Source organism: Micromonospora sp. WMMD723 (assembly GCF_049863385.1).
Taxonomy (GTDB): domain Bacteria; phylum Actinomycetota; class Actinomycetes; order Mycobacteriales; family Micromonosporaceae; genus Micromonospora; species Micromonospora wenchangensis.
This window is the reverse complement of sequence record NZ_JBMKNR010000001.1, coordinates 2,126,689-2,182,730: the sequence shown is the minus strand read 5'-3', so window position 1 is coordinate 2,182,730 and position 56,042 is coordinate 2,126,689. Positions and strand designations below refer to the sequence as shown.

The following is a 56,042-nucleotide window of genomic DNA, read 5'->3' as shown; positions in this document are numbered from 1 at the left end:
GACGTTCTCGGCCACCTGGTTGAGCCGCTCCTCCGCCTGCCGGGCCACCTTCTTCGCCGATTCCGCCACGGTTCCCCCCGCTGTCGGAGTCCGAATTGGTCCGCTTGCGCCTGATTCACAGGTTAACGGGACAGCCCTGCTCCCGGCGGGGGAATGCCTGAACCCCGCCGGGCCGGAGTTCCGCCTCGGGGAGATTCACTCCAGATACGCCGAATAGCGGCACCCCGTCGAAGGGATGCCGCTATTCGCGCCCAGAAGTGTTGATCATGCCGGTCGGATGCGGCGAGGGCACCGGACCACCCGCCCGGAAGTGTCGATCATGTCGGGCCGGTGCGGCGGGGACGCCAGACCACCAGGGCCGTCGAGGTGCGGCTGGTCGGCACCAAATCACCCCGGGAGAAGCCGCTGGCCAGCGTCTCCAGCTCGGCGATCCGCCGGTACGCGGCGTCCAGCTCCGCCTCCAGCCGGGCCACCCGCTGCTGGGCCTGCTCCACCAGACGTTCCAGCCCGATGATCCGCTTCACCCCGGCCAGGTTGACGCCCTCGTCCTGGCTGAGCCGCTGCACCTCGCGCAGCAGGACGACGTCCCGCACGCTGTACCGTCGTCCGCCACCGGCCGCCCGACCGGCCTGCACCAGGCCGAGCCGGTCGTACTGGCGCAGCGTCTGCGGGTGCATTCCCGCCATCCGTGCCGCAACCGAGATCATCAGCACCTTGGCCTCGTAGGCAGGGTCACCCGAACCGACGAACCCGTCCGACATCCCACTCACCTCCGCACCCGTCCACCGGTCAACCGATCCGACGCACCCGCGCGTCGAGATGTTCCCGGGCTGCCGGCGGCGTCGCCCCGGCGAACGACTCCAGCGCCGCCCGCGCCTCGTCCGACACCGTCGCCGGCACCACCACGTCCAGCGTGACCAGCAGGTCGCCGGCCCGCCCGTCCCGTCGTACGACACCCTTGCCCCGGGCCCGCAGCACCCGCCCGGACGGGGTGCCCGGCGGCACGCGCAGGGTCACCGCGCCGTCCAGCGTGGGCACCCGCAGGTCGGTGCCGAGCACCGCCTCGGCGAAGGTGATCGGCACGGCCAGCGTCAGGTCGTCACCGGTACGCCCGAACAGGTCGTCGGGGCGAACCTTGACCTGCACGAACAGGTCACCCGCCGGCCCGCCGCGCTGCCCCGGCTCGCCCCGCCCGGCCAGCCTGATCCGCTGGCCGTCGGCCACTCCGGCGGGGAACCGGACGTTGAGCGTGCGGGTCTTGGTGACCCCGCCGGTGCCCTGGCACTCGGGGCACTTCTCCTCGACGACCGTCCCGACGCCCTGGCAGTTGCGGCACGGCTCGGAGAAGCTGAACGACCCCTGGTCCCGGGTGGTCACCCCGGCACCGTGGCAGACCGGGCAGGCGATCGGCTGGGTGCCCGGCTTCGCGCCGTTGCCGTGGCAGGTGTCGCAGACCCCGGGGGCGCGCAACGTCAACGGCAGGGTGACGCCCCGGACGGCGTCGCCGAAGTCGAGCGCGACCTCGGCCTCCACGTCCCGGCCCCGGGCCGGTCCACGCGCCCGGGCAGGGCCACCGCCACCGCCACCGCCACCGCCACCGCCACCGGAGAAGATCGAACTGAACAGGTCGGTGAAGCCGCCGCCACCGAACCGGTTGTCCCCGCCGCCACCGCCGCCGAACAGGTCGGAGACGTCGAACGGGACCCCGCCGGGCTGACCCGCGCCACGGGCGCCCCGCCGGAACGCGCCCGAACCGAACAGCGAGCGCATCTCGTCGTACTCGCGGCGTTTGGCGTCGTCGCCGAGCACCGCGTACGCCTCGGAGACGGCCTTGAACCGCTCCTCGGCCTTCGGGTCACCGGGGTTGTGGTCCGGGTGCGACTCCCGGGCCAGTTTCCGGTACGACTTCTTGATCTCGTCCGAGGAGGCGGACTTCTCCACGCCCAACGTGGCGTAGAAGTCCTTCTCGATCCAGTCCTTGGAACTCACCGGTCCACCCCCTTCCGTGAGATGTGGCCCGGTCGCCCCGCCCGCCTCGGGAGGCGGGCGGGGCGACCGGATGGCCGTGCACTATTCCGGGTCGGCGACCGCGACCATGGCCGGCCGCAGCAGCCGCTCGCCGAGCAGGTAACCCCGACGCATCACCTGCACGCAGGTGGGCTCGTCGACGTCCGGTGAGGTCTGGTGCGCGACCGCCTCGTGCCGGGTCGGGTCGAACGGGTCGCCCTGTTCGCCGAAGGGCGTCAGGCCGAACTTGCCCAGCGCCGTGGTGAGCTGCTCGGCCACGGTGCCGAACGGCCCGACCAGGTCACCGTGCTCCCGGGCCCGGTCCAGGTCGTCCAGGATGGGCAGCAGCGCGGCGAGCACCGAGCCGGTCGCCTGTTCCTGGACCACGCCCCGGTCCCGGTCCACCCGCTTGCGGTAGTTGGCGTACTCCGCCGACACCCGCTGCAGGTCCCGGGTCCGCTCGTCCAGCTCGGCCCGGAGGGCTTCCAGCTCGGCACCGAGCGGGGAGCCCGTGGCGCTGCCGTCGACCGGCTGCGCGGGGGCGTCCACCACCGGCGGACCGGTCGGTGCCGGGTCGTCGAGGGCGGTGGCCTCGGCCTCGATCTCGTCGACCACCACCTCGGACTCCTCGACCAGCCCCTCGGCCGGGACGTCGGCCCCGGCGTCGGCGGCGGCAGGCGTCTCCTCGGTCTTGCCGAGCTTGCGGTTGTCCCGGATGACGACCCGCGGCCCGTCGTCGGTGGGCGCGGAGCCACCCGGCGTCGACCCGGAGGTGTCCGGGTCGGCGGCTCGTGGCTTCTCCGTCATGCGACTACCTCGTTCCCTGTGCGGTGGCGCGGAGCGTCACTTCTTGTCCTCGTCCACGATCTCCGCGTCGACCACGTCGTCCGGGCCGCCCGCCTTGGGGGCCCCGGCGGCACCGGTGGCACCCGCGCCGGCTCCGGCACCCGCGCCCGCGCCGGCCGCGCCCGGCTGCTCACCCTGCTCGGCCTGCTGCGAGTAGAGCAGCGAACCGGCCTGCTGGGAGACCTGGGCGAGCCGCTCGTGGGCCGCCTTGATCTTCTCGATGTCCTGGCCGCCGAGCGCGCCGCGCAGCTCACCGAGGGCCTCGTTGAGCTGCTCCCGGTTCTCCGTGGGCAGCTTGTCGCCGCTCTCGGCGAGGAACTTCTCGGTCTGCCACTGGAGCGCCTCGGCCACGTTGCGGGTCTCGGCCTCCTCCCGGCGACGCTTGTCGTCGTCGGCGTGCTCCTCGGCGTCCCGGCGCATCCGCTCGATGTCGTCCTTCGGCAGCGACGAGCCGCCGGTGATCGTCATCTTCTGTTCCTTGCCGGTGCCCAGGTCCTTGGCGTGCACGTTGACGATGCCGTTGGCGTCGATGTCGAAGGTGACCTCGATCTGCGGCACGCCGCGCGGCGCCGGCGGGAGGCCGGTCAGCTCGAAGGTGCCGAGCTTCTTGTTGTACGCCGCGATCTCGCGCTCGCCCTGGAACACCTGGATCAGCACCGACGGCTGGTTGTCGTCGGCCGTGGTGAAGACCTCGGAGCGCTTGGTCGGGATGGTGGTGTTGCGCTCGATGAGCTTGGTGAAGATGCCGCCCTTGGTCTCGATGCCCAGGCTCAGCGGGGTCACGTCGAGCAGCAGGACGTCCTTGACCTCGCCCTTGAGCACACCGGCCTGCAGGGCCGCGCCGACGGCGACGACCTCGTCCGGGTTGACGCCCTTGTTGGGGTCGCGGCCGGTGAGCTGCTTGACCAGGTCGGTCACGGCCGGCATCCGGGTGGAGCCGCCGACCAGGATCACGTGGTCGACGTCGGCGATCTTGATGCCGGCGTCCTTCACGGCCTGCTCGAACGGGCCCTTGCAGCGGTCCAGCAGGTCCTGCGTCATCCGCTGGAACTCGGCGCGGCTGAGCGTCACGTCCAGGTGCAGCGGGCCGGCCGACCCGGCGGTGATGTACGGCAGGTTGATGTTGGTGGTGGTCGCCGCCGACAGCTCGATCTTGGCCTTCTCGGCCGCCTCGCGGAGCCGCTGCAGCGCCATCTTGTCCTGACCCAGGTCGATGCCGTGCTCGCCCCGGAACGTCTTCACCAGGTGGTCGATGATCCGCTGGTCCCAGTCGTCGCCGCCGAGCTGGTTGTCACCGCTGGTCGACTTGACCTCGACGACGCCCTCGGCCAGCTCCAGCAGGGACACGTCGAAGGTGCCGCCACCGAGGTCGAAGACCAGGACGGTCTGCTCCTTGGAGCCCTTGTCCAGCCCGTACGCCAGGGCCGCCGCGGTCGGCTCGTTGACGATCCGCAGCACGTTGAAGCCGGCGATCTCGCCGGCTTCCTTGGTGGCCTGGCGCTGGCCGTCGTTGAAGTAGGCGGGCACGGTGATCACCGCGTCGGTGATCTGCTCGCCCAGGTAGGCCTCGGCGTCCCGCTTGAGCTTCATCAGCGTGCGCGCCGAGATCTCCTGCGGGGTGTACTTCTTGCCGTCGATGTCGACGGTCCAGTTGGTGCCGATCTCCCGCTTGACCGAGCGGATGGTCCGGTCCGGGTTGGTCACCGCCTGGCGCTTGGCGACCTCACCGACGAGCACCTCGCCGTTGCGGGCGAACGCGACGATCGACGGGGTCGTCCGCGAGCCCTCAGCGTTGGCGATGACGGTGGGCTCACCGCCCTCGAGAACGCTGACGCAGGAGTTCGTCGTGCCGAGGTCGATACCGACCGCACGTGCCATCTTCGCTTCCTCGCTTCGTAACGGATGGGCAGGTCAGAGGGCCTACCCGGCGGGCCGCCCGGAGCGACCGCACCACAAGTTGAGTGAACTTGACTCAATAGTGCCACGCGATCGCCAAAGCGCAAGTCGAGTTGAGCCGACCCGACGCAACCTGACCGTTACTACCCTCCGGTTGTCTCTGTTGCATCGGTCGGGCACGCTTTAGCGGTGACGACGCACGGCGATCCCGCCACCCGGTCCGGCGCGCCCACCGTCGCCGCCCGCACCGGGTCGTCGGAGACCGACGAGACGCCGCCCGGCCCCACCGGAGACGGCCTGCCCGCCGCCCTCACCGGCCTGCGGGCCGCGATCGGCGCGGCCCGGTTCCCGCTGGCGCTGCCCTCGGCCGAGCCGGCGCGGCACACCGGCCGGGCGCTGACCGACCAGCTCGACGACTACCTGCTGCCCCGGCTGGCCCGGCTCGACGCCCCGCTGCTCGTGGTCGTCGGCGGCTCCACCGGCGCGGGCAAGTCCACACTGGTCAACAGCCTGGTCCAGGCCCGGGTGAGCGCCGCCGGGGTGCTGCGCCCCACCACCCGATCCCCGGTGCTGGTCTGCAACCCCGCCGACGCCGCCTGGTTCCGCCAGGGCGAGCTGCTGCCCGGCCTGACCCGCACCAACGAGCCCAGCGAGGACCCGGGCACCCTGCACCTAGTCACCGCCCCCGCGCTCGCACCGGGGCTGGCCTTCCTCGACGCCCCCGACATCGACTCGGTGGTCGACGCCAACCGCGCCCTCGCCGGCCAGCTGCTCGCCGCCGCCGATCTCTGGCTCTTCGTCACCACCGCCGCCCGGTACGCCGACGCCGTCCCGTGGGAGCTGCTGCGCGCCGCCCGCTCCCGGGGGGCCTCGATCGCCATGGTGCTCGACCGGGTGCCCCCCGAGGCCGCCGACGAGATCGCCGCCCACCTGTCCGAGATGCTCGCCGCCCAGGAGCTGGGCGCGGCGCCGCTGTTCGTCCTGCCCGAGACCTGGGTCGACGGCCAGGGCCTGCTGCCCGACCGGGTGACCGCGCCGCTGGGTGGCTGGTTCGCCCGGCTCGCCGCCGACGCCGAGGCCCGCGCCGCCGTGGTCCGGCAGACCCTGGACGGCGCGCTCGCCTCCCTGCACCCCACGGTCGAGGCGCTCGCCGACGCCGCCGACGAGCAGGTGGCCGCCGCCGACGCGCTGGACGACCGGGTCCGGGCCGCCTACCAGGGCGCGCACCGCACCGTGGCCGAGGGGATGAAGGACGGCCGGCTGCTGCGTGGCGAGGTGCTCGCCCGCTGGCAGGAGTTCGTCGGCACCGGTGAGTTCTTCCGGACGCTGGAGGCCCGGATCGGCAGGCTGCGCGACCGGCTCGTCGCCGCGGTCACCGGCCGGCCCGCCACCCCCGCCACCGAGCTGCGCAACGCCATCGAGTCGCAACTGGTGACCCTGCTGCGCGGGGTCGCCGCCGAGGCGGCGGAGCACACGTACACCGCCTGGAAGGCGCACCCCGCCGGGGCCGCACTGCTCGAACCGTCACTGGCGCACGCCTCGGCCGACCTGCCCGAACGGGCCGAACGGCTGGTCCGGGACTGGCAACGTGCCGTGCTGGAGCTGGTCCGGGACGAGGGCGGCGACCGGCGGTTCGTGGCCCGTACGGCCGCGTACGCGGTCAACGCCACCGGGCTGGCCGTGATGATCGCCGTCTTCGCCTCCACCGCGTTCATCCCCACCGGTCTGGAGGTGGCGACCGGGGCGGGCACCACGGTCGCCGCGCAGGCCGTGCTCCAGGCGATCTTCGGCGACCAGGCGGTGCGTACCCTCGCCGCGAAGGCCCGGGGCGACCTGCTGGAGCGGGTCCGCGCGCTGCTCGACGAGGAGGCGGCCCGCTACCTGGCCCGCACCGACGCCGCCCGGCCCGGTCCGGAGGCCGCCGCCGGCCTGCGTCGGGCCGCCGCCCGGGTCGAGGTGGCCCGGCACCGCAGCGGCCTCGCCGACCAGGCCGGTCCGGCGCTACCGACCCCGACCCCGACCCCCGAGGACGGCATCCGGTGACCAACATCGTCGGCCGGATGCGCGAGGCGCTCCGGGGTGACCAGCGTGTCGACGCCGATGCCCTGGTGGCCCGGCTCGACGCGGTGCGCCGGTTCCTCGACGCGGTCGACGGCGAGGTGCCCGACACCCGGCTGGTCGGCGCGCACACCCTGGTCGAGCGGGCCGGCACCCGGCTGTCGCTGTCCCGGGACCACACCGTGGTGGCGCTGGCCGGGGCCACCGGCAGCGGCAAGTCCAGCCTGTTCAACGCCCTGGCCCAACTGGAACTCTCCCCGGTCGGGGTGCGCCGGCCGACCACCGGTGTCGCGCACGCCTGCGTGTGGGGGCCGCTGGACGGCGGCAACCGGCTGCTCGACTGGGTGGGCGTGCTGCCCCGGCACCGGTTCGTCCGGGAGAGCGCGCTGGACGGCGACGACGAGTCCGCCCTGCACGGGTTGATCCTGCTCGACCTGCCCGACTTCGACTCGGTGCAGCGGTCCCACCGACTGGAGGTGGACCGCCTGCTCGGCCTGGTCGACCTGGTGGTCTGGGTGGTCGACCCGCAGAAGTACGCCGACCGGGTGATCCACACGAGCTACCTGCGCGAGTTCCACAGGCACCGGGACGTGACGGTGGTGGTGCTCAACCAGGCCGACCGGCTGCCCCCGGCCGAGCTGCCCCGGGTGCTGGCCGACCTGCGCCGGCTGCTCGACGTCGACGGGCTCGACGGGGTGCCGCTGCTGGCCACCACGGCGGTCGAGCCGGACGGGATGACCGGGCTGCGGGAGGCGCTGGAACGGGCGGTTTCCGACCGGCAGGCCGCGCTGCGCCGGCTCTGGGGCGACGCCGACACGGTGACGGCCGCGCTGGGGGAACTGGTCGCCGTCGAGGCACCCGGGCACACCCCGGACGCGGAGACGATCCGCACCCTGGACCGGGCGCTGGCCGACGCGGCCGGGGTGCCCACGGTGACGGGGGCGGTCGAGGGGGCGTACCGGCAGCGGGCCGGTGCCGCGACCGGCTGGCCGCTGGTCCGCGGCTGGCGGCGGCTGCGACCCGACCCGCTGCGCCGGCTGCACCTGGCCGGCCCGACGACCGATCCGCAGCAGCCGGCGCAGGCCCCGCTCGCGGCGACCTCGGTGCCCGACCCGACGGCCGCCCAGCAGTCCGCCCTCGGGCTGGCCATCCGCGCGGTCGGTGACCGCTCCGGCGGGGATCTGCCCGCCCCCTGGCCGGCCGCGGTGACCGCCGCCGCCCGGTCCCGCCTGGCCGACCTGCCGGACGCGCTGGACGCGGCGGTCGCCGGCACCGACCTGGGCATGGAGCGCCGGCCGCTGTGGTGGCGGCTGGTGGGCGGCGTCCAGTGGCTGGTCACCCTCGCCGCCGTGGTCGGGCTGGGTTGGCTGGTGCTCGGGTACGCGCTGCGCGCCCTCGGGTTGCCGGCGCTGGAGTACCCCCGGGTGGGCGAGACGCCGCTGCCCACCGTGCTGCTGCTCGGTGGGTTGCTCGCCGGCCTGCTGGTGGCGGCGGTGACCGGGCCGGTGATCCGGTGGGCGGCCCGGCGGGCCCGGCAGCGGGCCGAGGGGCGGCTCACCGAGGAGGTCGCCCGGGTCGGCGCGGAGTACGTCCTCACCCCCGTACGCGACCTCGTCGACCGATACGCCCTCGCCCGCCGCGCCTGGCAGGACGCCGCCGGCTGACGGGCACCGGCGGGGAACGCCACCGGCCCGACGGCCATCGACGGACGCCGACCACCGGCCGGCGAACGCGGACGTCGGCACGGGTGTCCGGGGCGGCGCGGCGGCGTAGGGTCGTGCCATGGCCACGCCACAGACCCCCTACGACGCGGTGCTGTCCGCCGCCCGCGACGTGACCAGGCTGGACTGCGCGCTCGACGCCGAGATGCTCGGCACGGCGCTGCTGGGCAGCGTCTACGCGATCGCCGAGACCGACCGGGAAACGGCGGTCCGGGAGTTCGTCTCCGGTTTCCTCGCCGCCACCTCCCGCCGCCGCACGGCCGCCGCCACCACCATCCGGCAGGTCTTCGCCGCGCTGGTCCCGACCGCCGAGGGCGCGGCGAAGGTCCGCCCCGGCGCGCAGGCGCCGGCCTGGGCCGGCCAGCTCGGCCGGGTCCACCTCACCGGCACCTGGTCCTACGGCGACGTGTACGGCGACCAGACCTCCTACCTGGCCACCTTCGCCTACGACGACGAGTCGGGTGGCCCGGAGCACGCCCTGGTCGCGCTGATCGACCACAACATCGGCATCACCAAGGACGTCTTCGTCGGCGGTCCGGCCGAACGCATCCTCGCGCAGGTCCGGCAGATGTGCGCCGACGACGACCTGACCTGGTTCCGGGAGGAGGACCCGGCCCGGATGCACGGCGAGGTGGGCCGCCACCTGGAGATCACCGACGACCTCGGCGACCTGCCCGCCGAGGGTTCGCTCGCCACCGACCGGGCGCTGGTCGGGGCGCGGTTGGCGGTGTTGCCGCAGGCGGGCGCCGACTCCACCGGCTGGCCCACCGAGCCGCTCTCCAGTGACGAACGCACCGCGCTGGTCCGGGCCTTCCTGGCCGCCCCCGAGGCGGCCCGGTACGGGCTGAACACCCTCGACGGCGACGCCGAGCTGGCCTCGCTGCACTTCTGCCTCGGCCTGCTCTTCGACCACGCGGCGAGCTTCCCGGACGCCGATCCGCTGCGCTGGAGCCCGGCGGTGGCCGGGCTGTTCCTGCTCGACTGGGTGCACCGGCGGGCCGTGCTGGACATGGACGACGCGGCGATGCTGCCCCGGGTGCTGCGCGCCTGGACGGCGTTCGCGGCGCGGCGACGCGGGCTGCCCGAGCGGGCCGTCACCCAGACCGACGAGGCGATCGAGGAGCTGGTGCCGGAGTTCGCCAGGCTCTATTCGACAGGTGAGCGGCGCAGCCCGGCGACGGCGGCGGTGGCCCAGTTGATGGCCGACGGCGTCGACCCGGACGACCCGGTCGCGCTGGACGCCTGGATCGAGGCCAACCGGCAGCGCCTCGGCGACGACATCCCCTGACCGGCCGGACCGCCGGTCAGGGTTCGACCAGGGCCAGCCGGCCGGGGGCGACGTCGAGGCGGATGCGCTGCCCCCAGCGCAGCGTCAACCGGTCGGTCTCCAGGCCGTCGGCGAAGGCCACCAGGCCGTCCGACTCGGCGGTCAGCTCCAGCGTGTCGGTGCCGTCGAGGCGGCCGGCGACCAGGTCGGCCCCGGTGACCGGGGAGGGCCACGCCTCCCGGACGAACCAGCACAGCGCCGGCTCCTGCGGGGCGGGGAGCGCGACGGCGGCCGGTCGGCCCCGGGCGATCGAGGCGCACCAGCCGGTGGCCCCGGTGCCGGTACCGACGACCACCCCGGAGGACGACTGCCGCTCCCGGCGGGGTCGGCCGTCGGAGGTGACGTCGAGCAGGTAGCGGGCCGACTGGTGGGAGGGGTGCCCGACGTACACCTCGTTGAGGCCGACCAGTTCCTGGCCGTCGTCGAGGGTGGCCCGGACCATGGCCCGGTGCCGCAGCGGCGCGGCCCCGGCCACCACCGCCGGCAGCAGCGCGGCCACCTGGTCGCCGGTGCACCGGACCAGCACCCCGGCGTTGCGGCCCGGCTCCGGGTCGACGCCGACGACGGGTTGCCCGCTGAGGTACTTCGCCACGTTGGCGACCAGGCCGTCCGGCCCGACGGCGACGACGACGTCCTCCGGCCCGAACAGGAACCGGGGCAGGTCGTCCCGGTTCACCGTGCCGCGTCGCCAGTCGGCAGGGACGGCGGCCGCGACGGCGGTCAGCGCCGACTGGAGTGCCTCGTGCCGGTCCACCACCTCGGCCAGGTCCCGCCCCCGGGCGCGCAGGTACCACTGGGCCGCCGCCCGGGTGCCGTGCCGGGCGAGCAGTTCGTCCAGCTCGCTGGGGCGGCGCACGACCACCACCCGGGGGGCCAGGGTGGCGCTCACCGGTCGACCGCCCCGGTCGGGCCGGTGAGCGTCCCGGTCGGGCCGGTGAGCCGGCCGAGCAGGTCGGCGAGCAGGTCCGGGGTGACCGTGAGCTGGCCGATCGGGGGGAGCTGACCGGCGAGTTCCCGGACGGTGAGGGCCTGCAGCACCGCCGGCGGCAGTTCGGCGTACGTGGCGAGCTTCGCCGCCTCCGCCTCGGCCTCGGCGGCGCCGACGGCGCGTACCGTCTCGGCCTTGGCCAGGGCGAGCGTCCGTTCCTTGTCGGCGGCACCGGCGGCGAGCAGGCGCTCCTTCTCCGCCTCGGCGGTGGCGAGCACCCGGGCCCGCTCGGCGGCGGCGGTGTTGGCGACCTGTTCCCGTTCCGCCTTGCCGTGGGCGCCGGCCAGTTCGGCGGCGGCGTCGAGTTCGGCCCGGCGGCGGGCGTTCGCCCCGTGCTGCTCGACGAGCTGCTGCTCCCGGCGGGCCAGTTCGATCTTGTTCTGGAGTTCGTTCTCGGCGATGCCGCGTTCCTGCTCGACGGCCTGGGCCCGGCGGGCGTACGTGGCCCGGTCGGCCTCCACCTGCACGGCCTCCCGGGTGGGGGTCTGCAGGGCGCGTTCCAGTTCCGGTTCGGGCCGGACGGCGACGACCCGGGCGCTGACCACGGCGACGCCGATGTCGGCGAGCCGGGGTTCGGTGCCGAGCGCGGCGGAGACCGCCTCCCGTACGGGTGCCATGGTGGTCAGCGCCTCGGCCAGCGGCACCCGGGCGAGCAGGTCGAGGGCGGGTTGCTGGGCCAGCTCGGCCAGTAGCGTGGCCACCTGGTCGAGGGGGCGGGAGCGGGCCCGACCGGTGCGCGGGTCGACCGAGAAGTCGAGCCGGGCGGCGGCCAGGGCCGGGTCGGCCACCCGGTAGGTCACGGTGGCCTGGACGGTGATGTCGGCGAAGTCGCCGGTCCGGGCGTGGAAGAGCAGCGGCAGCTCCCGGTCGTCCACCGGCACCTCGCTCAGCACGGCGGTCAGCGGCCGGTACCAGAACGACTGGCCGGTCCCCTCCCGCCGGACCCGCCCGGCGACGTGCAGCCGTACCCAGTTGGTAGGTGTCCCGCGCAGGTGGCGCAGGAAGAGTCGTCGCGTCACGTCGGCCATGGCTTCACCCTCCCCTTTTTCGTCGCTACGACGATAACCACTCTGCTAAGTTATCGTCAAGGTGGTGATAAAACGATGACCGACTACCCGCCCTTCGCCGTGACGGTGGACCTGGTGGTGCTCACCGTGCGCGCCGACGCGTTGCACCTGCTGCTCGTCCGCCGGGGCATCCCGCCGGACCAGGGCCGGTGGGCGCTGCCGGGTGGCTTCGTCGGCATCGACGAGGACCTGCCCGACGCCGCCGCCCGGGAGTTGACCGAGGAAACCGGGCTACCGGAGCCGGTCGGCCACCTGGAGCAGCTCGGCACGTACGGCCGGCCCGGCCGGGACCCACGCGGGCGGGTGGTCACCGTGGCCTGGCTGGCGCTGCTCCCCGACCTGCCCGCCCCGGTCGCCGGCTCGGACGCCGCCTCGGCAGAGTGGGTGCCGGTCACCCGGCTCACCCCCGGCCAGCTCGCCTTCGACCACGACCTGATCGTCGCCGACGGCCTGGAACGGGCCCGCGCGAAGCTGGAGTACACCCCGCTGGCCGGCGCCTTCTGCCCGCCCGAGTTCACCGTGGCCCAACTACGGGCGGTCTACGAGACGGTCTGGGGCACCCGGCTGGACCCGCGCAACTTCCACCGCAAGGTCACCGGCACCCCCGGCTTCGTCAGCCCCGTCGGCCGCGCCACCGAGGGCGACCGGGGACGACCCGCCCAACTGTTCCGCCGGGGCCCGGCGACCCGGCTCCACCCGCCCATGCTCCGCCCCGAACCCTGACGACCCCGGCGTGCCGGCCGCCCGGCGGCGGCAGGCTCAGGACAGCGTCGCGAAGACCAGCCCGGCCACCAGTGCACCCACCAGCCCGCCGGTCACGACCTGCGCGACGGTGTGGTCACGCAGCCGCACCCGGGACCAGCCGACCAGGCCGAGCAGCGGAACGGCAGGCAGCAGCCGGGGGCCGAAGGTGAGCACCAGTACCACCAGCGTGCCGGCGGCCACCGCCGAGTGGATCGACATCTTCCACCAGTGACTGGCCGACACCGCCACCACCAGACCGACCACCCCGGTGGCGACCAGCGCCAGCACCGGGCGCGGCGCACCGAGCACCGCGAGCAGGGCCAGCCCGGCGGCGGCCGACACCAGGCCGAACAGCAGCGGCACCCGGCGTTGCTCACGCCGACCGATGTGGTGGTCGGTGAGCCGACCCCGACGCACCCCGTTGAGGACGTACGCGAACGGGATGCCGGCGGCGAAGACCGTGGCGAGCAGCCCCCAGGCCAACCCCCGTACGCCACCCGCGCCGTGCCAACCGATCACCACGGTCAGCCCGGTGACCAGCACGGCCGGCGCGGTTGCCTCGGTCACCCACCGGGCCACCCGGGTCGCCGCCCCCGCCGGCCCGACAGGGACCTGACCGGGGGCGGACGGGACGTCGCGGGCCGGGGAGGCTCCGGGGTCGCCCGCGGGCCGGTCACCGCCCTCGTCGCGCGTACTCAGCGTTCCGCCCCCGCATGTCGTGCCGACCGGTCCGTCGCCGGGGTGGCCGGGCGTCGGCGTCCGCACCGTGGGCGGTTCAGCCGGCGTCGTTCGTCACCGTACCGTCCGGATCGGTGCCGTCGTGGCTGGTCGGCGCGGGTATCGCGGGCGTCTGCGGCGTGGGGGCCGGGGTGGCCGACGGGCGGTCGACCGGGGTCGACGCACCCACGGGCGGCGCTCCGACGCGCGGCACGCGACGGGCCTCGTCCCGCAGCCGGACGGGACGGGGGGCCCGGGTCGGGACGGCCGTCACGGTGGGCCGGGGGCGCGGGGTGGGGACCACGGTGACCGTGACGGTGGGGCCCGGTCCGACCGTGGGCCCCGGCGTCGGGTCGGGTTCCAGGGTCGACGTCGGGCCGGGGGTCGGCTCGGGCGTAGGTGCCGGCGTGGGGGTGTCGGAGGGGGCCGAGGTCGGCGACGGGTCCGGGGGCGGTTCGGAGAAGGTGGTCGTCGGCTCGGCGCTCGGTTCCGCGCTCGGGCTCGGTTCTGTACTCGGGCTCGGTTCCGCGCTCGGGCTCGGCGAGGTGGGGGTGGGGGTGGGGTGGGCCGGGGCGGCCGGCGCGTGCGTCCGGGGGACGGGACGGGGGGTCGCGGCGGGGGCGGCCGGGGGCGGCGCGGGACGGTGGGTGACGCCGGTGCCGCCGGTGCCCGGGACGGGGGCCGGCGTGGGTGGTGGGGGCGCGCCGACGGGACCGGTCGGCGGCAGGGCCGGTTGGCCGGTGGCGGGCACCGGGACGACGACCGGCCCGACCGACGGGGTGGGCAGGAACGGGGTGCCGCCGTCCGGCAGCGCGGTGCTGCCCACGGTGGCGGAGCCGGCGCTGATCGCGGCGAGGACCGGCATGGAGGCGGCCCCGGCGAGCAGGGCGACGGTGAACAGGTAGCCCCGGTGCGGGCCACCCAGGCCCGGGGCCCGGTGGACGCCGATCATCCGCCGGTAGCTGCCGCCGCCGGCCCGGTGTCGCCCGAGGAGGGGGATCGGAGGACCGTCACCTGGCTCGGACACCGCACACTCCCTCGTCGACCTGGATGTGTTAGTCGGTGGGCAGCACGGAACAGAACGGACATTATTCGCTAAACGCCCACCAATACCGGTCAGCTTGACCCAGTGACGCCCAGTTCACCAGGCACCACAGCGTGTCGACACACAAAAAGTCCGTCACCCGGCCGCCACGGTCACGGCAGCACGGCCGGCGACACGACAAAAAAGTCCACGGGTCACCAAGCGGACATGTCGTCACCGGCGGGAGGGCCATACTGTGGGGCCGCTCACCTCCTCTGCAATCATTCAGGCACGACGGCAACGCAGCCGCCCCTCCGCGTACCCCGTGGCAGGCGTGGCTGGTGGCCGACGCTCCCGAACCGGGTTCGACCCATGGATCCGGCTCAGGTCGTGCGGCAACCCCTACCGGGGCCAGGCACGACCGCCAGGAACCAGTCCGGCAACAGCCGGGCCGGCGCACGTTGTGCGCGGACGGGTGACCCCCCGGCTCGGGCACAGACACGACAGGGAGAGACGGATGGCAAAGGGCGACCCTGCGGTCTCCAGCCGCGGCCGGCGAGCCGCACCCCGGTCCCGGCGGGCCACGACCGGCGAGCCGGAACTCGTACAGCTGCTCACCCCGGCCGGCGACCGGATCGAGAGCGCGACCGGCCCGGACGGCACCGAGTACCGCGTCGACTTCACCGACGAGGAGTACCGCGGCCTCTACCGCGACCTCGTGCTGGTCCGCAAGCTCGACGCCGAGGCGACCGCGTTGCAGCGGCAGGGCGAGCTGGGCCTGTGGGCCTCGCTGCTCGGCCAGGAGGCGGCCCAGGTCGGCTCCGGGCGGGCGCTGCGCAGCCAGGACATGGCCTTCCCGACCTACCGGGAGCACGGTGTGCTCTACTGCCGGGGCATCGACCCGATCATGCCGCTCGGCCTGTTCCGCGGCGTCGACCAGGGCGGCTGGGACCCGAACGAGTTCAAGTTCAACATGTACACGATCGTCATCGGGGCGCAGACCCTGCACGCGACCGGGTACGCGATGGGCGTCCACATGGACGGCAAGACCGGCACCGAGGACGGCGAGGCGGTGATCGCCTACTTCGGCGACGGCGCCACCAGCCAGGGCGACGTCAACGAGGCGTTCGTCTGGGCCAGCGTCTTCAACGCCCCGCTGGTGTTCTTCTGCCAGAACAACCAGTACGCCATCTCCGAGCCGCTGGAGCGCCAGACCCGGGTTCCGCTCTACCGGCGGGCCGGCGGCTTCGGCTTCCCCGGCGTCCGCGTCGACGGCAACGACGTGCTCGCCTCGTACGCGGTGACCCGGCACGCGCTGGACAACGCCCGGCTCGGCCAGGGCCCCAGCCTGATCGAGGCGTACACCTACCGGATGGGTGCGCACACCACCTCCGACGACCCGACCCGCTACCGGATCGCCAGCGAGGTCGAGGCCTGGCAGGCCAAGGACCCGATCGCCCGGATGAAGGCATTCCTCGAACGGCAGCAGCTCGCCGACGCCGACTTCTTCGCCGAGGTCGACGAGCAGGCCCGCGCCGAGGCCGTGCACCTGCGCGAACGGGTGCTCGACCTGCCCGACCCGCAGCCGGTCAGCATGTTCGACCACGTCTACCCGCACGGCTCGCCCGAGTTGGACGCCCAGCGGGCCCAGTTCAGCAGGTACCTGGAGTCGTTCGAGGGGAGCGCGCACTGATGGCCACCGAGACCCTCACCATGGGCAAGGCCCTCAACACCGGCCTGCGCCGCGCCCTGGAGAACGACCCGAAGGTCGTCATCATGGGCGAGGACGTCGGCAAGCTCGGCGGCGTCTTCCGGATCACCGACGGCCTGCAGAAGGACTTCGGCGACCAGCGGGTGATCGACACCCCGTTGGCCGAGTCCGGCATCATCGGCACCGCCGTCGGCCTGGCCATCCGGGGCTTCCGGCCGATCTGCGAGATCCAGTTCGACGGCTTCGTCTACCCGGCGTACGACCAGATCGTGTCGCAGGTGGCCAAGATGCACTACCGCTCGCAGGGCAAGGTCACCATCCCGATGGTGATCCGGATCCCCTACGGCGGCGGCATCGGCGCGGTCGAGCACCACTCCGAGTCGCCGGAGGCGTACTTCGCGCACACCGCCGGGCTGAAGGTGGTGACCTGCGCCAACCCGCAGGACGCGTACGTGATGATCCAGCAGGCCATCGCCTCGGACGACCCGATCGTCTTCCTGGAGCCCAAGCGCCGCTACTGGGAGAAGGGTCCCGTCGACCTGGACACCCCGCTGTCCGGGGCGTACCCGCTGCACGCCGCCCGGGTGGTGCGGCCGGGCACCGACGCGACAGTGCTGGCGTACGGCCCGATGGTGCGCACCGCGCTGGACGCGGCGACCGCCGCCGCCGAGGACGGCCGGGAGCTGGAGGTCGTCGACCTGCGTACGCTCTCCCCGCTGGACCTGACCGCCGCCTACGAGTCGGTGCGGCGCACCGGCCGGTGTGTGGTCGTCCACGAGGCACCGGGCAACCTGGGGCTGGGCTCGGAGATCGCGGCGCGGATCACCGAGGAGTGCTTCTACTCCCTGGAGTCCCCGGTGCTGCGGGTCACCGGCTTCGACACCCCCTACCCGGCCAGCCGGGTGGAGGAGGAGTACCTGCCCGACCTCGACCGGGTGCTCGACGCCGTCGACCGCACCTTCGGCTGGTGAGCGCGATGTCCCGGATCAAGGAGTTCAACCTGCCCGACCTGGGCGAGGGCCTGACCGAGGGCGAGATCCTCGCCTGGCTGGTCAAGGTGGGCGACGTCATCGAGCTGAACCAGCCGATCGTCGAGGTGGAGACGGCCAAGGCGGCCGTGGAGATCCCGGCGAAGTGGGCCGGGGAGGTGCGCTCGATCTTCCACCCGGAGGGGAGCACGGTCGAGGTCGGCACGCCGATCATCGCCATCGACACCGACCCGGGTGCCGGCCCGGTGCCGGAGTCGACGACCGCCGCCGCCACGTCCGACCTGCCCACCCCCTCGGCCGCCTCCCTGGCCGCGGTCCAGGTCGCCCCGGCCGAGGGCATGGTCGAGCCCGGCCTGATCGGCGGCGTAGCCCCGGGTGGCCGAACGGCCGTCCTGGTCGGCTACGGCCCCCGCAACGCCCCCGCCAAACGCCGCCCCCGCCGTTCCCCCACCCCCACCTCCACCCCCGCTCCTGTCGATCATGGAGTTGTGGTGGGGGACAAAAACGTCCCTGTCGTGGCAGAGCCGGCACCACCAGTCCATGATCGACGGAGCGTGGGTGGTGCGGTGCTGGCGAAGCCGCCGGTGCGCAAGCTCGCCAAGGATCTCGGGGTCGATCTGGGTGCGCTGGTGGGATCGGGGCCGCTGGGGTCGATCACGCGGGAGGACGTCCAGCGGGCGGTGGCCGGGAGCACGGCGGTGGCCGAGCCGGCGGCGGCGACGCCACCTGCCACCTCGGCCGCGAGCTTCGGCGCGGACCGTGAGCAGCGCATCCCGGTCAAGGGGGTACGCCGGCTGACCGCCGAGAACATGTCCCGCTCGGCGTTCACCGCCCCGCACGTCACCGAGTTCCTGACCGTGGACGTGACCCGGACGATGAAGGCGCTGGACCGGCTGCGCGAACGGCGGGACTGGCGCGACGTGCGGGTCTCGCCGTTGCTGCTGGTCGCCAAGGCGGTGCTGCTGGCGGTCCGGCGGCACCCGATGGTCAACTCGACCTGGGCCGGCGACGAGATCGTCGTCAAGGAGTACGTCAACCTGGGCATCGCGGCGGCCACCGAGCGCGGCCTGATCGTGCCGAACATCAAGGACGCCGGCCGGCTCACGCTGCGTGAGCTGGCGGATGCGCTGACGGGTCTGGTGCAGACGGCCAAGGCGGGGAAGACCTCCCCGGCGGACATGTCCGGCGGCACCCTGACGATCACCAACGTCGGGGTGTTCGGGGTGGACACCGGCACCCCGATCCTGCCGCCGGGCGAGTCGGCGATCCTGGCCTTCGGCGCGGTCCGTGAGCTGCCGTGGGTCCACAAGGGGAAGGTCAAGCCGCGTCAGGTGACCACCCTGGGGCTCTCCTTCGACCACCGGATCATCGACGGCGAGTTGGGGTCGAAGTTCCTGCGGGACATCGGGGACTTCCTCGCCGACCCGGAGGCGGCGCTGCTCGCCTGGACCTGACCGGCGACGTTCCGGCCACGGCCGGTGTGCACAGGGTGAACGCCCGGCACACCGGCCGTTGCCATTGGGGGAAGAAACAGTGGCCCAGATCGCTCTTTGACCTACGATCCTTAGGCCCGTGTTGCAGCTCACCTAATAATCGATGGCGATCGCCGCCCGATGGGTGTTCAATGGAGTCATCAAGGGGCTGACAACCGAATAGCCGGAGGAGAGACCACCATGAGCATGATCGAGCGAATCCGCACCCGTCGTGACGCCAACCGTCGGGCCCGTGCCATCGAGCACGCGCTGCGCTCCGCCAACTCGCCGGCGGTCCGCGAGGAGATCCTCGCGATCGCCCAGCGTCACATGAGCTGACGCGGCACCGACTTTCCCCTCCCTCCTCCAGATCGATGACCCGCCCGGGCCCCGGGCGGGTCATCGGCGTTCCGGACCCGCTGAGACCGGGATTCCACCTCGCCACGACGCCCGGTACGGTGGTTCCGGTCGCCACCCGCCGACCCGGACACCGATCGCTACGGATGGAAGCCGATCGACACCGTCCGGCGACGCGGAGTGACGGCCGGTGCTGCATGGGGGCCGCGCGCGCGTACCGGATACCGTGCGGGGAGACCGCACGGCCGAACCGCCGGGCACCGGCGGCACGGCCGACCGGACGGACGGCATCGGCGGCCGACATGTGATGGAGGAGGCGCACCCATGACGTCCGAGGGCCAGCACCGTCCCGGCCAGGAGCCGGGCGAGGCGCCGCCGGGCTCCGGTGGACCGGCGCCGTACGGCGACCGACAGCCCCCGCAGGACCCGGGGTACGGCGTCCCCGCCACCCCGGACCTCGGCTGGGCCCCACCACCCCCCACCGGCCGGGGCAACCCGCCCGGTCCGTCCTGGTCGGCACCCGACCAGCCGGCGGCCTGGGGCGGCGCGCAGGTTCCGCAGCAGTCCGAGCCGACCGAGGCGTGGACCCCACCGCCCGGCGGGGCACCGCCCACCGAGGCGTGGACCCCACCGGCCGGCCCGCCACAGCCCGCCTGGGCGGGGCAGCCCGAGCAGCCCGCCTGGGCCGCCGCGCCCGCGCCGTCCGCCGGAAAGCCCGACTCCTCCCCACAGCCCGGTTGGGCGCCGTCGCACGAACCCGGCTGGGCGCAGGCCGAGCAGCCCGCACCGGCCTGGGCGCAGCCCGAGGCCGGTGCCCGGGGCGCCGCCCGGGTGCCGCAGCCGGACAACCCGGCCGGCGGTGGCTGGTCCCCGCCGGCCGACCCCGCCCCCACCTCTCCCGCCGGCTGGTCCGGTCAGGACGCCGCCGCGCGCGAAGCGACCCCGGGTACCAACGGCTGGGGCACCGCCCCCGCACCGCAGCAGGACGACCCGGCCCGCTCCGGCGGCTGGCCGGCCGACGACCGGGCCGGGGCCGGCCGTGCCGACGCCGACCGGGGCCATGCCAGTCAGGGCAACGGCTGGCCGGCCGACGACCGGGCCGGGGCCGACCCGGCGCGGGCCGGCTGGCCGGCGGGCCCGCAGGACGGGCCCGGCAACTCCGGCGGGTGGGCCACCCGTGGGCCGGCCCGCCCCGACGAGGCGCACCGCCCCGCCGGCCGGGCCTCGGTGCCCGTGCCGGCCCCGGCGGAGCCCACGAACCAGACGGCGGCCTGGCCGCAGCCGGAGGCCGGCGCGCAGGCGGCGGGCAACGCCGCAGGTGTCGACAGCCGGTCCACCGAGGACGATCCGTCCCGCTCGGGTGGCTGGGCCGCGAACCGGCCCGGCCCGGACGACGCCGGCCGCCCCGGTGACTGGCCGGACGGCACGCGGGACGACCGGCAGCCGCCGTGGGGTGCGCCGGACGAGCCCGCCACGGCCCGGTGGGAGGGTCAACGCGAACAGGCCACCCCCGACGGCTGGGCGGGCGGCGCTCCCGCCCGCGCCGACCAGTCGCGTCAGGACGACCCGGCGTCGGGTCAGGAGTGGCCGGCACCGGTCGCGCAGCGGGGTGCGGCCTCCGTACCGTCGCCGGAGCACCCGGAGTCCGGTGCCGCCTGGGCGGCACCGGAGCAGCCCGCACGCGCGTCCGCCTCGGTCGCCGCGCCGGACGGTCCGCCCGCCTGGGCCGGCAACGACCACCAGCAGCCGCCGTGGCCGGGGGCCGAGCGCCCCGTCGTGCCGGAGGGCGAGCCGTGGGCACCCGAGCAGGCATGGGGTCGCGCCGAGCCTGCGGGCCAGCCGGCGGAGGGCGGCTGGGAACCCCGCCGTGGCGATGACCAGCCGATCTACCAGCCGGGGCCCGCTCCCGGCATCTCCCCGGCCAACAAGGTGCCGCTCCCGCCTCAGGAGCAGCGCGTGCCGGGGGCCAGCCTGGCCGCCGCGCCGCCGGCCGACTACGTGCCGCCGGCCCCGTTCGGGGGTCCCGGCGGCCAGCAGCCGCACGGCCGCGACGCGGCCGGTTGGGGCGCGCCGGAGCAGCCGCAGTTGCCGGCCGGCCCGGCCCTGCCCGCGCAGCGGCTTTCGCCCGAGTCCGAGGGTGCCGGCCGCGCGGCGGTGCCGACGGCCGACGCCGGGGAGCCCGGTGCGGTCGGCCGCGCCTCGGCCAGCGCCTCGGTGCCGACGGCCAGCCGGGTCGCACCCCCGAGCGACCAGGCGGCGCACCCGGCCGGCCCGGTCGTTCCACAACCCCGGGTGTACGGTCGGCCGGCCCGCCCGGAGCCGCCGGAGGAGGCGGAGGAGCACGACCCCCGCCGGCCCGAGCAGCACGACGCCCGGTTCACCGACCAGGACCGCACCCGGTTCGATGGCCCCGAGCAGCCCCGCTTCGATGAGCCGGAACGGCCGCGTTTCGACGACCAGGACCGGACCCGGTTCGACGGTCCCCGCTTCGACGACCAGGAGCGGCAGCACGGCTTCGGCGGTGAGGCGCCGTCGTCCGCGCCACCGGCCGCCCCGCCCGCGTTCGGTGGCGGCATCCCCGCCTTCGCCGACCCGGCGGGCAGCAACCGGCCCATGAACGGCACCCGTCCGCACGGCCCGGCGGACCGGCCGGCCGACCCGTTCGGGGCCGGCCCGACCAGCGGCGCACCGGCCGGTGCCGCACCCGTGCCGGGGTACGGCCACCCGGCGCACGACCCGGCCCACGGTGGGTACGCCTCCCCGTTCCCGCCCGCCGGGCAGCAGTTCGGGCCGGGTGGGCAGCCGTCCGGCCCCACGGGTTGGCCGGGTGAGCCGGAGCAGGAGCAGGGGCGTTTCGACGCGTTCAAGCCGGACGCCGAGCCGGAGCAGAAGGCCGAACAGCCCACGCCGAAGGTACGCAACGGGCGGGTGCTCGCCCTGGTGCTGATCGCGGCGGTGCTGATCCTGGCCGTCCCGTTGGGTCTGCTGATGCTGCTCGGCAAGATCGGCTCGGACGACGACAAGCCGGCCCCGTTCAATCCGGCCGTCGGTTCCTGCGTCAAGCAGTCCGGTAACGGCGCGAGCGCGGCGAACTGCGACGAGCAGGGTGCCTTCACGGTCGTCTCCAAGGTGGACGCCAAGGAAAAGTGCACCGACCCGACCCAGCCGCACGTGGTGTTGCAGGGCGGCGGGGTCGACCGGGTGCTCTGCCTCAAGCCGGCCGGCCAGTAACGGCGTACCGACGGCGGGGACCCGGGTGGACCGGGTCCCCGCCGTCGGTGTTTCGGGCCGTGCGGAGTGGGCAGTCTATGAGGACATTGACGTAGCCCGAGGAGGTCACCCCATGGCAGGCAACGAGAACGAGGTCAACCGCAGCGCGCGCAGCGGCCGCTTCGTCACGGAGGGCACCACCGAGCGGGACCCCCGGCACACGACCACCGAGCAGGTCGGCAACGGCGGGGAGCAGGAGGTCAACCGCAGCGCGAGCACCGGCCGCTTCGTCACGGAGACCACCGCCGAGCTGCACCCGTCGACGACCGAGACCCAGCACGTCTGACCGACCGGCCGACCACTGCCCTCCGCACCGGCGCGGGGGGCAGTGTCATGTCCGGGCAGCAGTGTCATGTCCGGGCACCGAGCTGCACGCACGGCGTACGCGCGCTGGCCAGGACGCTGCGGTTGTCGGCCGCGGTGATGTCGACGGTGACCGACACGCAGCCCCTCGTGGTCCGCAGCACGTTGCCGAACACGCTGTACACCTGACTTTTGATCATGAAGGGGTAGTCGAACCGGCTGGCCGCGCCGTCGGCGGGGCGGGTGGCCGCCAGTCGGATGGTCGCCCCGGTCGGCACCCGCTCGGTGGAGACGAACAGCGGCCAGGCCGCCCGGCAGCGCGGGGAGTACCGCAGGGTCAGGCTGCCGTAGCTGGGCTGCGTCGGGTCGGGGTCCGGCACCGGGACGGTCTCCGTGCTGACCGCGTCCACCTGGCAGCGTTCCTCCTGCGGGTCCGCCCCGTCGGGGACCGGCGTGCCGCCGGTGGCTGCGGGGTCGGTGGGTGCCGGGCCGGACGCGTCGACCGCCCGGTCCGAGGGCCGGTTCGTCCTGGGTTCCCGGTCGGCGATCATCGGTACGACCGAGCCGGCGACGAGCACGGTGAGCCCGGCCGCCGCGACCAGCGCCCACCGGGGCAGCGGTGCCCACCGGGGTCCCGGTGTGCGCCGGGCGGCCGCCCGTGGTGACGACGGCGGCAGCCCCGGCACCGATTCCTCCGCCGGCCGGTCGGCTGCCGGCCCGGCGAGCGCTGGCCCGTCGGGGGCCGGTCCGGCGGGCCGGTCCAGTGCGGCCTCCCGGTGCCACCGGTCCCGCCAGGCCGCCTCGTCGCCGCCGCAGGCCCGGACGAAGGCCAGGGTCAGCTCCAGCGACGGCAGGCGGGTGCCGGACAGCACCCCCGCCAGCGCGGTGTGCGAGTAGTGGGCGGTCGCCGACATCCTGCGTAGTGACGGCTGCCCGGCGTCGCGCCGGAGCCGGGCGAGATCAGCGACGAACTGGTGGTGCCGGGCTTCGCCGGAGACCTGCTCGCCGACTCGTCCGCTTCGACCCGTCATGGACCCTCCCCTGCGTGTAAACCCTGGTGTCAACGCACGTCAAGCCAGTGCTTTACAGGCGGGTGCCACGACAGGATCGACCCCGGAGCAGCCACCCGCCGGATAGGTGCCGGTAAATATGATCTCACGGCGAGTGTCGGGCCTGACACGCCTCCGTTCGGCTCGAAATCGACGTTCGCCCCGGGGATACCGGACCGCACGGACCACCGTCCGACGGGTACGCCGCACCACTTCCGGTGCGGCGCCGACCTCTCGACAGGAGAACCGCGTGTACCAGCCGAACGACTCGAACCCCCCGGGTCGCACATCCTGCCGCGCACTGCCGAGACTCGCCGTACGGGTCCTCGCCGCCTGCGGCGTCACGGCGATGGTCCTGGTGGGCACGGCCGCACCGTCGTTCGCCGGGATCTCCGGCTACAGCGTCGCCGGTACGGGCGGCGCCGGCCTGATGGTGCGCACCAGCCCGTACGACGCGAACGCCGGCTCGGTGGCGCTCCTCGGCGACGGCACCGGGTTCGTCGCCGAGTGCGCCGTACGCGGGCGCAACATCTCCGGCAACTCGGTCTGGCACCGGATCAGTTCCCCGGCCAGCGGCTGGATCAGCGACTACTACACCAACACGCCGGGGTTCAACCAGTACCTGCCCAACGAGCCGGAGTGCACCACCACCCCGCCGCCCACCGGCACCCGCGAGGACCGCGCGATGGCCTGGGCCCGGTCGGTCATCGGCCAGGCGTACACCAACGGGGACCTGGGTGACTCCAACCACCAGTGGGACGGCTGGTGCGACAACTTCGTCGGGCACGCCTACGGTCGGGCGGCCAGCGGCTACGCCTCGGCGATCGTGCACTACAACGCACTGCTGTCGCGCGGCATGATCCGCACCACGGGCACCCCGCCGTCCGGCGCGCTGGTCTTCTACGCCGCCGCGTCGATCAACGGGTACTACGGCCACGTGATGCTCTCCGAGGGCAACGGCAACTACATCACCTCGGCGGCCACCGTCCGCCGTGTCTCGCAGAGCTGGCCCGGTGCGCCGTACCTCGGTTGGTCCTACGCCGACCCGGAGTGGACCGGGCGCTGACGCCCCACCCTGCCCGGCTCCCCTCCCGGTCGTCCGCTGAAAGGATCACGATGCGTCTCCCCCTTCCCACCCGCGCGGCCCGGCGCACCCTGCGCCTGGCCCTCGGCCTGACACTGGCCGCCGCCGTCGGCGTCGGTGTCATGCCCACCCCCGCCACCGCCGCACCCGCCACCACCGGTCCGGCCGCCCAGGCCGCGTCGGCCCCCCGCCCGGCCGCCCAGGCCGAGCCGGCCAGCGTCGGTGGCCCCGCCATCGGCGCGAAGGCGAACCGGGTGGGCGTCAACGCGGTCGGTATCGACCTGTGCGCCCAGGTGGCGTACGCCGCCGGGTTCCGGAACAACCCGCTGGTCACCGCCATTGCCGTGGCGATGGCCGAGTCCTCCTGCAACCCGTCGGCGGTCGGCAGCAACGGCCCCACCGCCGGCTGCCCCAACGGTTCGCTGGACCGGGGGCTGTGGCAGATCAACAACTGCTACCACCCCACCGTCAACGACACCTGCGCCTACAACTCCCAGTGCAACGCCAACGCCGCCTACAGCATCTCCAGCGGCGGCAGCAACTGGCAGCCCTGGTCGACGTACAACAACGGGGCGTACGCCGCCTACCTGTCCGCCGCGCAGGCGGCGGTGGCCCGCCTGGGTGGCACCGGCGACCCGCCGGCCGTGACGGGCACGATCCTGGCCAACCCGTCGCTGAACATCCGCACCGGGCCGGGCACCACCTACGGCATCGCCGGCTCCGTCGCCTACGGCACCACCGTGCGGATCGCCTGCTACACCTTCGGCGAGTACGTCAGTGGTGGCTACTGGCCGTCGTCCACCTGGGACCGGATCACCAACCCGGCGACGGGCGTGACCGGCTACGTGGCCGACACCTGGGTCAACACCACCTACGACGTGAAGACGATGGTCGGTCGCTGCTGACCGTCCCGGCCGGGGCCGCGCGGGCGGGGTTCGCACCCTCCCGCGCGGCTCCGTCGTGACGGCCGCCCCTCCGTCGTGACCGCCGTCCCCTCCTGGCCGCCGGCCCTTCAGGATGGCGGTGACGACCGACCGCCAGGCCGGACGCAACGGCGACCCGCACCCCGCCCTTCCGGGCGCGGCGGCGGCGACCCACACCGGGTAGGGAGAGCGGTATGCCTGACAGGCATAAATATGCCTGGCAGGAATATCGGTGTACGCCGGTATCACTCCCCCGGCCCCGTGGCGGCCGGCGATCGCGGCTCTCCCTCACGTTCCCGGGGACCGGGCGGTGTTACGGTCGGCGTGGAGCTTTCACATCGACGACGGAGGCCCGGATGGGTCAACGAGGATCGTTCCCCTCGGGACTGGCGCGGTCGTTCAACACCCGGATCATGGCGCTGCGGTCGTCGCCACGCTGGGGGCGGTTCCTCCGGCGGCACCTGGCCGTGGTCACCTACACCGGTCGCCGTTCCGGGCGGACGTTCAGCACGCCTGTCGCCTACCGACAGACCGGCGACGCGGTGGTCATCCAGGTCGCGATGCCCGACGCCAAGCAGTGGTGGCGGAACTTCCTGGGCGAGGGCGGCCCGATCTCGCTGAACCTCGACGGGGTCGACCGGGCCGGGCACGCGGTGGCCCGCCGGGACGACCGGGGCCGGGTCACCGTCACCGTCGACCTGATCCGCTGACGCCAGATCCGTCCCCGGGCATCCTGACCAGGAGCCGGTCGGCTATACGACTATCCCTTGTGGTCGGTCTGCCTACACTTGCCGGCCATGGACCCTGTCGCGCTGGCCACGGCGCTGGCGAAGCCGATCCTGGCGCAGGTCGGGGCCGCCGCCGCCAAGGGCGTCAAGGCCCACGTGTGGGGGGACCCGGAACACAAGGCCCTGGAGCGCGCGTTGCGCCGCGCCCTCACCGAGCTGAACCGGTCGTACGGTGACCGGCTGGCCGAGTTCGACGTCAACGACGGCTTCTGGCTGCACGAGGGCGCTCCCGAGCTGGCGAAGGTGCTCGTCCCCGGCGTGCCGACCTCGCCGGTGCGGCTGGCGGAACGGGCCGTCGACTCGTTGGGCCGGGCCGAGTCCGACGACGAGCGCTACGACCGGATCGGCCTGCTGCGGCCGGCGTTCAAGGCCCTGCTCGACGGACTGGACACCGAGGTACGCCGCGAGGCGGCCCTCCAGGGGATGCTCGGCCGCTCCGATGCCGCGTCGACCGCCCAGGCGACCAGCCGAATCGCCGAGCACCTGGGCGCGGTCGACGCCACCGACGACGACCGGGTCGCCTACCTGCGCTGGCTGATCGACCAGCACCGCTACCTGCGTACCGTGGGGGTGGTCCGGAACACCACCGTGCAGCTTCCGTTGGGCGAGGTGTTCGTCGGGTTGCAGGCGCAGCCGGACCGCAACCCCGGCGACCGGGCGCGGGCCTGGTTCGAGCGGGAGCGGGAGCGGTTGGCCGCCCTGGTGGCCGAGGGGACGCTGGACCACACCGCTTTCGAGGCCGCCCTCGACCGGTTGCAGACGCAGTACGGCCCCAGGTTCGCCGCCGAGACCGAACAGCCGGCCAGCCAACCGGTGCTCGACACGGCCCGCGACGCTGCCCAGCTACTGGTACTGGGCGATCCGGGAACGGGCAAGACCACCCTGCTGCGCTACCTGGCCCTGACCCACGCCCGAGCGCTCATCGGCGGCGAGCAGGTCCACGGCCGGGACGCGCTGTTCCCGATCTACCTCCGCATCGGCGAGTACGCCCGCCAGGGGTACCCGGAGGTGGGCGTAGGCGAGTTCCTGCCCGGCCAGCTCCGCCGCGCGGAGTGCACCCTGCCGGGGCTGGCCGATCTGCTGCGTCGCCAGCTCGACGCCGGCCGCTGCCTGGTGCTGCTGGACGGGCTGGACGAGATCGCCTCGGCGGAGCTGCGTCGGGGCGTGGTCACGGCGGTGACCAACTTCGTGACCGCCCACGCGCGACAGGGCAACCGCTTCGTGGTGACCAGCCGGATCGCCGGCTACCAGGCCGCCCCGCTGCCGGAGCCGTTCCGCGCGGTGCGGCTCCAGGACATGGACGACCCGACGATCAGCCGTTTCCTCGACGTCTACTGCCGCGAGGTCGAACGCGCCGAAACCCCGGGCCGGTCCGCCGAGGCGACCCGGTTGGCCGGCGCACGCGAGGCCGCCGCGATCGAACAGGCCCTCACGACCAACGCCGGGGTACGCCGGCTGGCCGCCAACCCGCTGCTGTTGACCGCGCTGGTGCTGGTGCACCGGGCCAGCGGCCGGCTCCCGCACCGCCGGGTCGAGGCGTACGTGGAGGTGTGCAACGCGCTCGGGCGCACCTGGCGCAGCGCCCAGGGGGTCGCCGAGGCCGACCTGCCCGACGAGCGGATCCTGACCCGGTGGCTGACCGAGCTGGGCTGGTGGATGCACGAGCACCGCCCGGAGGGTGCCGCCACCCGTGCAGAGCTACTTGAAGTGCTCGGTCCGCTGTGGGCGGCGCACCAGGGCGTCGGGTGGGATCCGCGCGTGCTGGAAGCCGCCGACCCGCTGCGCACCGACGCCGGGCTGGGGGTGGCCGAGTTCGTCGACAAGGCCGACACGCACACCGGCCTGCTGGTCGAGCGTGCACCCGGGCGATACGGCTTCGCCCACCTGACCTTCGAGGAGTACTACGCCGGCCGGGCGCTGGCGTTCCGTGGTTCGGCCACCGACCGGATCAGCGAGATCCGCCGCCGGCTGCACGACCCCCGCTACGACGAGCCGATCCTGCTCGCGCTCGGCCTGATCGGCACCGACTACGTCGAACAGATCGACGACGTGGTGGCCAAGGCGATCTATCCGGCCGAGGGCAACCCGAGCCCGTACGAGGAACTGCTCGGCCGGGACTTCCTGTTCATGCTCCGGGTCCTGGCCGACGACACACCGCTGAAGACCGCGACCATCGACGCGGTGATCAGCCAGGCGGTCGACGAGTGGTTCGACCAGGAACACAGCCGATGCCGCTTCGCCGCCTACCGGGTCGCCCTGTCGGAGCGGTTGGCCGCGCTGGGCGGCACCAAGGCCGCTGATCGACTCCGCGCCGCCCTGGACAGTCGTGTCGTCCCGTCGGGTGACACCACTCTGCTGCGCTGGTGCCAGCTTGCGGTCATCGCGGCCCGGTTCGGCGCACTGAACGAACCCACCACCACCACACTGACCACCCTCGCCGCCACCCACACCTACTGGCGCGTGCAGATCGAGGCGTTCCGGGCGCTGACCGAAGCCGGCGCGCTCAGCGAACCCGCCACGACCGCACTGACCACCCTCGCCACCACCACCCACACTCAACCACGCATACAGATCGAGGCGTTTCGGGTGCTGGCTGCAGCCGGGGCATTCACCGAACCGGCCACCACCGCACTGACCACCCTCGCCACCACCGATCCCGACCCGAACGTCCAGATCCAGGCGATCTGGGCGTTGACGGACGTCGGCGCTGTCACCAAGACCGCCGCCGCCGTACTGACCAAGCTCGCCACCACCCACACCGACCCGCGCGTACAGATCGAGGCGATCCGGTCGCTGGCCGAAGCCGACGCACTCACGGACCCCACCACCACCGCACTGACCACCCTCGCCACCACCCACACCGACCCGTACGTACAGATCGAGGCGATCCGCGCGCTGAACGAAGCCGACGCACTCACGGACCCCACCACCACCGCACTGACCACCCTCGCCACCACCCACACCAACCCGGACGTGCAGTTACAGGCGATCCGGGCGCTGGCCGACGCCGACGCACTCACGGACCCCACCACCACCGCACTGACCACCCTCGCCACCACCCACACCAACCCGGACGTGCAGTTACAGGCGATCCGCGCGCTGGCCGCAGCCGACGCACTCACGGACCCCACCACCACCGCACTGACCACCCTCGCCACCACCCACACCGACCCGTACCTTCAGATCGAGGCGTTTCGGGCACTGACCGCAGCCGGCGCGCTCACCGAACCGGCCACCACCGCACTGACCACCCTCGCCACCACCCATGCCAACCCGCACATACGGCTCCAAGCCATCCGGGCGCTGACCGGGGCCGGTGCCCTCACCGAACCGGCCACCACCGCACTGACCACCCTCGCCACCACCCACGCTCAACCACGCATACAGATCGAGGCGATCCGTACGCTGGCGAAAACCGGCGCACTCACCGAACGGGCCACCACGGCACTGACCACCCTCGCCACCACGGCCGAACTGGGGGAGACGCGGTCAGTCGCAGTAAGGCTGTTTTGCGATGTGACACCCTCCAGAGAAATTCAGAACTTGCTTCTGAAACTGTTGGTGGATGGCAGTTTTCAGATTCGCTACGAAGCCAAAAGCACGCTGATCAATTTTTCCCGCAGACGTCCGGAACTTGCGCCAGGCATCCTGTCAGACCTGGCCAGGGCATGCGTCAATTCCACTGACGGAGGGGCATCCGTGTCGGACGAGGTGTACGAAACCTTGCTGGCACACGTCGAGGCCACCCTTTCCGTCGATCGCCAAACAATCAGCAATGTTTGATGGAACTTCCCATCGAAGTGTCGACCGGGGGCAGCCGGCGGTGGCACACCAGGACCACCGGGGACGGACCACCGTCACCGCACGTCACGTAGGCGGTCTCCCGGAAGAACCGGTACGGCTACGGTCCGCTCTGGAGCCCTTAACGGGCACCGACAGCAGAAACCTGGCGTACAGGTCCACCACCGGCACCGCCGGAAGATCACCCACTGCCGTCACGAAGAGACTCGCCAGGTACCTCTGGGTTGTCCACAGATCGCCCGCCGCGAGAGCCTTCCGCGCCTCGGGACACGGATACGGCTGCTGACACGCCCCGCAGTTCCACGCGGGACGCTGCGGCCGGTGGGCGGTCACCAGCGCCGCCCCACGTTGGTGCGATATGCCTGGTCCCGCGTCGGCCGGGGCTCCCGGCCGGGCTGCGGGTAGGCGTGGGTCAGCTCGTTCGCCCACCCCGGGCGCATAGGCATCGGCTCGGCCGGCTCCGGGCTTCGCAGGCGATCCGGGCAGTGCCGCCACCGAAGGCCACAGACGCATGCGCGGGACCATCGGCGGCGACGGTGGACGAGATCAGCAGGTATCGGCTCCGTTGCTCTGCGTAGAGGCATAGGCTCAACATTGGCGGACCCGTAGGCAGGTCGTCAACCCCCTCGGTGACAGGTTGCCTACCTGTGTCACCGGATGGTCCGACCGTGCGTGTGATGGCCCTCTCGGAGGTCGCCGACTATCTCGGCGTCTCCCGCCAGCGCGCCGCGATCCTGGTCGACCGCCCGGACTTTCCGGCCCCGATCGACACCCTGACCGTCGGCCGGATCTGGGACGCGGTCGAGGTCCGCGCCTACGCCGCGAAGCGCCGAGAGCGCAACGAGGGCGGCGCGGGCTAGCAAGCGCTGACCGTCGGCCGGGTCACGATGCCCGACCCGCCCCGGGGTGACGTGGCAGGCTGACAGGCATGGGAACGACACCGCGCGTACGTGCCCCCGAACTGCGGGGCAGGCAGTGGCTCAACACCGGTGGGCGGGAGCTGAGGCTCGCCGACCTGCGGGGAAAGATCATTCTGCTCGACTTCTGGACCTTCTGCTGCATCAACTGCCTGCACGTGCTCGACGAGTTGCGCCCGCTGGAGGAGAAGTACGCCGACGTGCTGGTCGTCGTCGGGGTGCACTCGCCGAAGTTCGAGCACGAGAAGGACCCGGCCGCGCTGGCCGCCGCCGTCGAGCGGTATGGCGTGCACCACCCGGTGCTCGACGACCCCGAGCTCGACATGTGGCAGCAGTACGCGGCGAAGGCGTGGCCCACCCTGGCGGTGGTCGACCCGGAGGGGTACGTGGTCGCCACGATGGCCGGCGAGGGTCACGCCGAAGGGCTGGTCCGGCTGGTCGACGACCTGATCGCCACCCACGAGGCCAAGGGCACCCTGCACCGGGGCGACGGGCCGTACGTGCCGCCGACGCCACCGGAGACGACGCTGCGCTTCCCCGGCAAGGCCGTGCTGCTCGACGGCGGCAACCTGCTGGTCTCCGACTCGGCCCGGCACAGCCTGGTCGAGCTGGCCCCGGACGGCGAGACGCCGATCCGGCGGATCGGTTCCGGTGAGCGGGGTCGGGTCGACGGGCCGGCCGCCTCGGCAGGCTTCGCCGAACCGCAGGGGCTCTGCCTGCTGCCCGCGCACGTCGCCGAGGTCGCCGGCTACGACCTGCTGGTCGCCGACACGGTCAACCACCTGCTGCGCGGCGTACGCCTGGACACCGGCGAGGTGACCACGGTCGCCGGCACCGGCCGGCAGTGGCGGTCCACGGTCGACGACCACGCCCACGACGCGCTCTCCGTCGACCTCTCCTCCCCCTGGGACCTGGCCTGGTACGACGACAGGGTCATCGTGGCGATGGCCGGCATCCACCAGCTCTGGTGGTTCGACCCGGTCAAGCGGACCGCCGGCATGTGGGCGGGCACCACCGTCGAGGCGCTGCGCGACGGTCCACTGCCCGAGGCGTGGCTGGCCCAACCGTCCGGCCTGTCCGTCTCCGCCGACGGCGCACGGCTGTGGGTGGCCGACAGCGAGACCAGCGCCATCCGTTTCGTGCAGAACGGCGTGCTCGGCACCGCCGTCGGGCAGGGGCTGTTCGACTTCGGGCACGTGGACGGGCCGGCCGACCGGGCGTTGCTCCAGCATCCGCTGGGGGTGTGCGCGCTGCCCGACGGTTCGGTGCTGATCGCCGACACCTACAACGGCGCGGTCCGCCGCTTCGACCCGGCGACCGGCCTGGTCGCCACGGTGGCCGACGGGCTGGCCGAACCGAGCGACCTGGTGCTCACCGCCGACGGCGGGGTGCTGGTGGTGGAGTCGGCCGCGCACCGGTTGACCCGGCTCGCCCCGGGCGCGTTGACCGCCGCCGGGGCGGACACCGTGGACGGTCCCCGGCACCGGCTGGAACGCAAACCCACCGACGTCGCGGCCGGCGAGGTGACCCTGGAGGTGATCTTCACGCCGGCGCCGGGGCAGAAGCTGGACGAGACGTACGGGCCGTCGACCCGGCTGGTCGTCTCGGCCTCGCCGCCGGAGCTGCTGGTCGAGGGGGCGGGCACCGGCACCGAGCTGTCCCGTCGGCTGGTGGTCGACCCGGCCGTGTCGCAGGGGGTGCTCCAGGTGACCGCCCAGGCCGCCACCTGCGACGCCGACGTCGAGCATGCCGCCTGCCACCTGACCCGCCAGGACTGGGGCGTCCCGGTACGGGTCGTCGACGACGGCGCGACGCGGGTTCCGCTGGTGCTGCGCGGCCTGGACACCTGAGCGCCGCCGGGGCAGAACCGCGCCCGGCGGGCGGGCACACCGGACCCGCCCCCGGGCCACGGGGCGGCAGGCGACGAGGACGGGGGCGGGGACGGTCAGGCGAACGGGGTCGGGGTGACCCCGGCGTCGATCAGCGCGGCCCGCACCAGGGCGGCCGAGGCGACCGCGCCGGGGCTGTCCCCGTGCAGGCAGATCGAGGCGACCGGGCACGGCACCACGGTCCCGTCGACCGCCACCACCGTCCGCTCGGTGGCCATCCGGACCGCCCGCAGCGCCACCTCCTCCGGGTCGGTGACCAGCGCGCCCGGCGCGGTACGCGGCACCAGCGCCCCGGTGGGCAGGTAACCCCGGTCGGCGAAACCCTCGGCGACCACCCGTAGTCCCGCGCCGACGGCGAGCTGGGCGAGGGTGGAGCCGGGCGCGCACAGGATCGGCAGCTCGTGGTCGTACCCGGTGACGGCGGCGACCACGGCGGCGGCCTGCACCTCGTCGGTGGCCGCCGCGTGGTAGAGCGCGCCGTGCGGCTTGAGGTAGCGGACCCGGGTGCGGTACGGCCGGCAGAACGCGTCGAGCGCCCCGAGCTGGTAGGTGACGTCGTCGCGCAGCTCGTCGAAGCCGTACGCGATGTGCCGGCGGCCGAAACCGGCCAGGTCCCGGTAGCCGACCTGCGCGCCGACGGCGACGCCGCGTTCGGCGGCGGCGGCGCAGACCCGGCGCATGGTCGACGGGTCGCCGCCGTGGAAGCCGCACGCCACGTTGGCGGAGGTGACCAGGTCGAGCAGCGCCTCGTCGTCGCCGAGCCGCCAGATGCCGAATCCCTCGCCGAGGTCAGCGTTGAGGTCCATGGAACCTCACCGTAGTCCCCGGTCGGGCCTGCGCGAGCCCGGTCACGTCGTCCACCACCCCGATCACCGGGTAGCCGCCGGTGGTCGGATGGTCGGCCAGGAAGATCAACGGTTGGCCGTCGGCGGGCACCTGCACCGCCCCGAGCACCACGCCCTCGCTGGGCAGCTCCCCGGCCACCGCGCGGGGCAGCGCCGCGCCGACCAGTCGCGCGCCGACCCGGTCACTGACCGGGCTCACCGTGTACGCCGTGCCGAGCAGCAGTGCCATCGCCCCGGTGGTGAACCAGTCGGCACGTGGGCCGGGGTGCAGGGTCAGCCACAACTCGTCCGGCACCGGCCGGCCGGCGGTGAAGTCCACCGGCGCGGGTGGGCCGGCCGGTCGGCCGAGCGGGAGCAGGTCGCCGTCGCGGACCGGGGGCGGGCCGAGGCCGGCGAGGGTGTCGCTGGACCGGCTGCCGAGCACGGGCGGGACGGCGATCCCGCCGTCGACCGCCAGCCAGTTGCGCAGCCCGTGCCGGGGTGTGCCGATCCGCAGCACCGCCCCCGCCGGCACCGCCAGCGGACGGCCCACGTCACCGGGCCGCCGGTCGATCCGGACGTCGACGTCGGCCCCGGTCACCGCCACCGTGCCGGCCCGGGTCAGCCGCAGCTCGCACCCGCCGAGGGTCAGCTCCAGACCGGCGGCGTCCGCCGGGTTGCCGACCAGCCGGTTCGCCAGCGCCAGCGCCGCCGGATCGAGCGCCCCCGACCGGGGTACGCCGAGATGCGCCCACCCGGGCCGCCCCAGGTCCTGCACGGTGGTACGCGGTCCCGCCCGCCGTACCTCGATCACGCCTGCGGTGTCCTGCGGTGCGGTCATCCGGTCACCAGCCGGACCCGGGTGCCGGGGGTGAGGGTGGCGGGTGGGTCGGCGGACACGTCGAACAGGGTCAGCGTGGTCCGCCCCACCAGCAGCCAGCCGCCCGGCGACGCGCTCGGGTAGATCCCCGCGTACGGCCCGGCCAGGGCCACCGAGCCGGCCGGCACCCGGGGGCGTGGGGTGGGCAGTCGGGGCACCACGTACTGCGGGGGCAGCCCGGTCAGGTAGGCGAAGCCGGGGGCGAAACCGCAGAACGCCACCCGGAACTCGGTGCCCGCCAGGCGGTGCACCACCTCGGGTACGGTCACCCGCCAGTGCGCGGCGACCCGGGGCAGGTCCTCCCCGTCGTACACGGTGGGCACCTCGACGGTGGTGGCCCCGGCGGCGACGACGGCCGGGCCGGGGGTCCAGCGAGCGATCCGGGCGGCCGTCGACTCCGGGTCGGGCACTCCGTCGAGCAGGACGGTGCCGGCGGCCGGGACGATCTCGGTGGCGCTCAGCTCACCTGCCTCCCGGCGTCGCCACAGTTCGGCCCGCCACTGCTCCACCTGGGCGGGGTCGTCGCAGTCGAGCAGGAGGGCGTGCCGGCCCACGGGTCGGATCCGCATTGCGCCATACTCTCCGATCGATGCACCGTCCAGGGTAGGTGGACCCGATCGGGGTCGTGACCTGTCGCACTACCTAGAAGTAACCTACGGTGCCGTAACCTGTTTGCGTGACCACCTCCGCACCGCTTCGACTCAAGCCTGTCGACATCGGTAAGCCCCGGATGCGCGGCTGGCTGCACACCTACGCGTTCTTCGTCGCGCTCGTCTGCGGCATCGTCCTCAGCGCCGTCGCGGCCACCCGGCCAGGCTGGACACCCCTGGTCAGCTGCCTGATCTACAGCGTGACAGTCTGCGGTCTGTTCGGCACCAGCGCCCTATACCACCGCCGGGTGTGGTCGGAGCGCGGCTACCAGATCATGCGCCGGATGGACCACTCGATGATCTTCGTGTTCATCGCCGGGACGTACACCCCGCTCTGCGTCCTGCTGCTCGACAGGCGGATGGCCATTCTGATGCTCGGCCTGGTCTGGGGCGGGGCGCTGGCCGGTGTCGCCGTCAAGCTGATCTGGCCGCACGCCCCACGCTGGGTCTCCGCGCCGCTCTACCTGGCCCTCGGCTGGGTGTCGGTGGCGATCCTCCCGCAGATCCTGCGCCAGGGCGGGGTCACCGTGCTGGTGCTGCTCGCCGCCGGCGGCGCGGTCTACAGCATCGGTGCCGTCTTCTACGCGCTGCGCCGGCCGAACCCGTGGCCCACCGTCTTCGGCCACCACGAGTTCTTCCACGCCTGCACCCTGATCGCCGCCCTCTGTCACCACATCGCGATCTACTTCGCCCTCTTCGCCTGACCCCGGCCTGACCCCGGGAAAGAACCGCAGACAGTTCGAGGGCCCCGCGCCGTTGCGGGGCCCTCGAGATCGTGGGGTGCGGGACGGTCAGACCGGGTAACCCGAGCCGCGCGTCTCGCGGTACTCCTCGCGCACCACCTGGCCGCCCTGCACCGGCACGACCCGGTCGGCGACGACCTGGTCCTGCCGCACCGCAGTGGTGACGACGGCCCGGCGGCGGCTGTTCCAGAAGTAGAGGGTGGTCAGCAGCCCGACGAGGCCGGCGAGCATCAGCACCCAGCCGACCACGTCGAGGTTGAGCCATCCCAGGTTGGCGTCGATGGCGAACGCGAAGATCGCGCCCACCGCGATCAGGAAGATGCTGGCACCGATGCCCATGACGTCGCCTCCTTGGCTGTCAGCTGGCGTTACCCACCCGCCACGGCCATCGAGGGCATCGATGAGCGAGTGGCATCCATCGACTTACCCAGGCGGCCCCCGCCCCAATCAGGCAAGCTGGTGCCATGACGGACGGCGAGGCCGACACACGGACACTGGTGCTGCTCCGGCACGCCAAGGCCGAACAGCCCACGACCGGCCCTGACGTGGAGCGCAGGCTCACCGCACGCGGGCACGCCGACGCCGCCGCCGCCGGTGCGTGGCTGGCCCGGCAGGGTCTGCTCCCCGATGTGGTGATCTGTTCGGCGGCCCGGCGCACCAGGCAGACCTGGCACGACGTGGCGCTGGGCATGACCGGGTCCCCGCCGGAGGGTGGCCCGGCGGGGACGGCTCCGGTGGTGCGGTACGCCGCCGCCGCGTACGAGGCGCACCCGGACGACCTGCTCGACCTGGTGCGGACGGTCGAGCCGGAGGCCGGCACGGTGCTGCTCGTCGCGCACAATCCGGGCGTCTCGCTGCTCTCGGCGCTGCTCGACCCGGAACGGGCCGACCGGGACGGGCTGCGGACCAGCGACCTGGTGGTGCACCGGGCAGCGGTGCCGTGGGCGCAGTTGACCTCCGGCGGCGCCCCGATCGTCGACCGGCACACCGCCCGCGGCTGACCCTCCCGGGCCGCCACACGGCTCGCGGGCAGCGGGGCCGGGCGCGAGCAGCGGGCCGGTCGCCAGCAGCGGGCCGGTCGCCAGCAGCGGGCCGGGCGCCAGCAGCGGGCCGGGCGCCAGCAGCGGGCCGGGCGCCAGCAGCGGGCCGGGCGCGGGTAGCGGGCCGGGCGCGGGTAGCGGGCCGGGCGCGGGTAGCGGGCCGGGCGCGGGTAGCGGGCCGGGCGCGGGTAGCGGGCCGGGCGCGGGTAGCGGGCCGGGCGCGGGTAGCGGGCCGGGCGCGGGTAGCGGCGGCGGGCCCGGCCGGTTACGGGCAGCGGCAGCGGACCAGCCGCGCGGTCAGGACGGGGGCGCGGTGGGCGGCGGCGGGTCGGGCGGCGGCGGCATCATCGCGGTCGGGTGGGAGAGCCGGTTCTCCTCGACGATGAGCGTGCGGGCGCGCTTGCGCCGGTCCTGCCAGAACCACAGCGTGGTCAGCAGTATGGCCAGCCCGGCCAGGATGAAAACCCAGCCGACTGCGCGCAGGTCGATCCACCAGACGTTGGCCCGGATCGCGAACGTCATGATCGCGCCGAGCGCGATGAGAAAGATGGCGCTACCAATACCCATGTGCGCTGCACTCCCCCGTGCGGTGGCCGTTGGGCGTGCCCTGACGACGTGGTCCGCGCGGCTTACCCGCCCAGCCTCCCGGCTATCGGGGTTGGGGCGGGCAATCTGGGGGACGGGGCCGATGTTGCGGTATCCAGGCGTTCGGATACCGCAACATCGGCCCCGTTGCGAACTATCGACCGGCCGGGATCAGAATGCCTCCTCCGGGAGGTCCATGATGTCCAGGTCGGCACCCTCGATGATCCGGCGGTCCGCGCCGATGCGGGGGAGCACCTCGCGGGCGAAGAACCGGGCGGCGGCCACCTTGCCGGTGTAGAACGCCCGGTCGGTGGCGGAGACCTCGCCGGCCAGCGCCTTGAGCGCCACGTCGGCCTGCTTCTGGAGCAGCCAGCCGACCACCAGGTCGCCGAGGGCGAGCAGGAAGCGGCGGCTGCTCAGGCCCACCTTGTAGAGGCTGCGGGCGTCGCCGCCCTGGGCCTCGCCGAGCCAGCCGGTCAGCACGCCGAGGATGTTCTGGATCTCGGCGAGCGCCCGACCGAGCGCCAGCCGCTCCTCCTTGAGCTGCCCGTTTCCGGCCTCGGTGGCGATGAACTCCTGGATCTCACCGGCGACGGCGGTGAGCGCCCGGCCGTTGTCCCGGACGATCTTCCGGAAGATCAGGTCGAGGCTCTGGATCGCGGTGGTGCCCTCGTAGAGGGTGTCGATCTTGGCATCCCGGACGTACTGCTCCAGGGGGTAGTCCTGGAGGAAGCCCGAGCCGCCGTAGGTCTGCAGCGCCTCGTGGCCGAGCAGCTCGTACGCCCGCTCCGAGCCGACGCCCTTGACCAGCGGCAGGAGCAGGTCGTTGACCCGCTTGGCCAGCTTGGTCGCCTTCTCGTCGCCGGCCGCCTCGGCGATCGCGACCTTGTCCTGCCAGGTGGCGGTGTAGCAGACCAGCGCCCGCAGGCCCTCGGCGTACGACTTCTGCATCAGCAGCGAACGGCGGACGTCCGGGTGGTGGGTGATGGTGACCCGGGGCGCGGCCTTGTCGGCCTGCTGGATCAGGTCGGCGCCCTGCACCCGGTTCTTCGCGTACTCCAGGGCGTTGAGGTAGCCGGTGGACAGGGTGGCGATCGCCTTGGTGCCGACCATCATCCGGGCGTACTCAATGATCATGAACATCTGCCGGATGCCGTCGTGCTTGTCGCCCAGCAGCCAGCCCTTGGCCGGTACGCCGTGCTCGCCGAAGGTCACCTCGCAGGTGTTGGAGACCTTGATGCCCATCTTGTGCTCGACGTTGGTGGCGAAGACGCCGTTGCGCTCGCCCAGCTCACCGGTCTCGGCGTCGAAGTGGAACTTCGGCACGACGAACAGCGACAGCCCCTTGGTGCCCGGCCCGCCGACGCCCTCGACACCGACCGGACGGGCCAGCACGTAGTGCACGATGTTGTCGCTCAGGTCATGCTCACCGGAGGTGATGAACCGCTTCACGCCCTCGATGTGCCAGGAGCCGTCGGGCTGCTGGACGGCGCGGGTGCGCCCGGCGCCGACGTCCGAGCCGGCGTCCGGCTCGGTCAGCACCATCGTGGAGCCCCACTGCTTGTCGATGAAGAGCTTGGCCCACTTCTGCTGCTCCTCGGTGCCCTCGACGTGCAGCACGTGCGCGAAGGACGGGCCGGAGGCGTACATCCAGACCGGGGCGTTGGCACCGAGCACGAGTTCGGCGAGCGACCACCAGAGCGCACGCGGGGCGCTGCTGCCACCCAGGGACTCGGGGAGGTCCAGCCGCCAGAACTCGGAGTCCATGAACGCCTGGTACGACTTCTTGAACGACTCCGGCAGCGGCGCGGTGTGCGTGGCGGGGTCGAAGACCGGCGGGTTGCGGTCGCTGTCGGTGTAGCTGGCCGCGAGGTCCTCGCGGGCCAGGCGGTCGACCTCCGAGAGGAAGCTGCGGGCGGTGTCGACGTCCAGGTCCGTGTACGGCGCCTGGCCGAACGTCCGGTCCGCCCCGAAGACCTCGAACAGGTTGAACTCAAGGTCCCGAAGGTTGCTCTTGTAGTGGGTCATGTTCGCGGCCCCGCTTCCGGACAGGTGTTACCGATCAGTAACCCCCACTGTATTACTCACGGGTAGGCAGCGACAACCCGGTCGCGGAAGTGACGGCGATTACACACCCGGCGGTTCAGCTCTCGGCCGCGCCGACCTCCCACGAGGGCACCGCCACCGTCACCCCGCTGCGCGGGCCGGTGTACTCCATCAGGACCAGGGCGATGTCGTCGTCGAGCCGGCCGTGCACCCACTCGACCAGCGCGGTCTCCAGGGAGGCCAGGCCGTCGCCGACCGTGCCGTGGCCGAGCAGCCGCCAGGCCCGGTCTGCGGTCGGGAAGAACTCGCCGTCGCGCCGCGCCTCGCCGAGGCCGTCGGTGAACAGCAGCAGCCGGTCCCCCGGCTCCAGCCGCTCGACCCGGGGTCGGACCACCGGCATGAACCCCAGCGGCGGGGCGGGGGCGGGCGGCTCCAGCGGGATCACCGCGCCCCGGCGCAGCAGCAGCGGCGCCGGATGGCCGCAGTTGACGATGGTCAGCGTCCCGCCGCGCTCCTCGACCACGGCGGCGGTGACGAAGTCCTCGTCCCCCACGTTGCGGGCCACCGCGCGGTCCAGGTCGGCCACCACCGCCCGCAGGTCGGGCCGCTCGTAGGCGACGTGCCGGTAGGAGCCGAGCACGATGCTGGCGAGCCGGACCGCGTCCAGCCCCTTGCCCCGCACGTCCCCGATGATCATGCGGACGCCGTACGGGGTGTCGATCGCCTCGTACAGGTCGCCGCCGATCTCGGCGGTGGCCGTGGGGGAGATGTACCGCGCCGCCACCGCCAGGGTGCCCACCTGCGGGCCGAGCGGACGCAGCACGGCCTGCTGGGCCACCGAGGCCAACTTGGACAACTCGCCGATCCGCTCCACCTGCCCCTGCCGGACCGCCGCCACGCTCGCCGCCACCACCGTGGCGACGGCGATCCCGACCAGGGACACCGCCGTGGGTAGTTCCATCGCCGGATCGGCCACCGCGAAACCCGCCCCGACCAGCAGCGCGAGGAAACCCACCCCGGCCACCGCACGCCACGAGGCGAAGCCGGCGGCCAGGATCGGCGCCACCGTCATCAGCGCGACGTAGTGCACCGCGCGGCCGTCGGCCGCCTCGATCGCCGAGACGAGCGCGAGCAGCCCGACGGCCGCGCCGACGCCGGCGCGGGACCCGGGACTCAGTGGGCCTCGGCCCAACTGGAAGGCATGTTTACGTACGTGGGACAGCATGCCTGATGGAAGCGGGCCGGAGAATGAACCTAGCCCCACGATTGAGGGTGTTCTACCCACCCGTCCCGCTGCTGCCACCGTTCGCCGTCAGCCCAGCACCTCGTACCTGACGGTCAGCGCACCCACGTCGACCGAGGCGATCGCGGCGAAGGCGGCCCGGGACAGGTCGATGCAACGCCCGTCGATGAACGGGCCACGGTCGTTGATCCGTACGGTGACGGACTTGCCGTTGGCCGGGTTGGTCACCCGGACCTTGGTGTTGAACGGCAGGGTCTTGTGGGCGGCGGTCAACGCGCTCGGGTCGAAGTTCTCCCCGTTGGCGGTCAACTGACCCTCGTCGTAGAAGGACGCGCCGCAGGAGCCGCTGTCGACCACGGTGCGCTTCGGCGTCGCCTTCTTCGTGGTGGCGGACGGCTTGGGCGCGGTCGTGCGCGGCTTGCTCCGGGAGGCGGCCTGGGTGCGGGTGGCCTTCGGGCTGGCGGTGACCGTGGGCGACGGGCTGGCACTCGGGGAGGCGGTGGCGCTCGGGGACGGGCTCGGGGTCGGCGCGTCGGTGGTGGCGGTCGTGCCGGGGGCGAACGTGTCCACCACCACGGGGGCCGGCGCGTCGTCGGCGGTCAACTGCACCGCGCCGACGGTGCCGCCGACGGCGAGCGCGACACCGATCGCGGCGGTCGCGGCGATGCCGGCGGGCGAGGAGAAGATCCGGGTACGGGCGTGCCTGCCAACCACCGGCGCGGTCCTTTCGTAAGCCTGCATGACGGCTCGGACGGTAACGAAGGAAGCACTTCCGAAGTCAACGTGATCATGGTGGTATGCCCGGAATTACAGTGATACGTGTGACCGATCAGCCGAGGACCGCTGGGCCGCACGGGCCAGAATGCCACGGTTGGCATTCACCACCGAGGATGTGGACATGACCATCGCGCTGCGTGACCGCCTGGTCGAGCTGTTTACCTGGGTCGATCCGGGGCCCGGCAGCAGCCACCTGGTCAGCGACGTCTCCCGCTGGTGGCGGGACCCGCAGGTGCTGGCCGGGCTCGGTCCGGCCCTGGTCGAGCCGTTCCGCACCGACCGGCCCACCGTCGTCGTCGCCCCTGCGGTGACCGGGCTGATGCTCGGACCGCTCGCCGCGACCGCGTTGGGCGTCGGCTTCGTCCCGGCCCACAAGCCCGGCGACGGACGCCTCCCCGCCGGCCCGCTGACCTGGGCCCAGAGCCCACCCGACTTCCGGGGCCGGCAGGTCGACCTCGCGGTACGCGACGACCGGATCGGCGCGGACGACCGGGTACTCATGGTCGACGACTGGGTCGCCACCGGCGCCCAGGTGCGGGCCGTACGGGACCTGTGCGCCGCCCGGGGCGCGCACTGGGTGGGCGTCGCCGCCGTGGTCGTCGACCTGCCCGATCCGGTCGCCGCCGAACTGGGCGCACACGGGCTGCTCACCCCCGCCGACCTGCCCTGACCCACGCTCCGGTGTCAGCCCGGCCAGGTGAGCCGCACGAACTCCTCGACCGCCGTGCAGACCCGCCCGAGCACCTCGGCCGAGCGGGCCAGCGGGCCGGGCACCAGCAGCCCGTGGTCGGCGTCCGGCACCTCCAGCACGTGCGGGGTGAGCCGCCGCGCCACCGCGCCGTCCCACGCCCCGTCGGCCGTACCGCCGACCAGCAGGAACGGCGCGGACGCCCGGTCCAGCGCCGCCACCACCTCGGGCCGGTGCAGCAGCGGCGTCAACCAGATCGCGGCCAGCCCCCGGTCGGCGGCGAGTGGGGCGGCCAGGGTGCCGAGCGACTTGGCGACCAGCAGATCAGTCGGTGTCGCCAGCGTCGGGGCGACCTGCCCGGCGACCCAGTCCATCGCCACCGACGGGGGCGCACCGTCCATCCCGATCCCCTCCGGCGGCTGCCAGCCGATCTCGTGGACGTCGAAGCCCGCCCGACGCAGGCCCTCACCCGGGTAGGCGAACAGCGGGTAGTGGGTGTCGTAGCCCCGCCCGGGGACGAGCACCGCGCGTCGGTCCATGGTTCCTCCCGTCGTCGGACCCACCGTAGCGACGGCGGAGCCGACCGTGGGGGCGTCGAAACCGGCGACGGGCGAACGGCGCGGCGGTAGCCTCGGCCGCATGTGGCCACGGATCGGCGGACTCCGCACGCTCGCCCTCGGCACCCCCGGCGAGCTGCGCACCACGCTCAACACGCTGGTGCTGGCCGGGGTGAAGACGGCCACCGCCGGCCTGCTCACCGAGTACGCCGACGAGACCGAGGAGTTGGAGCACGTCGGCGAACGGCTGGCCCTGGTCGACGACCGGGACGCCCTCGTCGGGGTGGTCGAGGTGACCGGGATCGAGGTCGTTCCCTTCGCCGGCGTCTCCTGGGACTTCGCCCGCTCCGAGGGGGAGGGCGACCGGTCCATCGAGGACTGGCGGGCGGGCCACGCCGGCTACTGGGCGCGGGTCGGCACCCCGGTCACCGACGACACCGAGATCGTCTGCATCCGGTTCCGACTGGTCTCGGCCGGCGACGGCGGGACGCCCACCGGCGACCTCGGCACCTGAACCACCGCCGGGGCGGCACCCGGTCAGGCCGTCCGCAGCTCCGGCAGCAGCCGGGTGGCGACGTCGGCCAGCACCGCCTCGTCGCCCGCATACCAACTGCTGGCCCGGGGCCAGTGGGTGATCACGTCGGTGAAGCCGAGCGCCGCCGCCCGCGCCACCTGCTCGGCGAAGAAGTCGGCGCTGCGCAGTGAGAAGACCGGCGCCGAGTCCAGGGAGAGGTAGCGGGGCAGGCCCGCCGGGTCGCGGCCAACCTCGTCGAGGGTACGGTCCATCCGGGCGCAGAGCGTCGCCACCCCGTCCCACCAGGCCGTCAGCTCCTCCTCACCGGTGCCGGTGGTGACCCAGCCCTGACCGAACCGGACGGCCAGCCGCATCGACCGGGGCCCGTTGGCGGCCATCACGAACGGCACCCGGGGCTGCTGCACGCAGCCCGGGTTGTTGCGGGCGTCCACCGCACTGAACCAGTCGCCCCGCCAGGTGGTGCCGTCCTCCCGCAGGATCAGGTCCAGCAGCTCGGTGAACTCGCCGAACCGGTCCACCCGTGGCCGGGGCGGCAGCGTCTCCCCGCCCAGCACCGCCGAGTCGAACCCGATGCCACCCGCGCCGAGGCCCAGCAGCAGCCGCCCGCCGCAGATGTCGTCGAGGGTGGTGACCTGCCGGGCGAACGCCGCCGGATGCCGGAAGTTGGGCGAGGCGACCAGGGTGCCCAGCCGGACCCGTTCGGTGACCGTGGCGGCGGCGGTGAGCGTCGACATCGAGTCGAACCAGGGACCGTCGACCAGGTCCCGCCAACCCAGGTGGTCGTACGTCCAGGCGTGGTCGAAGCCCCACTCGTCCACCTGCTGCCAGCGCCGACGCGCCTCCGGCCAGCGCTGGTCGGGAAGGATCACGATGCCAATCCGCATGATCGCCAGCGTACGTCCCGCCCCGCCCCCGCCCTTCCCGCGCCGGGTGTCCGCGCCCACGCGGGTCAGTCAGGTCGGGTCTGCTCCTCGGTCTCCGGCCACGGGGTGGCCTGCATCGCGATCGGCCGGTAGGCCAGCGCACGGTCGACCACCTCGGTGGCCGTCAGCTCCGGGGTGGTCGTGAAGATCAGATCGGCGACGTCCGGGCAGACGAGGTCGCGTGCGACTCTGTCCAGCCAGTCGTTCAGCTCGCCGTCGTCGGCATAGTCGAGCCGCATGATCCGCTCGACGAGGGCGACGGCCTCGTCCCGGGTCAGCCTCGCCGGCACGGCGACCTCCTCGGAGCAGGGTCGATGGCACCCCACATGATCCTCGACGGGGAAGTGTCGAGGTTCCCGCCGTGGCCGTCATCCAGGTCGGCCCGGGAGCGCGGGTCGGGTGGTCCTGGCGCGTCCTTTCGAGCTGATGTCGTCAACGAATCAGGCGCGGTGGATGGGGCGTGACAGGTGGCCCGGCGGATGGCAGGCGACGAACGGCGTGCTGTGCTGACGTCGACACCGCTGCGGCCACCAGTGCGAATCGTTCACGTCATCAGGTCTAAAGGACACGCACGTGTGTATCCGCTGGAGTGACACCCCATGCCCCTGCCTAATGGCCCGCTAATGACCGAGCGTCGCATCGGACTCTAGGGCTACGCTCGCCGAGGCCCCTCTCCCGAGGGAGCCGCTACTTCATGATCAAGGATGATCGGTCGAGATGAGCACGTACGACGGACCGCCGCGTCGCGGCCAGTCCCGAGCGAACTGTCCGCGATGTGGAACGGCGGCAGCGGCCTTCACACACTCAAGTCTCCTCGTGGTCGACGAGACGACGCGTACGCATGTCTCCACGTGTGGCGTCTGCGATCAAGGAACGATCGTGGTCGAAAAAGGCTTGTGGAGCAGGCACGACGCCCGACCTAACTTCAAGAGCGAGGGGCCGGTCTTCTGGTGGCCGACTCCCAACGCCGCCGAACGAATCGATCCCACCGCAGGTGTACCGGATAAGGCGCGCGATGCGTACGGGGAAGGAATTCGTTGCCTGGCCGTGCGGGCTCCGAATGCGGCCGCCGGTCGCTTCAGGTCTGCGCTCGCAGTGCTGGCTGACGACAAGGGCGGGGAGGTAGTGAAGGCGGAACGCACGCTGAGCGGCAAACTAAAGCGGCTGTATGAGATCAACCCTCTCCTGGTAGCGCTTGGTGAGCATGCCGACACCATCAAGATAATTGGCGATGCAGGGACTCATCAGGAGGAGTGGCCATCCCTATCGCAGGAGCAGGCTGAACTGTCGGGTCAGCTCGTACGCCACTTAATCGAGGCGCTCTACGAGTTCCCGGCACGCATGCTCCGGTCGCGTCCTGTTCGTCCCCCGAGATGACGCTCGCTCCCCCTGATGTCCCTCACCGTTCCTGCAGCTCAGTTGCACTCGGGGGAGACCGGGGACAGCACCTCGGCGATGTCTCCCATTGACGTGATGACGACGTCTGCCGCCGCGAACAAGTTGATCTTCCACGCTCGGTTGGCGTAGCCGCTAGCGGCCACCCCGGCGGCACGGGCTGCCTCGATGTCCGAGAGCGAGTCGCCGACCAACACGCAAGACGCCGGCTCGACTCCGAGGGCTCGTACCGCATCAAGGACTAGAACAACGGAAGCCCTGGCGGAACATCTGTCCTGACCAGGGCTTCCGTGCGTGGAGCGGGTGACGGGAATCGAACCCGCACTGTCAGCTTGGGAAGCTGATGTTCTGCCATTGAACTACACCCGCAAGCGGCACCACTGTACCTGAGGTGACCACGCCCGCGCACCCGGGCACCCCCGCGCGTCGTCGACAGCCAATCGTGACGATCAGTGCACGCAGGGTACAAAAGAAACGGTCAGATGTTTCACACAAGCAGCTTGGGGACGTTCTCAAACGTGTCGATCAGTTGTAACGTCACCCCCACGTTCACGACCTCGGTGCGACATACCCCCTGTCGCGCCGCCAGAAAGAGGTGGGCCCATGGGACTGCGTCCCAACCTGCTGACCCGGCGTGCCGCCGGTGTCGCGTCGACGACCTTCGCGCTGCTGCTGAGCACCGCTGCGGTGGGCGTCGTACCTGCGGCTTCCGCGTACTCCGCAGCCCCCGACAACACGTCCTGTGCGGAGCCGGCCGACGCCCACGCGGACGTCCACTCCGACGCCCGCGTCCGTGGCGGCAGCAAGGCCGCCCACAAGCGGCACGACCCGAACGAGCTGACCACCAAGCAGGTCCAGGATCGGGAGGCGGAGTTCGCCGCCGCCCTGCGCAACGCGAAGCTGCGGTCGAAGTCCAGCCACCGCAGCGGCTCGACCGAGGGCACGACGGTGGCGCTGGCCGCGATCAGCGTCCCGGTCGTCGTGCACGTCATCCAGCGGGACAGCACCCGGGCCGGGGGCAACATCCCCGACTCGATGATCAACTCGCAGATCAGCGTGCTCAACCAGGCGTACAGCGGTGCGACCGGTGGGGCCGCCACGGGTTTCACCTTCCAGCTTCAGAAGATCAACCGGGTCACCAACGCCTCGTGGTACCCGATCGTGCAGGGCTCCTCCGCCGAGCGGGCGATGAAGACCTCGCTGCGCACCGGCGGCAAGAACACCCTCAACATGTACCTGGGTGAGCTGAGCGACGACCTGCTCGGCTGGGCGACGTTCCCCAAGCGCACCCTGGACGTGATGGACGGCGTCGTGGTGCTCGGCGAGTCGCTGCCGAACGGCACCGCCACCAACTACAACCTGGGCGACACCGGCACCCACGAGGTCGGCCACTGGCTGAACCTCTACCACACCTTCCAGGGTGGCTGCTCGGGCTCGGGCGACGGCGTCTCGGACACCCCGGCCGAGCGTGAGCCGGCCTACCAGTGCCCGACCGGTCGGGACACCTGCACCGCGACCGGCAAGGACCCGATCACCAACTTCATGGACTACACCTACGACTCGTGCATGTACCAGTTCACCGCTGGGCAGGCGAGCCGCATGGTGAACGCCTGGAGCGCATACCGCGCGTCGGCCTGACCCGGCTGGCACGACACAGCGTCAGGTGCCGGCTCCGTCCCTTCGGGACGGGGCCGGCACCGTCGTTTCCGGGGTCAGGCGGCGGTGCGGCGGGTGTCGAACCCGTGCCGGCCACGCCGGGACGGTCGCTGGTCGGGCAGGCCGGCGACACCGTGCCGACCGGGGACCGGGTCGAGCCAGACCTGCACGGCGGGACGCCCCGCGTCGCCGCCGAACGGGCCGCCGTGCTCGCGCCGGGTGAGCATGGCGACGTCGACGCTGAACTCGAAGAGCCGCCAGTCGACCTGCGGCGCGGCCCGACCGATCTCGGCCACCAGTGCCACCCGGGCCGGGTCGGTCACCGGCTCGGCACGACCGGCGACGTACGCCTCGTCGTCGCTCTCCTCCGGTGGGAACGAGTGGAGCGCGTAGCGGCCGTCGCGTTCGAGGTCACGCCGCTTGGGCGAGTCGACGACGAAGCAGAACAACCCGCCGTCGGTGACCAGCGGGCAGACCGGGTGCACCCGGGGACCGCCGTCGGCGCGGACGGTGGCCAGGTAGCCGAAACCCGACCCGTACTGCTGGAGAAGAAGGCGGATCCCGTCGGCGAGGCGGGGCTCGTCGGCGGCGAATGCGGACCAGGATGCCATGCGGTCATCCTATCGAACATACGTTCGAGAATCAGCCCGACACGCAGGTCGAACGGCCCGACGTGCGCCTCCGCGCAGCGACGACGCCGGCCGGTGGGGCGGCCCGGTGGGCAGGTCCGGCCGGCCCGCTGGATAAGGTGTCCCGATGCTGCTCTCCGACCGGGACCTCGTCTCCGAGATCAAGGCGGGCGCGCTGGCGCTGGAGCCGTTCGAACCGAGTCTGGTGCAGCCCTCCAGCATCGACGTGCGCCTCGACAAGCTGTTCCGGGTGTTCAACAACCACCTCTACACCCACATCGACCCGGCGGTGCAGCAGGACGACCTGACGTCGATGGTGGAGGTGCCGGCGGGCGAGCCGTTCGTGCTGCACCCGGGCGAGTTCGTGCTCGCCTCCACGCTTGAGGTCATCTCGCTCGGCGACCAGCTCGCCGGCCGGCTGGAGGGCAAGTCGAGCCTCGGCCGGCTGGGGCTGCTCACCCACTCGACCGCCGGTTTCATCGACCCGGGTTTCTCCGGCCACGTCACGCTGGAGCTGTCGAACGTGGCCAATCTGCCGATCACCCTCTGGCCGGGCATGAAGATCGGCCAGCTCTGCATCTTCCGGCTCTCCTCGCCGGCCGAGCACCCGTACGGCTCCGCGGTGTACGGATCGCGCTACCAGGGCCAGCGGGGACCGACCCCCAGCCGTTCCTGGCAGAACTGGCGTACCTGGCCCATCGGCTGACGCGGCGTGCCGCGTCCGGGCCCCGGGACCGGGGCCCGGACGCGGTGGCTCAGCCGGGTCGGCCGTAGCTGTTGACCGGCCCGTCGTCGACCCGCTTCATCGTGATCGGTTTGCCGGCCTGGGAGGCGTGCACGACCCAGCCGCCCCCGACGTACATCCCGACGTGGTGCAGGTCGGAGTAGTAGAAGACCAGGTCGCCGGGGCGCAGGTCGGCCCGGCTCACCCGGTCGGTGACCTGGCGCTGCTGCCGGGCGTTGTGCGGCAACGACACCCCGGCCTTCGCCCAGGCGGCCATGGTCAGCCCGGAACAGTCGTAGTTGTTCGGGCCGGCCGCGCCCCACACGTACAGCTTGCCGATCTGGGCGCAGGCGAACTTGACCGCCGTACCGGCCGGGCCACCGGGGTAGCCGGCGGGGCACGGGGCCGGGCGCAGCTTGCCACCGCCGCCGTTGCCGTAGACCGTCAGCCGCAGCTTCTGCAACCTGTCGATCTCGGTGTTGATCTGCTTCTTGCGGGCCGCGAGCTGTGCTTCGGTACGGGTGAGCTGGGCGACCATCTCGTCCAACGGCGCCTTGGTGGCGGCGAGTTCGTCGCGGAGCTGGGCGACCTCCCGCACCTCGCGCTGCTGGCGACTGGCGAACCGGTCCAGCAGCCCCAACTGTTCGACCACCTGGCTCGGGCTGCGGCTGCCCAGCAGGGCGTTGACGGTGGACACGTTCTCGCCCTTGTACGCCTGCACGGCGAGGCCGCTGACCTGGTTCATCGCCTGGTCGACGCGGCGTTGCAGGGGGGCGATCCGCTTGCCGAGCGCGTCGGCCTGCCGGCGCTTGGCGGCGAGGTCGATGCGGGTGGCGTTGTGCTGTTCGATGAGCGGTTCGAGCTTGTTCCAGTCCTGGTCGATCTGTCGCTCGATCTCGGCGACCGAGGGGTCGGCGTGCGCCGCCGTGGGGCCACCTGTCAACACGACCGCGGCAGCGGCCAGGGTGGCGAGGGTGGTGGTGAAGCGGGACCAGCGTGGGCGCGGCACCGTCGTGTTCCGGGCGACCTGGGTCGTCCGGTGCGACGGTGGCCGCGGGGCATGGTGTGCCACCGGGCTCCGGGCTCCTTCTTCCTCGACCGCCTACCGGGTTAGCTGACGGGTTCGGGCGGGAAGGGAGCGCCCTACCGCGGTGGTCGCGGATTCACCCCGGCGTACCTGGGTCCCCGGCTCGCCCGGAGGCGACTCGGCGGTGCCGGCCGACGCCGCCCCGGGTGGGGCGGACCTGGTGCCGACCGACGATTGACCAGAGTAGAGACGCTCGTTATCGATCCGCAACCCGCCGTGCCGGCACACTCCGTGACCGGAAAGCACGCAACCCCCGGCCCGTCGGGCCGGGGGTTGACGTATGCGCTGGTCAGGGACGGCGGAAGCCGGCCACCGGCATGTAGTTGATGCTGGTCACCTGGACCGGCTTACCGGTCCGGGGTGCGTGCACCATCATGTCGTTACCCAGGTAGAGCCCGACGTGGTGCAGGTCGCTGAAGAAGAACACCAGGTCGCCGGGGCGGGCCTCGGAGCGCGGGATGGCCTTGCCCTCGTTCCACTGCGCACCGGTGAAGTGGGTCAGCGAGATGCCTGCCGCCTTGTACGCGAACTGGGTGAGCCCGGAGCAGTCGAACGAGTTCGGCCCGGTAGCACCCCAGACGTACGGGTCACCGACCTGCGCGCAGGCGGTCGCGATCGCGGTCCGGGCGGCGGAGCTGACCACACCGTTGATCGTGGGGCAGCCGTTCACCTTCACCGTGGTCTTCGGCATCGCCGCCTGCAGCCGCTTGATCTCGGCGTTGATCTGCGTCTTCTTGGCCGCGAGTTCCTTCTCCTGCTTCACCTCGGCGGCGATCAGGGTGTCGAGCTTCTGCTTCTCGGCGTCGTACTTGCGGCGGACCACGAGCACGGCCTCGACCTCCCGGCGCTGCTCGGCGGCGAGCCGGTCCAGGATGGTCAGCTGCGCGGCGAGGGTGCCCGGCCTGGTGGTGGTGAGCAGCGCGCTCAGCTCCTGCGAGGGGCCGGACTTGTAGTAGCGGGAGGCGAGGTCACCGACCCGACCCAGGGCGAGTTCACTCTGCAGGGCCAGCGGCTCGATCTTCTTCTGGAGGTCGGCCGACTTCTTGCGGTTGACCTTGAGCTGGGCCCGGACCTTGTTGTAGTCCTCGATGGTCGGTTCGAGCTGTTCCCACTGCTTGTCGAGGGCCGCCTCGATCTCCTCGGGCGACGGCGCGGCGTGGGCCGGCACGGCGAGCATCCCGGCACCGACGGCGACGGCCGCGACCAGGGTGAGCAGGCGGCGGGCGACCCGCCGGAGGGCTGCCGGCCGGGCGGGCGGCTGGCCCTGGGCGTGACGGTGAGGGGGCATGGTTGCCACCGGCGTCGACTCCTTTGCAACCGACCGCCGGGCGCCTCGCTAAGGGGAAGAAGGAGGCAGACGTCCCACAGCGGCCGGTGCAACATTAGGGGCAGTCACGGTGGGGAATCAAGGCGGGTGGGCACTCCATCACATCAGTGCAATCGCTTGCACACAAAGGGTGTCCATTCAATTTCCAACGATGGCAGTCAATACATCGTCGAGCGTGACCACACCCAGCGGGCGGCGACCGTCGCTGACGAGCACCATGTGCCGCCGCTCGCGCCGCATCGCCAGCAGCAGATCGGCCAACGTACGGTCCGGCGGAACCACCGCCAGCGGCCGGTAGACCTCGGCCGGCACCGGCGCGCGACGGGCCACCCCGGCGTACCCGAGAACGTCCTTGACGTGCACGAACCCCAGCACCCGGCGGGTGGAACGCTGCACCACCGGGAACCGGGACCGGCCCGTGCTGGTGGCCAGCACCTCCAGCGAGGCCGGTGAGACGTCCTCGGCCACCGTGGTCACCGTGGACCAGGGCTGCAACGCGTCGGCCGCCGTCCGGTCGTGCAACGCCAGCGCCCCGGTGATCCGGGCGTGCTCCTCGGCGTCGAGCAGCCCCTCGGTGCGGGCCTGGGCGACCAGCCCGGACAGCTCCTCGGCGGTGAAGACCGTCTTGACCGCGTCGGTCGCCTCCACCGCCCACAGCCGCAGCACCTGCCGCGCCGCCCACTTCATCGCCAGCAGCAACGGCTTGGTGGCCAGGCAGAACGCCAGCATCGCCGGCCCCAGCCAGAGCGCCGACGGCTCCGGCCCGGCCAGGGTGATGTTCTTGGGCACCATCTCGCCCACCACGGTGTGCAGGAACACCACCACGGCCAGGGCGATCAGGAAGGAGACCGGGTGCACCGCGCCCGCCGGCAGCAGCACCGCGTGGAACACCGGCTCCAGCAGGTGGGCCAGGGCCGGCTCGGCGATCGCCCCCAACCCGAGCGAACAGACGGTGATGCCGAGCTGCGCCCCGGCGATCATCAGCGGGATCTGGTTCATCGCCGACAACGCCCACCGGGCCCGCTGCGAGGTGGCGGCCAACGGCTCCACCACCGTACGACGCGACGCGATCAGCGCGAACTCGCTGCCCACGAAGAACGCGTTGCCGAGCAGCAGCACCACCGCGACCAGCAGCTCAGTCATCGGCGTGCGACTCCTCGGGACGGACCACCCGCACCTGTTCGATCCGGTGCCGCTCCACCTCGACGACGGTGAACGCGTAGCCGTCCGCACCGGTCGTCTCGCCCGGCAACGGGATGTGCCCCAACCGGGCCATCAGGAAGCCCGCCAACGTCTCGTACGGGCCCTCGGGGAGCCGGAAGCCGGTCTGCTCGAACAACTCGTCCCCGCGCAGCACCCCGTCGACCAGGACGGTCCGTTCCCCGCCCGGCACGGTCAGCCCGGTGGCGTGGGCGTCGTCCACGGTGGCCGGGTCGAACTCGTCGGCGATCTCCCCGACCAGCTCCTCGACCAGGTCCTCGACGGTCACCACCCCGTCGGTGCCGCCGTACTCGTCGACGACGATGGCCAGGTCGGACCCGGCGGCCTTCAGCGCCGCCAGCACGCCGTCGAGGTCCAGGCTCTCCGGGACGTACACCGGCTCGCGGGCGACCGAGGCGACGGTGGTGCGGGCCCGCGCGGCCAGCGGCACCCCGAGCGCGTCCGGCACGGCCGCGACCCCGGTGACCAGGTCGAGGGTCTCCTCGAAGACGGGGAACCGGGTGCGGCCGGTCCGCCGGGACAGGTCCAGCAGCTCGGCGACGGTGGCGGTGGCCCGCAAGGCGATCACGTCCACCCGGGGGGTCATCGCCTCGGCGGCCCGCTTGTCGCCGAAGCGGATGGTGCGGCGCAGCAGCATCGCGGTGTCCGGCGGCAGCGCGCCCGCCCGGGCCGAGATGGCCGCGAGCAGCCCGAGTTCCTCCGGGGAGCGGGCGCTGGCCAGTTCCTCCTGCGGTTCCACCCCGAGCTGGCGGACCAGCCGGTTCGCCGAGTCGTTCAGCCCTCTGATCAGCCAGCCGAAGGCCCGGGAGAAGGCCCGCATCGGCCCGGCGGTGGCCAGCGCCGCCGGCATCGGCCGGGCCAGCGCCAGGTTCTTCGGCACCAGCTCACCGAAGAGCATCGACAGCAGGGTGGCCAGCGCCAGGGCGAGCAGCGGGCCGAACCGGTCGGCACCCCCCAGTGGGGCCAGCAGCGGGGCGAACAGCCGGGACAGGGCGGGCTCGGCCAGGTAGCCGGTGAGCAGCGCGGTGAGGGTGATGCCGAGCTGCGCCCCGGAGAGCTGGAAGGACAGTTCGCGCAGCGCCCGGCGTACCGTGGCGGCGGTGGCGTCGCCGGCCTCGGCCCGCCTGTCGATCTCCGACCGGTCGACGGTGACCAGGGCGAACTCGGCCGCGACGAAGAACGCGTTGCCGGCGGTCAGCAGCACGAAGCCGGCCAGGGGCAGCAGCGTGCCGAGCAGCAGTGAGTCGATGGGCGTGATTGTTTCAGATCCGCCCCCGGCGGTCACCGGGGCGTGGCACACGGTCACCGGTGTCGCCGCCGGGCCGCCCACGGGCGGGGTTCGCCCTCCGGGGTTAGCGTGGACGGCATGGCACCGCTCACCCTCGCTGACGAACTGGTCCTGCTCGCCTACGACGACGCCGGCGTGAACCGGCTCGGCCGGCCGCACCTCGACTACGGGCTGTCCGGCGCGGTGCTGCTCGAACTGGCGCTCGCCGGTCGGGTCGAGGTGACCGACGACCGGCTGGTGGTGACCGACCCGACGCCGGTCGGCCACCCGGTGCTCGACGACGCCCTCGCCCGGGTCGCCGCCGACGGCAAGCGCCGCCGGCCCAAGGACTGGATCAGCCGGCTGGCCAAGGGGCTGCCCGACCGGGTGCTGTCGGGCCTGGTCGACGCGGGGGTGCTGCGTCGGGATTCCGACCGGGTGCTGCTGGTCTTCCCGCGTACCCGCTATCCGTCGCCGACCGGCGCGGAGCCGGCGGTGGAGACGGCGGCCCGGCAGCGGATGGTCGACGCGCTGCTCGCCGACGGCCCGGTGGAGGCACGGACGGCCGCGTTGCTCGGTCTGACCCGCGCGGTGGGGCTGGACCGCAAGCTCTTCCGGGAGTTGCCGAAGGAGCGGCTCAAGGCCCGCACCACGGAGATCGCCGACGGGGACTGGGCGTCCGCGGCGACGAAGAAGGCGATCGAGGAGACCCAGGCCGCGATCATGACGGCGACCACGGTCGCCACCACGGCCGCCATCATCACCACGACGTCGTCCTGACCGTCACGTCGTCCTGACCGTCGTCACGGCGGCGGCACCGGTGGGTGCCGCCGCCGTCGTGCGTCCGCCCCGACGGCGGCGGTACGGCCTCAGCCGGCGGCCGGCGCGGTCTCCTGCTGGCCGGGCGCGGTGTCCGGCCGGACCGAACGCAGCAGCACGCTGGCCACGTCGACCACCTCGACCTCCTCGCCGGCACCCTTGCCGTTGACCCCGTCGTTGAGCATCGTCGAGCAGAACGGGCAGCCGACGGCGACCGTCCGCGCCCCGGTGGACATGGCCTCCTCGACCCGGTCCACGTTGATCCGCTTGCCGATCTTCTCCTCCATCCACATCCGGGCGCCGCCGGCGCCGCAGCAGAAGGAGCGCTCGCTGTTGCGGGGCATCTCGATCAGGTCGGTGTCGGCCCTGCCGCCGCCGTTGATGGCGCTGCCGAGCACCTCGCGCGGGGCGGCGAAGACCCGGTTGTGCCGGCCCAGGTAGCAGGGGTCGTGGTAGGTGACGCCGCCGTCGACCGGCTGCACCGGGGTGAGTCGCCCGGTGCTGACCAGGTGGGCCAGGAGTTGGGTGTGGTGCACCACCTCGAACTCGCCGCCGAGCTGGCCGTACTCGTTGCCGAGGGTGTTGAAGCAGTGCGGGCAGGTCGCGACGATCTTGCGCTTGGCCTGTTCCCGGCCCTCGAACGCCTCGTTGAGGGTCTCGACGTTCTGCTGGGCGAGCATCTGGAAGACGAACTCGTTGCCGATCCGGCGGGCCGGGTCACCGGAGCAGGTCTCGCCCTCGCCCAGGATGGCGAAGGAGACGCCCGCCTCGTTGAGCAGGGTGGCCACCGCGCGGGTGGTCTTCTTGGCCCGGTCCTCGAACGCGCCGGCACAGCCCACCCAGAAGAGGTACTCGAAGTCGTCGACCTCGCCGACCCGGGGCACCTCGAAGCCCAGCCCCTTGGTCCAGTCCTCGCGGGTGTTCTGCGGGGCACCCCACGGGTTGCCCTTGTTCTCCAGGTTGCGCAGCATGACGCCGGCCTCGGACGGGAAGCTCGACTCGATCAGCACCTGGTAGCGCCGCATGTCGACGATGTGGTCGACGTGCTCGATGTCGACCGGGCACTGCTCGACGCAGGCCCCGCAGGTGGTGCAGGACCACAGCACGTCCGGGTCGATGACGCCCCCGGCCTCGGCGTCGCCGATCAGCGGCTTGTCGGCCTCGGCGAGGGTGAGCACGTCGAGGTGGGCGAGCTGCGCCGCGGTGGCCTTCTCCTCGCCGGTGAGGTCCTTGCCGCCGCCGGCCAGCAGGTAGGGCGCCTTGGCGTACGCGTGGTCGCGGAGGCTGAGCACGAGCAGCTTGGGCGACAGCGGCTTGCCGGTGTTCCAGGCCGGGCACTGCGACTGACAGCGTCCGCACTCGGTGCAGGTGCTGAAGTCGAGCAGGCCCTTCCAGGTGAACTGCTCGACCTGGGCGACGCCGAACTGGTCCTTCTCGGGGTCGGCCTCCTCGAAGTCGAGCGGCTTGCCGTTGCTCGT

51 protein-coding genes, 1 tRNA gene, 1 pseudogene and 1 riboswitch (2 of these 54 only partly in view) are annotated in these 56,042 nt (G+C 72.9%); of the genes and pseudogenes, 25 read left to right on the top strand and 28 right to left on the bottom strand.

What is annotated here, in order from left to right:
* The 5 genes from ACN261_RS09865 to dnaK form a co-directional block, all read right to left on the bottom strand.
* Positions 1-69 carry the beginning of a hypothetical protein gene (locus ACN261_RS09865; protein ID WP_421484934.1) on the bottom strand. 141 nt of this gene lie to the left of the window's left edge, so the window shows 69 of its 210 coding nt (coding positions 1-69); its start codon is at positions 67-69; its stop codon lies off the left edge, out of view.
* A 248-nt stretch (positions 70-317) separates the two neighbouring features.
* Complete coding sequence (locus tag ACN261_RS09860) at positions 318-761, bottom strand: heat shock protein transcriptional repressor HspR (RefSeq protein ID WP_088641908.1); 444 nt, start codon at positions 759-761, stop codon at positions 318-320.
* A gap of 28 nt (positions 762-789) precedes the next feature.
* Positions 790-1,989, bottom strand: a complete 1,200-nt coding sequence (gene dnaJ, locus ACN261_RS09855) for a molecular chaperone DnaJ (protein ID WP_425849618.1) — start codon at positions 1,987-1,989, stop codon at positions 790-792.
* Between the two features lie 81 nt (positions 1,990-2,070).
* Positions 2,071-2,814: a nucleotide exchange factor GrpE gene (gene grpE / locus ACN261_RS09850; RefSeq protein ID WP_204928489.1), complete on the bottom strand. Its 744-nt coding sequence runs from the start codon at positions 2,812-2,814 to the stop codon at positions 2,071-2,073.
* 36 nt (positions 2,815-2,850) lie between these two features.
* The gene (dnaK, locus tag ACN261_RS09845) at positions 2,851-4,731 is read right to left on the bottom strand and encodes a molecular chaperone DnaK (protein ID WP_421484932.1); all 1,881 of its coding nucleotides are present in this window, start codon (positions 4,729-4,731) and stop codon (positions 2,851-2,853) included.
* Positions 4,732-4,938: 207 nt separating this feature from the next.
* On the opposite strand from dnaK, the gene ACN261_RS09840 reads away from it, so the two are divergent.
* The 3 genes from ACN261_RS09840 to ACN261_RS09830 all read left to right on the top strand — a co-directional run bounded on the left by ACN261_RS09840 (position 4,939) and on the right by ACN261_RS09830 (position 9,816).
* The gene (locus tag ACN261_RS09840) at positions 4,939-6,792 is read left to right on the top strand and encodes an ABC transporter (RefSeq protein WP_421484931.1); all 1,854 of its coding nucleotides are present in this window, start codon (positions 4,939-4,941) and stop codon (positions 6,790-6,792) included.
* Positions 6,793-6,809: 17 nt separating this feature from the next.
* Positions 6,810-8,471 (top strand): GTPase, encoded by a 1,662-nt coding sequence (locus ACN261_RS09835; RefSeq protein ID WP_425853581.1) that lies wholly within the window; start codon positions 6,810-6,812, stop codon positions 8,469-8,471.
* Between the two features lie 118 nt (positions 8,472-8,589).
* The gene (locus ACN261_RS09830) at positions 8,590-9,816 is read left to right on the top strand and encodes a hypothetical protein (protein WP_425849614.1); all 1,227 of its coding nucleotides are present in this window, start codon (positions 8,590-8,592) and stop codon (positions 9,814-9,816) included.
* A gap of 16 nt (positions 9,817-9,832) precedes the next feature.
* On the opposite strand, the gene ACN261_RS09825 is transcribed toward ACN261_RS09830, so the two are convergent.
* Positions 9,833-10,744: a hypothetical protein gene (locus tag ACN261_RS09825; protein WP_421484929.1), complete on the bottom strand. Its 912-nt coding sequence runs from the start codon at positions 10,742-10,744 to the stop codon at positions 9,833-9,835.
* Positions 10,741-11,871 carry an SPFH domain-containing protein gene (locus tag ACN261_RS09820; protein ID WP_425849611.1) on the bottom strand — a complete coding sequence of 377 codons (1,131 nt, stop codon included), beginning with the start codon at positions 11,869-11,871 and terminating at the stop codon, positions 10,741-10,743. Before ACN261_RS09820 ends, ACN261_RS09825 begins: the two co-directional genes overlap by 4 nt.
* A 75-nt stretch (positions 11,872-11,946) precedes the next feature.
* Between ACN261_RS09820 and ACN261_RS09815 the strand changes: the two genes are divergently transcribed.
* Positions 11,947-12,633, top strand: a complete 687-nt coding sequence (locus ACN261_RS09815; protein WP_421484927.1) for an NUDIX hydrolase — start codon at positions 11,947-11,949, stop codon at positions 12,631-12,633.
* A gap of 36 nt (positions 12,634-12,669) precedes the next feature.
* Here the strand turns inward: ACN261_RS09815 and ACN261_RS09810 are convergent, their stop codons facing one another.
* Positions 12,670-13,221, bottom strand: a complete 552-nt coding sequence (locus tag ACN261_RS09810; protein ID WP_421484926.1) for a phosphatase PAP2 family protein — start codon at positions 13,219-13,221, stop codon at positions 12,670-12,672.
* An 890-nt stretch (positions 13,222-14,111) separates the two neighbouring features.
* On the opposite strand from ACN261_RS09810, the gene ACN261_RS09805 reads away from it, so the two are divergent.
* The 7 genes from ACN261_RS09805 (at position 14,112) to ACN261_RS09775 (ending at position 22,480) form a co-directional block, all read left to right on the top strand.
* Entirely contained in the window at positions 14,112-14,276 is a 165-nt protein-coding gene (locus ACN261_RS09805) for a hypothetical protein (RefSeq protein WP_363794960.1), read from the top strand.
* 636 nt (positions 14,277-14,912) lie between these two features.
* Complete coding sequence (gene pdhA, locus ACN261_RS09800; protein ID WP_421484923.1) at positions 14,913-16,088, top strand: pyruvate dehydrogenase (acetyl-transferring) E1 component subunit alpha; 1,176 nt, start codon at positions 14,913-14,915, stop codon at positions 16,086-16,088.
* A complete protein-coding gene (locus ACN261_RS09795; RefSeq protein WP_421484922.1) occupies positions 16,088-17,077 on the top strand; it encodes an alpha-ketoacid dehydrogenase subunit beta in 990 nt (329 codons plus the stop codon). The genes pdhA and ACN261_RS09795 overlap by 1 nt, the downstream gene beginning before the upstream one ends.
* Positions 17,078-17,082: 5 nt before the next feature.
* Positions 17,083-18,549, top strand: coding sequence for a 2-oxo acid dehydrogenase subunit E2 (locus ACN261_RS09790; RefSeq protein ID WP_421486965.1), 1,467 nt, complete (start codon positions 17,083-17,085; stop codon positions 18,547-18,549).
* Positions 18,550-18,768: 219 nt separating this feature from the next.
* Positions 18,769-18,906, top strand: coding sequence for a hypothetical protein (locus ACN261_RS09785; RefSeq protein ID WP_168222356.1), 138 nt, complete (start codon positions 18,769-18,771; stop codon positions 18,904-18,906).
* Between the two features lie 342 nt (positions 18,907-19,248).
* Positions 19,249-22,155, top strand: a complete 2,907-nt coding sequence (locus ACN261_RS09780) for an LppU/SCO3897 family protein (RefSeq protein WP_425849607.1) — start codon at positions 19,249-19,251, stop codon at positions 22,153-22,155.
* Positions 22,156-22,267: 112 nt separating this feature from the next.
* Positions 22,268-22,480, top strand: a complete 213-nt coding sequence (locus ACN261_RS09775) for a hypothetical protein (RefSeq protein WP_088641895.1) — start codon at positions 22,268-22,270, stop codon at positions 22,478-22,480.
* Between the two features lie 64 nt (positions 22,481-22,544).
* Here the strand turns inward: ACN261_RS09775 and ACN261_RS09770 are convergent, their stop codons facing one another.
* A complete protein-coding gene (locus ACN261_RS09770; RefSeq protein WP_425849605.1) occupies positions 22,545-23,528 on the bottom strand; it encodes a DUF2690 domain-containing protein in 984 nt (327 codons plus the stop codon).
* A 268-nt stretch (positions 23,529-23,796) separates the two neighbouring features.
* Here ACN261_RS09770 and ACN261_RS09765 point away from each other — a divergent pair, with 268 nt between their 5' ends.
* The 6 genes from ACN261_RS09765 (at position 23,797) to ACN261_RS09740 (ending at position 32,909) form a co-directional block, all read left to right on the top strand.
* Positions 23,797-24,612: a hypothetical protein gene (locus ACN261_RS09765; RefSeq protein ID WP_421484919.1), complete on the top strand. Its 816-nt coding sequence runs from the start codon at positions 23,797-23,799 to the stop codon at positions 24,610-24,612.
* A gap of 50 nt (positions 24,613-24,662) precedes the next feature.
* The gene (locus ACN261_RS09760) at positions 24,663-25,535 is read left to right on the top strand and encodes a hypothetical protein (RefSeq protein WP_421484918.1); all 873 of its coding nucleotides are present in this window, start codon (positions 24,663-24,665) and stop codon (positions 25,533-25,535) included.
* 374 nt (positions 25,536-25,909) lie between these two features.
* Entirely contained in the window at positions 25,910-26,263 is a 354-nt protein-coding gene (locus tag ACN261_RS09755; RefSeq protein WP_363789953.1) for a hypothetical protein, read from the top strand.
* An 87-nt stretch (positions 26,264-26,350) separates the two neighbouring features.
* Positions 26,351-30,124: an NACHT domain-containing protein gene (locus ACN261_RS09750; RefSeq protein WP_425849601.1), complete on the top strand. Its 3,774-nt coding sequence runs from the start codon at positions 26,351-26,353 to the stop codon at positions 30,122-30,124.
* A gap of 695 nt (positions 30,125-30,819) precedes the next feature.
* Complete coding sequence (locus ACN261_RS09745) at positions 30,820-31,002, top strand: helix-turn-helix transcriptional regulator (RefSeq protein WP_281901504.1); 183 nt, start codon at positions 30,820-30,822, stop codon at positions 31,000-31,002.
* Positions 31,003-31,070: 68 nt separating this feature from the next.
* Entirely contained in the window at positions 31,071-32,909 is a 1,839-nt protein-coding gene (locus ACN261_RS09740; RefSeq protein WP_425849598.1) for an NHL domain-containing thioredoxin family protein, read from the top strand.
* Between the two features lie 95 nt (positions 32,910-33,004).
* Here ACN261_RS09740 and ACN261_RS09735 read toward each other — a convergent pair whose 3' ends face one another.
* Genes ACN261_RS09735 through ACN261_RS09725 form a run of 3 tightly spaced genes read right to left on the bottom strand, consistent with a single transcriptional unit; the run spans position 33,005 to position 35,221 of the window.
* The gene (locus tag ACN261_RS09735; protein ID WP_421484913.1) at positions 33,005-33,754 is read right to left on the bottom strand and encodes a LamB/YcsF family protein; all 750 of its coding nucleotides are present in this window, start codon (positions 33,752-33,754) and stop codon (positions 33,005-33,007) included.
* The gene (locus ACN261_RS09730) at positions 33,738-34,613 is read right to left on the bottom strand and encodes a biotin-dependent carboxyltransferase family protein (protein ID WP_363789969.1); all 876 of its coding nucleotides are present in this window, start codon (positions 34,611-34,613) and stop codon (positions 33,738-33,740) included. The genes ACN261_RS09735 and ACN261_RS09730 overlap by 17 nt, the downstream gene beginning before the upstream one ends.
* On the bottom strand, positions 34,610-35,221 hold the full coding sequence (locus ACN261_RS09725; protein WP_425849594.1) for a 5-oxoprolinase subunit B family protein: 612 nt from the start codon (positions 35,219-35,221) through the stop codon (positions 34,610-34,612). Before ACN261_RS09725 ends, ACN261_RS09730 begins: the two co-directional genes overlap by 4 nt.
* Before the next feature lie 107 nt (positions 35,222-35,328).
* Between ACN261_RS09725 and trhA the strand changes: the two genes are divergently transcribed.
* Positions 35,329-36,006, top strand: a complete 678-nt coding sequence (trhA, locus tag ACN261_RS09720) for a PAQR family membrane homeostasis protein TrhA (protein WP_357924972.1) — start codon at positions 35,329-35,331, stop codon at positions 36,004-36,006.
* Between the two features lie 87 nt (positions 36,007-36,093).
* Here trhA and ACN261_RS09715 read toward each other — a convergent pair whose 3' ends face one another.
* Positions 36,094-36,384, bottom strand: a complete 291-nt coding sequence (locus tag ACN261_RS09715; RefSeq protein ID WP_421484911.1) for a DUF6458 family protein — start codon at positions 36,382-36,384, stop codon at positions 36,094-36,096.
* 125 nt (positions 36,385-36,509) lie between these two features.
* On the opposite strand from ACN261_RS09715, the gene ACN261_RS09710 reads away from it, so the two are divergent.
* Entirely contained in the window at positions 36,510-37,046 is a 537-nt protein-coding gene (locus ACN261_RS09710) for a SixA phosphatase family protein (RefSeq protein ID WP_425849592.1), read from the top strand.
* Between the two features lie 336 nt (positions 37,047-37,382).
* Here ACN261_RS09710 and ACN261_RS09705 read toward each other — a convergent pair whose 3' ends face one another.
* The 4 genes from ACN261_RS09705 to ACN261_RS09690 form a co-directional block, all read right to left on the bottom strand.
* Positions 37,383-37,652 carry a DUF6458 family protein gene (locus ACN261_RS09705; protein ID WP_204958446.1) on the bottom strand — a complete coding sequence of 90 codons (270 nt, stop codon included), beginning with the start codon at positions 37,650-37,652 and terminating at the stop codon, positions 37,383-37,385.
* 189 nt (positions 37,653-37,841) lie between these two features.
* Entirely contained in the window at positions 37,842-39,698 is a 1,857-nt protein-coding gene (locus tag ACN261_RS09700) for an acyl-CoA dehydrogenase (RefSeq protein ID WP_425849589.1), read from the bottom strand.
* Positions 39,699-39,813: 115 nt separating this feature from the next.
* The gene (locus ACN261_RS09695; RefSeq protein ID WP_421484908.1) at positions 39,814-40,941 is read right to left on the bottom strand and encodes a PP2C family protein-serine/threonine phosphatase; all 1,128 of its coding nucleotides are present in this window, start codon (positions 40,939-40,941) and stop codon (positions 39,814-39,816) included.
* An 87-nt stretch (positions 40,942-41,028) separates the two neighbouring features.
* Positions 41,029-41,673, bottom strand: coding sequence for a septal ring lytic transglycosylase RlpA family protein (locus ACN261_RS09690; RefSeq protein ID WP_421484907.1), 645 nt, complete (start codon positions 41,671-41,673; stop codon positions 41,029-41,031).
* A gap of 184 nt (positions 41,674-41,857) precedes the next feature.
* Here ACN261_RS09690 and ACN261_RS09685 point away from each other — a divergent pair, with 184 nt between their 5' ends.
* Positions 41,858-42,406, top strand: coding sequence for a phosphoribosyltransferase family protein (locus tag ACN261_RS09685; protein WP_425853580.1), 549 nt, complete (start codon positions 41,858-41,860; stop codon positions 42,404-42,406).
* A gap of 14 nt (positions 42,407-42,420) precedes the next feature.
* On the opposite strand, the gene ACN261_RS09680 is transcribed toward ACN261_RS09685, so the two are convergent.
* Positions 42,421-42,963: an alpha/beta hydrolase gene (locus ACN261_RS09680; RefSeq protein WP_421484906.1), complete on the bottom strand. Its 543-nt coding sequence runs from the start codon at positions 42,961-42,963 to the stop codon at positions 42,421-42,423.
* Between the two features lie 100 nt (positions 42,964-43,063).
* On the opposite strand from ACN261_RS09680, the gene ACN261_RS09675 reads away from it, so the two are divergent.
* Complete coding sequence (locus tag ACN261_RS09675; RefSeq protein WP_421484905.1) at positions 43,064-43,495, top strand: ASCH domain-containing protein; 432 nt, start codon at positions 43,064-43,066, stop codon at positions 43,493-43,495.
* Between the two features lie 23 nt (positions 43,496-43,518).
* On the opposite strand, the gene ACN261_RS09670 is transcribed toward ACN261_RS09675, so the two are convergent.
* Positions 43,519-44,400 (bottom strand): LLM class flavin-dependent oxidoreductase, encoded by an 882-nt coding sequence (locus ACN261_RS09670; RefSeq protein WP_425849585.1) that lies wholly within the window; start codon positions 44,398-44,400, stop codon positions 43,519-43,521.
* Positions 44,401-44,465: 65 nt separating this feature from the next.
* Positions 44,466-44,729 carry an e9imm peptide gene (locus tag ACN261_RS09665; protein ID WP_425849583.1) on the bottom strand — a complete coding sequence of 88 codons (264 nt, stop codon included), beginning with the start codon at positions 44,727-44,729 and terminating at the stop codon, positions 44,466-44,468.
* Positions 44,730-45,255: 526 nt separating this feature from the next.
* On the opposite strand from ACN261_RS09665, the gene ACN261_RS09660 reads away from it, so the two are divergent.
* Positions 45,256-45,816, top strand: a complete 561-nt coding sequence (locus ACN261_RS09660; protein WP_425849580.1) for a DUF4145 domain-containing protein — start codon at positions 45,256-45,258, stop codon at positions 45,814-45,816.
* 38 nt (positions 45,817-45,854) lie between these two features.
* On the opposite strand, the pseudogene ACN261_RS09655 reads toward ACN261_RS09660, so the two are convergent.
* Both ACN261_RS09655 and ACN261_RS09650 read right to left on the bottom strand, forming a co-directional pair.
* Positions 45,855-46,076 (bottom strand): annotated as a pseudogene (locus ACN261_RS09655) (HAD hydrolase-like protein); the annotation flags it as partial.
* A 53-nt stretch (positions 46,077-46,129) separates the two neighbouring features.
* Positions 46,130-46,203: transfer RNA gene (locus ACN261_RS09650), tRNA-Gly, on the bottom strand.
* 234 nt (positions 46,204-46,437) lie between these two features.
* Here ACN261_RS09650 and ACN261_RS09645 point away from each other — a divergent pair.
* On the top strand, positions 46,438-47,472 hold the full coding sequence (locus ACN261_RS09645; protein ID WP_421484890.1) for a M43 family zinc metalloprotease: 1,035 nt from the start codon (positions 46,438-46,440) through the stop codon (positions 47,470-47,472).
* A gap of 74 nt (positions 47,473-47,546) precedes the next feature.
* On the opposite strand, the gene ACN261_RS09640 is transcribed toward ACN261_RS09645, so the two are convergent.
* A complete protein-coding gene (locus tag ACN261_RS09640) occupies positions 47,547-48,101 on the bottom strand; it encodes a pyridoxamine 5'-phosphate oxidase family protein (protein WP_357924931.1) in 555 nt (184 codons plus the stop codon).
* A gap of 145 nt (positions 48,102-48,246) precedes the next feature.
* Between ACN261_RS09640 and dcd the strand changes: the two genes are divergently transcribed.
* Positions 48,247-48,825, top strand: coding sequence for a dCTP deaminase (gene dcd, locus ACN261_RS09635; RefSeq protein WP_421484889.1), 579 nt, complete (start codon positions 48,247-48,249; stop codon positions 48,823-48,825).
* Between the two features lie 49 nt (positions 48,826-48,874).
* Here dcd and ACN261_RS09630 read toward each other — a convergent pair whose 3' ends face one another.
* From ACN261_RS09630 to ACN261_RS09615, 4 genes are all read right to left on the bottom strand, one after another.
* Entirely contained in the window at positions 48,875-49,915 is a 1,041-nt protein-coding gene (locus ACN261_RS09630; protein ID WP_425849576.1) for an NlpC/P60 family protein, read from the bottom strand.
* A 12-nt stretch (positions 49,916-49,927) separates the two neighbouring features.
* Positions 49,928-50,064, bottom strand: a riboswitch (cyclic di-AMP (ydaO/yuaA leader).
* A 155-nt stretch (positions 50,065-50,219) separates the two neighbouring features.
* On the bottom strand, positions 50,220-51,218 hold the full coding sequence (locus tag ACN261_RS09625) for an NlpC/P60 family protein (RefSeq protein ID WP_421484887.1): 999 nt from the start codon (positions 51,216-51,218) through the stop codon (positions 50,220-50,222).
* Between the two features lie 177 nt (positions 51,219-51,395).
* Positions 51,396-52,400, bottom strand: a complete 1,005-nt coding sequence (locus ACN261_RS09620; protein WP_420116703.1) for a hemolysin family protein — start codon at positions 52,398-52,400, stop codon at positions 51,396-51,398.
* On the bottom strand, positions 52,393-53,700 hold the full coding sequence (locus tag ACN261_RS09615; RefSeq protein ID WP_421486963.1) for a hemolysin family protein: 1,308 nt from the start codon (positions 53,698-53,700) through the stop codon (positions 52,393-52,395). The genes ACN261_RS09620 and ACN261_RS09615 overlap by 8 nt, the downstream gene beginning before the upstream one ends.
* A 144-nt stretch (positions 53,701-53,844) precedes the next feature.
* Here ACN261_RS09615 and ACN261_RS09610 point away from each other — a divergent pair, with 144 nt between their 5' ends.
* The gene (locus ACN261_RS09610; RefSeq protein WP_425849575.1) at positions 53,845-54,525 is read left to right on the top strand and encodes a GOLPH3/VPS74 family protein; all 681 of its coding nucleotides are present in this window, start codon (positions 53,845-53,847) and stop codon (positions 54,523-54,525) included.
* 89 nt (positions 54,526-54,614) lie between these two features.
* Here ACN261_RS09610 and ACN261_RS09605 read toward each other — a convergent pair whose 3' ends face one another.
* Positions 54,615-56,042, bottom strand: the 3' portion of a protein-coding gene (locus ACN261_RS09605) for a (Fe-S)-binding protein (RefSeq protein ID WP_425849572.1). Its footprint extends 789 nt past the window's final position; only the last 1,428 of its 2,217 coding nucleotides appear in the window; its start codon lies beyond the right edge, outside the window; the stop codon is at positions 54,615-54,617.

What these genes read in the sequence shown, in the direction of transcription:
- ACN261_RS09860 (WP_088641908.1), bottom strand. Translation starts at nt 761, where the DNA reads ATGTCGGACGGGTTCGTCGGTTCGGGTGACCCTGCCTACGAGGCCAAG.
- grpE (WP_204928489.1), bottom strand. Translation starts at nt 2,814, where the DNA reads ATGACGGAGAAGCCACGAGCCGCCGACCCGGACACCTCCGGGTCGACG.
- dnaK (WP_421484932.1), bottom strand. Translation starts at nt 4,731, where the DNA reads ATGGCACGTGCGGTCGGTATCGACCTCGGCACGACGAACTCCTGCGTC.
- ACN261_RS09835 (WP_425853581.1), top strand. Translation starts at nt 6,810, where the DNA reads ATGCGCGAGGCGCTCCGGGGTGACCAGCGTGTCGACGCCGATGCCCTG.
- ACN261_RS09830 (WP_425849614.1), top strand. Translation starts at nt 8,590, where the DNA reads ATGGCCACGCCACAGACCCCCTACGACGCGGTGCTGTCCGCCGCCCGC.
- ACN261_RS09820 (WP_425849611.1), bottom strand. Translation starts at nt 11,871, where the DNA reads ATGGCCGACGTGACGCGACGACTCTTCCTGCGCCACCTGCGCGGGACA.
- ACN261_RS09815 (WP_421484927.1), top strand. Translation starts at nt 11,947, where the DNA reads ATGACCGACTACCCGCCCTTCGCCGTGACGGTGGACCTGGTGGTGCTC.
- pdhA (WP_421484923.1), top strand. Translation starts at nt 14,913, where the DNA reads ATGGCAAAGGGCGACCCTGCGGTCTCCAGCCGCGGCCGGCGAGCCGCA.
- ACN261_RS09795 (WP_421484922.1), top strand. Translation starts at nt 16,088, where the DNA reads ATGGCCACCGAGACCCTCACCATGGGCAAGGCCCTCAACACCGGCCTG.
- ACN261_RS09790 (WP_421486965.1), top strand. Translation starts at nt 17,083, where the DNA reads ATGTCCCGGATCAAGGAGTTCAACCTGCCCGACCTGGGCGAGGGCCTG.
- ACN261_RS09785 (WP_168222356.1), top strand. Translation starts at nt 18,769, where the DNA reads ATGAGCATGATCGAGCGAATCCGCACCCGTCGTGACGCCAACCGTCGG.
- ACN261_RS09780 (WP_425849607.1), top strand. Translation starts at nt 19,249, where the DNA reads ATGACGTCCGAGGGCCAGCACCGTCCCGGCCAGGAGCCGGGCGAGGCG.
- ACN261_RS09775 (WP_088641895.1), top strand. Translation starts at nt 22,268, where the DNA reads ATGGCAGGCAACGAGAACGAGGTCAACCGCAGCGCGCGCAGCGGCCGC.
- ACN261_RS09770 (WP_425849605.1), bottom strand. Translation starts at nt 23,528, where the DNA reads ATGACGGGTCGAAGCGGACGAGTCGGCGAGCAGGTCTCCGGCGAAGCC.
- ACN261_RS09760 (WP_421484918.1), top strand. Translation starts at nt 24,663, where the DNA reads ATGCGTCTCCCCCTTCCCACCCGCGCGGCCCGGCGCACCCTGCGCCTG.
- ACN261_RS09755 (WP_363789953.1), top strand. Translation starts at nt 25,910, where the DNA reads ATGGGTCAACGAGGATCGTTCCCCTCGGGACTGGCGCGGTCGTTCAAC.
- ACN261_RS09750 (WP_425849601.1), top strand. Translation starts at nt 26,351, where the DNA reads ATGGACCCTGTCGCGCTGGCCACGGCGCTGGCGAAGCCGATCCTGGCG.
- ACN261_RS09745 (WP_281901504.1), top strand. Translation starts at nt 30,820, where the DNA reads ATGGCCCTCTCGGAGGTCGCCGACTATCTCGGCGTCTCCCGCCAGCGC.
- ACN261_RS09740 (WP_425849598.1), top strand. Translation starts at nt 31,071, where the DNA reads ATGGGAACGACACCGCGCGTACGTGCCCCCGAACTGCGGGGCAGGCAG.
- ACN261_RS09735 (WP_421484913.1), bottom strand. Translation starts at nt 33,754, where the DNA reads ATGGACCTCAACGCTGACCTCGGCGAGGGATTCGGCATCTGGCGGCTC.
- ACN261_RS09730 (WP_363789969.1), bottom strand. Translation starts at nt 34,613, where the DNA reads ATGACCGCACCGCAGGACACCGCAGGCGTGATCGAGGTACGGCGGGCG.
- ACN261_RS09725 (WP_425849594.1), bottom strand. Translation starts at nt 35,221, where the DNA reads ATGCGGATCCGACCCGTGGGCCGGCACGCCCTCCTGCTCGACTGCGAC.
- ACN261_RS09715 (WP_421484911.1), bottom strand. Translation starts at nt 36,384, where the DNA reads ATGGGCATCGGTGCCAGCATCTTCCTGATCGCGGTGGGCGCGATCTTC.
- ACN261_RS09710 (WP_425849592.1), top strand. Translation starts at nt 36,510, where the DNA reads ATGACGGACGGCGAGGCCGACACACGGACACTGGTGCTGCTCCGGCAC.
- ACN261_RS09705 (WP_204958446.1), bottom strand. Translation starts at nt 37,652, where the DNA reads ATGGGTATTGGTAGCGCCATCTTTCTCATCGCGCTCGGCGCGATCATG.
- ACN261_RS09700 (WP_425849589.1), bottom strand. Translation starts at nt 39,698, where the DNA reads ATGACCCACTACAAGAGCAACCTTCGGGACCTTGAGTTCAACCTGTTC.
- ACN261_RS09695 (WP_421484908.1), bottom strand. Translation starts at nt 40,941, where the DNA reads ATGCTGTCCCACGTACGTAAACATGCCTTCCAGTTGGGCCGAGGCCCA.
- ACN261_RS09685 (WP_425853580.1), top strand. Translation starts at nt 41,858, where the DNA reads ATGACCATCGCGCTGCGTGACCGCCTGGTCGAGCTGTTTACCTGGGTC.
- ACN261_RS09680 (WP_421484906.1), bottom strand. Translation starts at nt 42,963, where the DNA reads ATGGACCGACGCGCGGTGCTCGTCCCCGGGCGGGGCTACGACACCCAC.
- ACN261_RS09675 (WP_421484905.1), top strand. Translation starts at nt 43,064, where the DNA reads ATGTGGCCACGGATCGGCGGACTCCGCACGCTCGCCCTCGGCACCCCC.
- ACN261_RS09670 (WP_425849585.1), bottom strand. Translation starts at nt 44,400, where the DNA reads ATGCGGATTGGCATCGTGATCCTTCCCGACCAGCGCTGGCCGGAGGCG.
- ACN261_RS09645 (WP_421484890.1), top strand. Translation starts at nt 46,438, where the DNA reads ATGGGACTGCGTCCCAACCTGCTGACCCGGCGTGCCGCCGGTGTCGCG.
- ACN261_RS09640 (WP_357924931.1), bottom strand. Translation starts at nt 48,101, where the DNA reads ATGGCATCCTGGTCCGCATTCGCCGCCGACGAGCCCCGCCTCGCCGAC.
- dcd (WP_421484889.1), top strand. Translation starts at nt 48,247, where the DNA reads ATGCTGCTCTCCGACCGGGACCTCGTCTCCGAGATCAAGGCGGGCGCG.
- ACN261_RS09625 (WP_421484887.1), bottom strand. Translation starts at nt 51,218, where the DNA reads ATGCCCCCTCACCGTCACGCCCAGGGCCAGCCGCCCGCCCGGCCGGCA.
- ACN261_RS09620 (WP_420116703.1), bottom strand. Translation starts at nt 52,400, where the DNA reads ATGACTGAGCTGCTGGTCGCGGTGGTGCTGCTGCTCGGCAACGCGTTC.
- ACN261_RS09610 (WP_425849575.1), top strand. Translation starts at nt 53,845, where the DNA reads ATGGCACCGCTCACCCTCGCTGACGAACTGGTCCTGCTCGCCTACGAC.